This window comes from Sediminivirga luteola, assembly GCF_014639315.1.
Taxonomy (GTDB): Bacteria; Actinomycetota; Actinomycetes; order Actinomycetales; family Brevibacteriaceae; genus Sediminivirga; species Sediminivirga luteola.
The window spans coordinates 56,915-114,585 of the sequence record NZ_BMFY01000011.1 but is presented as its reverse complement, the minus strand read 5'-3'; the positions used below and the strand labels follow the sequence as shown (position 1 = coordinate 114,585).

Sequence of the window (57,671 nt, the reverse complement as noted above, 5' to 3'; positions counted from 1 at the left end):
CGCAGCCGTGGCACCGTCATCGTGGCCACCGCGCTGCTCACCGGCTCGGCAGTGGCCTTCGCCGGGAGCATCGGCTTCATCGGGCTGGTGGTCCCGCATATCGTGCGGCTGATCGTCGGTCCCGGGCACCGGGCCCTGCTGCCGGTCTCTGCCCTGGCCGGCGCGGTGCTGATCGTCGCGGCGGATTCGGCGGCCCGGACCCTGAACCCGCCCTCCGAGATCCCGATCGGGCTGTTCACCGCGGCGGTCGGGGCGCCGTTCTTCCTATACCTGATCGTCCGGGAGAAGAGGAGGGTGTGGTGAGGCCGGTGACCGTCCGGGCCGAGGCCGCCGAGTACCGCGTGGCCGGGCGCGCGCTGGTCCAGGATGTCTCCTTCGCGCTGGAACCGGGGACGCTGACTGCCCTGGTCGGCCCCAATGGCGCGGGGAAGTCCACCATGCTCGGGCTGCTGGCGGGGGACCTGGAGCCCAGCGGGGGCGGCGTGCTGATCGGTGACCGGCCGGCGGCCCAGTGGCCCGCCAAGCCGCTGGCGCGGCTGCGCGCCGTCATGCTGCAGCAGCACAGCGCGCACTTCGGCTTCTCCGTCCGGGAGACCGTCGCGATGGGCCGGCTGCCGCATGACGTTGACGAAGCCGCCGACGAGGAGATCGTCGAGGCTGCCCTGACCGCGGGTGAGCTGGGGAACCTGCGGGACCGGGACGTCACCACGCTCTCCGGCGGGGAGGCCGCGCGCGTGGCATTCGCCCGGACCGCGGTCCAGACCACCCCGGTGATCCTGCTGGACGAACCGACCGCCGCGCTGGACCTGCGGCACCAGGAACTGCTGCTGCGCACGGCGCAGGCTCGCCGGGACCTGGGCGCCACCGTCGTGGTGGTCCTGCACGATCTGAACCTGGCCGCGCGTTACGCCGACCGCGTGCTCATGTTCTCCAGCTCCAGGCTGGCGGCCGACGGCGCTCCGGCGGACGTGCTGACGGCCGATCGTATCCTTCAGGTCTACGGGCAGCAGGTCCACCTGCTACGGCATCCAGGATCGGGCGCGCCCCTCGTGGTGCCGGCCGACTGAGCCAGGCAGCCGGCAGCGCCGCCGGGCCCGGTGACCGCGTGGCGAGACGGTGGCTCAAGCGGTTGGCCTCCGCGTTGAGCGCACCCGTAAGATGTCAGGGTGAGCCTTTCGATCGATCCCGTCTTCCATAGCGCCGATGCCGCTTCGCCCCGTATCGAGGACCATCACGGCCTCGACCGCTGGCGCGAGCTCGCCCCGAAGCAGCAGCCGACGTATCTGGACGAGGCCGAGGTCGAGCGGGTGCGGTCGGAGCTCTCCAGCGTGCCTCCGCTGATCTTCGCCGGGGAAGCCGATCTGCTCAAGAAGCGCATCGCCGACGCCAGCCGCGGCGAGGCGTTCCTGCTGGCCGGGGGCGACTGCGCCGAGACCTTCGCCGACGCCACGGCGGACAAGATCCGCAACCGCGTCCGCACCGTGCTGCAGATGGCCGCGGTGCTGACCTACGGGGCGTCGATGCCGGTGGTGAAGATGGGCCGCATGGCCGGCCAGTTCGCCAAGCCGCGCTCCAGCGACGAGGAGACCCGTGACGGCGTGACCCTGCCGTCCTACCGCGGTGACATCGTCAACGAGCACGCCTTCACGCCCGAGGCGCGTGCCCACGACCCGCGGCGCCTGCTGCAGGCCTACCATGTCTCGTCGTCCACCCTGAACCTCATCCGTGCCTTCACGCAGGGCGGCTTCGCGGATCTGCGCCTGGTGCACGAGTGGAACCGCGGCTTCCTGGCGAACAACCCGAACTACCACCGGTACGAGCAGCTGGCCAAGGAGATCGACCGCGCGCTGAAGTTCATGGATGCCTGCGGCGTCGACTTCGAGGCGCTGCGCTCCGTGGAGTTCTTCGCCGCGCACGAGGCGCTGCTGCTGGAGTACGAGCGTGCGCTGACCCGCATCGACTCCCGTACCGGCAAGCCCTACGACGTTTCCGGCCACTACCTGTGGATCGGCGAGCGCACCCGCGACATCGACGGCGCGCACGTGGACTTCCTTTCCCGGGTGTCCAACCCCATCGGCATCAAGCTCGGCCCCAACGCGGATCCGGACACGGTGCTGCGGCTGGCGGAGAAGCTGGACCCGGAAGGGGAGCCGGGCCGGCTGTCCTTCATCACCCGCATGGGCGCCGGAGTCATCCGTGACCGCCTGCCCGAGCTGCTGCGCACGGTGGCACCCCAGCTGCCGCATGTGGCCTGGGTGTGCGATCCGATGCACGGCAACACCATCACCTCGGCGACGGGCTACAAGACCCGCCGGTTCGAGGACGTCATGGACGAAGTGACGGGCTTCTTCGAATCCCATCGCGAGGCCGGCACCGTCCCGGCCGGCTTGCATGTGGAGCTCACCGGTGACGATGTCACCGAGGTCCTCGGCGGCAGCAACGAGATCGACGAGGAAGGCCTGCGCCGCCGGTACCTCACCCTGGTCGATCCCCGGCTGAATCACGATCAGTCCCTGGAGATGGCTTTCCTGGTCGCCGAGCAGCTCTCCGCCGGCAGCTGAGCCGGGCGCCCGCGCCGGCCGCCCGGTGAGGGCCGGCGCGGCGTGGAAGCCTCTGGCTGGCCGCCGGACCGCGGGCTCGCACGTCACCGGTGCCGGGCGCGATGCCAGGGTGCGGCCGTGACGCCGCAGCACCGTCTACGGTGCGGTTCTGACACCAGGGGCTAGAGTGCTCTGGCGGGATGGAACCTGATGCGACGCACCGGCTCGGGAGCCGCGCTCAGGTGCACGGTCAAGCGCGCCGGTGGCACGTGGGCAATGACAGCGATGCCTGGTTCGCCTCTAGTCCTCGCCCTCGTCGTCTCCGCCGTCGTCCTCCGGCTGGGCCATCGGGCCCTTGGAGACCTTGAGCATGATCAGATCGCCCTCGTGCCGCTCGGCGCCTTCGCCGGGTGTCTGCGAGACCACGCGCCCGGCGGGCACGTCCTGGTCGAAGACATCCTCCCGGGCCACCAGGAAGCCCAGACGGCTCAGCTGGGAGGCCGCGGCCTCGTAGCTCAGGCCTCGGACATAGGGCACGGAGATGGGTTCCACACCCTGGGACACGACCACGTCCACCCCGGCGCCGGCACGCAGCTCGGTGCCCGGCTCCTCGCTCTGTCTGATGAGGACGTCCTGGGCGACGGAATCGCTGTACTCCTCGTTCACCTCGCCCAGGGACAGGCCGGCCTCCTCCAGGGCGGTGCGCGCCTCGTCCACGCTCATGCCGGTGACCTCCGGCACCTGGAACAGCTCCGGTCCGAGCGAGGTGATCAGCGTGACCGCGTCACCGCGGCGAAGTTCGGTGCCCCCTGCCGGGATGGTGTCCAGGACCAGGCCCTCGGGCACCTCATCGTGGTGCGCGGTGCTGGTGGAGACCTCGAAGCCCATGCTCTCCAGCTGCTCGGCGGCCGCGGCGCCTTCCGTTCCGGCCAGGTTGTCCGGGACGGTGCGCATGGCCAGCGGACCGGCGGCGAAAGCCCACACGGCGATGACGACCGCCACGACCAGGAGCGCGAGCACGCCCAGCCCGGCGGCGCGCCGGCCCTTCACAGATGCCAGCAGCCCGCCCGTCCGGCGGGGAGAGCCCTCGCTCTCGCTGCGTGCCGCGGGCGTCGCGGCGCCGGCACCTGCCTCAGCCTTCCCGGCGCCCGCCCGGGGTGAGTTCTTCCCGCCGGCGCCCTTCCCGGTTGCCGCAGGCGAGGTTCTCCCGCCGCCGGCGGCAGAGGCTTTCCCGGCAGCGCCGCCAGCGGAAGCCTTCGTTCTGGCCGCACCGGCAGCGGTGTCGTCCGTGTCCGCCGTGCGCGCCCGGTCGGCGTCCTCCGCCCGGCTCTCAGTTGTGTGTTCCTTCGCCGGGGGTGAGGCGTCACCGGTGTGCGTCCGGGGCTCTTCGCCGCCGGCGGGATCGGGGGTTTCGGCGGAGCCACGGGCGTCCGCGTCCGCCGGACCTGCCGGTCCTCCGGTCCGTCCGGCGCCGGTACGTTCTGCGTCAGCCGAGCCCGCGCCCGTCCCTGGGCCGCCGACATCGGCGGCCTCGTCCGCAGCACCGGTCGTCGCCGCCGTGCTCACCGCTGCAGCCGCAGCACCCGTCGCCGCGCTCGCCTGGCCGATCCGCGTGGTCGGAGCGTCGGCCGGGCGTTTCCGGCGCAGGAACCCACGGCGGCGCGGCGCAGACGGGGCTTCCTCAGCGCGCTCGCTCCCGGCGTGGGTGGCGGCTGCTGAGTCCCCGGGGGTTCCGGCCTCGCGGGCGGGCGCGTCGTGCTGCTCGCCGGCCGCGGCGGAGACGAACTCCTCCAGGTCCTCCGAGTGCACCGGACCGAGCCCTCGCAGATCGTCCCGGTCGAGCGGGCGCATATCGAGTTCGGCGTCGCTCAGCTCGGAACGGACCTGGTGGAGCCGCATCCGCAGCTCCTCCGCATCGGCCGGGCGGTCCTGACGCTTGCGCTGCGTAGCCCATACCACCAGCTCGTCCAGTCCGGCCGGCAGCTCGGGCAGCTCCTCCGAGGGCTTGGGCACGGAATCGTGCACATGCCGGTAGGCCACCTGGATGGGCATGTCGTCCGTATACGGCGGGTGCCCGGTGAGCATCTCGTAGAAGACGATGCCCACGGTGTACAGATCGGTCCGGGCGTCGGTCTCCGAGCGGGTCACCAGTTCCGGGGCCACATAGCCGACGGTGCCGATGAGCGTCTTCGTGGTGGTCGAGGAACTCACGGCCCTCGCCAGGCCGAAGTCCGCGAGTTTGATCTGGCCGTTGTCTCCCAGCAGGATGTTGTCCGGCTTCAGATCGCGGTGGATGATCCCGCTGCGGTGCACGGTCTGCAGCGCCGAGAGGATCGCGTCGATGATGATGATGGCCTCGCGCGGGGTCAGCCGGCCCTCACGCCGCAGCCGGTCCCGCAGCGTCTCCGAGCGCACGTACTCCATGACGAGGTAGACGGCGTCCTCGTCGCGGCCCTGATCGTGCACGGCCACCAGATTCGGGTGGGAGAGTTTCGCGGCATGCAGGGCCTCGCTGCGGAACCGCATCACGAAACCCTCATCAGAGGTCAGATGCGGGTGCATCACCTTGATGGCGACGCTGCGGTCCAGCCGCATGTCCACGCCGCGATACACCATCGCCATGCCGCCGCGGGCGATCTGCTCGATCACCAGGTAGCGGTCATCGAGCACATGCCCGATGAGCTGATCCTTCACGGCCGTCATGATCCGCCCCCGAAGCGCTGCTTGAGCGACTGGACGTTGTTCACGTACCGGCGGGTATCGCTGTAGAGGCCGTTCTGCCGTACCGAGGCCAGTCCCTGGTAATAGCCGCCGATGGCCTGCTTCTCCGAGTCCGCGCTGGCCAGGAGCTGCCGCAGGATCGCCACGCCGGCGGTGATGTTGTCCTGCGGGTCGAGCAGATCCAGCTGGCGGCCGACGAGCCCGGAGGCCCAGCGTCCGGAGCTCGGGATCACCTGCATGACCCCCACGGCGTTGGCGGGGGAGACGGCGGCCATGTTGAATCCCGATTCCTGCTGGGCCACGGCCATCGCCAGAGCCGGATCGATCCCCATGTCCTGAGCCGTCTGGCGGACCAGCTGCTTGGCCTGGTCGCGGCTGGGGAGATCCATCGAGAGCAGGATCTTCTTGTTCACCCGGGCGGCGTGGACCACCTCGTCCGGGTAGGTCCGGCCGGCGAACTCCTTCGGGATATAGGGCAGGTCCTCGTCGTCACTCGCCGCTTCCCGGTCGGAGGTGGCGCCGGTACCGGTGAGCTTGAGGATCTCGCCCTGCCGGATCACAGTGGAATCGCCCATCGCATTGGCCTTCTGCAGGGCCTCCACCGTCGTGTTGTACTTCAGTGCGATTCCCAGCAGCGTGTCACCGGGCTTCACCCGGTGCGTCGCCCCCTGCGCCGGTTCTCCAGCACCGCCTGCGGCGGCTTCGCTGCGTGGGATCGAAACGATCTGACCCGGTTGCAGCACGGCGTCTGCGGAGAGCTCGTTGAGTTCGAGCAGCTTGCGTACCGTGGTGCCGTGCTTCTTGGCGATGCTGAACAACGAGTCCCCGGACTTGACCTTGTAGGCCTCTCCGCCGGAGGCGGCGACGGTCTGCGTGCCAGGCTCAACGCCCCGCGTCCAGCCGCTCGCCTGCGGGGCGTGGGCGGAGTCGGCGGCCGGTTCGCCCGGATCCGTCTGGTGGACGTCGCCCACCTGCCCCCGGACGTCCGGGCCGTCCTGGTGACCCTGCGCGTGCGCGGGCGTCTGGCTGAGCAGGGCTGCGACCATGAGCGGTGCCGACGCCATCGCGGCCGCCGAACGGCCCGCCGGGCGCGGGCCCCGCGTGTCCTCGGGCTTGTCTTCGCTCATAGTCCTTATGCCGTCCTTTGCCGTCCCGAGTCGAGGAAGTTGTGTCTGTCGGGCACGACCAGACTATCCACGCGGGCCCCTGCAACCCCTGATTTGCGCCGGAGTGTCCCATCTGCCTCTCCCGGCATGGCGCATACCGCCTTCGGCGTCGAGCGCAGACCGGCGCGGACCCGATGCCCGGCGACGGGTGCGGACGGGAGCCGGTGCGCCGGGTGCGGGGGCCGCTATCCGTGGCGGGCGGTAGGCTTGATGACTGTGGAGAACACTGAACATCTTGGAAGCACCGACAACGCGGGGGGAGCGGCCTCGCAGGCCCGGGACGCCGCCCAGGCGGCGGGCCAGACCGGAAGCGGGATAGCGGGACTGCATGCCCTGGTCGGGGAGTGGCTGACTCTGCCGGATGCCGCCGAGCAGCTCGACGTGGGCATCTCGAAACTGCGCCGGCTGGTCGAGGAACGGCATCTCCTGGCACTGCGCGTCGGCGAGCCGCCGGTGCTGCGCACGCCGGCCGCGTTCATCAAGGACGGCTCGCTGATCTCCAGCCTGCGCGGCACCGTCATCGTGCTGCAGGACGCCGGCTACAGCGATGAGGAAGCCATCGAATGGCTCTTCACCCCGGACGAGAGCCTGCCGGGCCGTCCCATCGACCAGCTCCGGGAGGGCCGCAAGGCCGAGGTCCGTCGCCGGGCCCAGGCACTCGGTTTCTGAGCGAGCCCGCTGCAGGCTTCGCCTTGTTCGAGTGCAGGCGCTGCTTCTCCGGGTTCAGGCGCTGCGGTGCGCGATCGCCCCGGCGATGTCCAGCAGGGCGGTGACCGCATCCTCCGGCACGCCGAACCCGGTCAGATCCTGGGCCCGCTGCGTTGCTTGCCGGTAGCGCGCGGAGATCTCGTCTTCGGTCCGGGCAAGAGCCCCGGTCTGGCGCAGCACCTCGCGCAGCTGGTCCACCTCATCGTCGCGGAGGTCGGGGGCGCCGATGCGTGCCAGCGCCCGGGCGGCGTGTTCGGTCGCGGCATCCGTGACCGCGGCGAGCGCGTGGGCCAGCAGCACCGTGCGCTTGCCCTCGCGCAGATCGTCGCCGGCCGGCTTACCGGTGACGTCCGGATCCCCGAAGACCCCCAGGACGTCGTCGCGCAGCTGAAACGCCTGCCCCAAGGGCAGGCCGAACGCGGAGACCGCCGACAGGAGCGCCTCATCGGCGCCGCCGAGGGCTGCCCCCAGCAGCAGCGGCTGCTCCACCGAGTACTTCGCGGACTTGTAGGTCAGCACATCCCAGGCCTCGGCGCGCAGAGCGGCCGGATCGAGGCGGTCCCGCCGGGCCGCCTGGATCCTCATGTCCAGGTACTGGCCGGCCATCACCTCGGTGCGCATGGCGTTCCGCTGCCGCGCCACCGCCGGCGCATGGGTGCGGGGCAGGCCGGAACCGGAGAACAGCTCCTCGTGCCAGCCCAGGCACAGATCTCCGATGATGATGCCGGCCGCGCGGCCGAACTCGGCACCGTCGCCATCCAGTCCCTCCGCGGCGTGCCGCGCGGCGAAATCCGCGTGCACCGCCGGCAGGCCCCGCCGGGTGAGGGAATTGTCGATGATGTCGTCGTGGATCAGGGCAGCCGCCTGCAGCAGTTCCAGGGAGGCGGCGGCACGGGCAAGACCGTCCGCCTCCGTCGCCCCGGCACCCGGCAGCTCGCCGCCGGCGGCCCGGGCCAGCTCGTATCCCCACCAGCACAGCACCGCGCGGATGCGCTTGCCCCGCCGGAGCATCGGCGTCACGGCCTCCACCAGGACGCCGGTGCCGGAGCCGATGCCGGCCAGATCGTCCCGGCGCGCGGCGAGGAACTCCTCCAGGACTTCCGTCACGGCGCCCGCGATCAGTTCCCGGTCGCTGAGCGTGCCGGTCACTCCTGCTCGTCGCCTTCGGCGTCGGCGCCCTCGGCCTCGCCGCCGTTCTCACCGCCGGCGTCGTCGCCCTGCCCGTCCTCCTGTTCTTCGGCCCCGTCGCCCTCGTCCTCCGGGTTCACGTTGCCGGAGACGGTGAGGAGGCCGCCTTCGTCGGTCTCGGCGTAGGAGACGAACACCAGCTCGGTGCCCCCGCCGCGCTCGAAATCGATGATGTGGGTGCCGTCCTCCTCGTGCTCCTGCAGCACGCCGAAGCCGATCTCCTCCAGATGGGAGCGGTAGAAGTCCCACACCGCCTCGCGGTCGTCCTCCGTGGCGGCGCGGAGCATGAAGCTCAGCTGGTCGCCGGCCTCCTCGACCGAAGAGTACTGCACCTCGGAGCCGGGGTACTCCGGCGCGATGTGCTCGGGGAAGGCGGCCAGATCGTCCGGATCCTGCGTCGCCTCTGCCGTGGGCGGTGCCGTCCCCTCGGGTTCCTCCGTGCCCTCGGAGCCGCCGCCGGTGCAGCCGGAGAAGACCAGGGTGAGCGCGAGAGCGGCACCCGCCGCGGATGGCCATGCGGTGGTTCGGATCATGCTCCCCAGGGTACCGGGCTGCGGTGGCGTCCTGCATGTCCGTCATATCTGCCGTGCCTGCTGTCCGTGCGGCCTCCTATGCTTGGGAACGTGAGCAGGAAGCAGCTGGACCGGGCCAGCGGCGGATTCGGGGATCTGGGCGCCGACGATACGGGCTGCCATGTCATCCACGTGGACATGGACGCCTTCTTCGCCTCGGTGGAGCTGCTCACCCGTCCGGAACTGCGCGGGCGGCCTGTGATCGTCGGCGGCCGGGACAACCGCGGAGTGGTGGTCTCGGCGACCTACGAGGCGCGGGAATACGGCGTGCACGCGGCGATGCCGATGGCGCAGGCGGTCCGCCAGTGCCCGCACGCCGTCGTCATCCCACCCAGCCGGGGCGAGTACGGCCGCTATTCGGCGCAGGTGATGGAGGTCCTGGAATCGGTCACGGACCGGGTGGCCAAAGTCAGCATCGACGAGGCCTTCCTGGACGTCTCCGGCAGCCGCCTGCGGTTGGGCAGCCCGGCACGCATCGCCCGGCTGATCAAGGACGAGGTGCTGCGGCGGACCCGCCTGCACTGCTCCCTGGGCGTGGCCTCGAATATGCTCCTGGCCAAGCTGGCCTCCACCCACTCCAAACCCGACGGCCTGCTGGTGGTGCCCGCGGCCAAGGGCGCCGAGTTCGTCCAGCGGCTCCCGGTGCAGGCGCTTCCCGGGGTGGGGCCCAGCATGCAGGCGAGGCTGGCACGTTATGCCATCAGCACGGTGCGGGACCTGGCCGAGCTCGGACCCGAGCGGCTGCAGAGCATGTTCGGCAGCCACGGTCTCGCCCTCGCCGAGCAGGCGCACGGACGGGACGCCCGGCGCGTGCGGAACGAGCGCCCGGAGAAGTCGATCAGCGCCGAGCACACCTACTTCGACCCGCTCTACCGGGAACAGGACGTCTCGCGGGAACTGCTCCGCCTCAGCGACAAGGTCGCCTGGCGGTTGCGCCGGGCCGGCCTGGTCGCAGGCGGACTCGGACTCAAGCTGCGGCGGCCGGACTTCCGCACCCTCAGCCGCTCCGTCACCCTCACCGCTCCGACCGACATCGGGCAGGAGATCCACGCCGCGCTGCTCCCGGCCGCTGAGGCGCTCGGCTCGGCACCGGGAGTCCGGCTGCTGGGCGTACGCGCCGCCGGGCTGCTGGAAGCTGCCACCGCGGGCCGTCAGGCGGCTCTCGACGAACGGCCGCGTGCCCGCCGGGAGGCGGAGCAGGCACTGGACGCCGTGCGGGACCGCTTCGGAGAAGGGTCGATCAGCGCGGCGGCGCTGCTGGCGAAAGGAACCCAGGGGCGCCCGGAACCGCGCCCCGAAGAGCACTGAGAAGAGCACGGAAAAGGCCGTCGGGGAGAGCGCCGGAAAGGTCGCCGTGAGCATCCCCGAGAAGATCGCTGAATCCCGCCTGTGAACTGGGGGAGCGGTTTCCCTGGGACGGGGCTTGACGGCTATGATGGGAGTCCACCACTTTCGCGAAGGCGCGTAGCCCCAGCGCACGAGAGCCGAAGGAGACGCCATGCCACTCTCCGAGCACGAGCAGAAGCTCCTCGACGAGCTCGAAAAGCAACTGGCCAGCGAAGATCCCCGGTTTGCGAAGAACATCAACCCCGAACCCGTCGCCGGGCTCTCCGCCCGGCGCGTGGTGCTGGGAATACTGACGATGATCGCCGGCGCCGTCCTCGCCGTTCTCGCCATCTCCTTCGCCGCCAGCTCCGGCCCCCTCGCCATCGCGCTGGGCGTGGCCGGCTTCGGCGTCATGGTGGCCGGCGGCCTGCTGGCCTTCTCGCCGGGCAAGGGACGCTCCGGCGGCTCCGCCTCGCCGCTGGGCGGGTCCGGGCGCAGCACCTCGCCGGGAGGCGGTTCCGGTGGCGGTGCCAACGGGAAGAACTTCATGCAGAAGATGGAAGACCGCTGGGAGCGCCGCCGCAACGAAGGCGGCCGCTGATTCCCTGATCCCTCGCCGGCGGGCAGGCCGATCCCTCGCCGGGCGACTCGGCCGAGATGGCGTTCGACCGCGGCTATCGCCTGGTGTCCAGCTTCCGGCTGGTCTCTCACCCGGCGGCCAATCCCGTTTCCGCTCCTTCGCCGGTGGAGGCACGTCTCGGCATGGGACGGTGGACCCTTCGCGGGAAGGCTCGTTCCTTCGCGGGAGGGCGCCGTACGGACCTGACTGATGCAGCGCGATGATCATCCGCTCTGACGGCCACCGTGAACGTCAGGGGGCGAGCCGGACCGGGCGCGGCTGAGCCGGTCACGTTCCCCATCTCCGCCATGAGACGATGCTGCGAAAAGTGGTCCGCCAGCGGCACTGCCGGGGCTGCGGCAGTGGACACGGTGGCACGGGATCAGGACGCGCAGGGGCTTCAGCAACCGGCGGACTCCACTCACTCGAACGCCGCAGGCAAGTTCCGCGGCGTTTCCTTATGCCTGCGCCACCGCTGCGCACATCTCATGATCCAGCCGGCCCCGGACGGCCGCCTGCCGGGGGTTAAAGGCCAAAAAGTGTGTCTGGCTCACGCGTGTCGACCGGGCTCGGCCTCCCCATCCTTTCCGGCCGTCTTCCGGGCTGGACGCGGTGCCGGGTTGACTCGAACCGGCCCTGCCTGGCCGTCTGCCGCGGGCGGCGCAACATGCCGTGGCAGTACACCTAGCTACGGGCCCGGCGGGCTCGCCCTGCGCGCGCCGCGCCGTGGTGCTTCGTAGCGAAAGCGGCGTGGCCGCGTAGCGCGGACGGCGTGCCGCCGCCAGCCGGCGCCGCGGGCTGTTACCGGCGCCGCCAGAGGCTACGCGGCAGCAGCGCGGCCAGTACCCGTCGCACCGGACCGGACTCAGCGCGCAGCAGGCGGCGGACATCGCCGAGAGCGCGAACCAGCTCGCGGCGTTCCCCGGCGTCCACCGACGGCTGCGGGGACGCGGCGGACGCCGGGGATGCGTCGCGGCGCCCATGCCGGCGCGGTGCAGGTTCGTCCCCGGCCACCGCGCCGGCTTCCGACCCGGCTCCCACGAGCGCATAACGGCTGCGTTCGGCGGCGCCGGCCAGTACCGCGGCGGAGACGAAGCCCTCCGGGAGTGCCCGCTCTTGCCGTTCCTGGAGCAGTTCGCCCTTGCGCCGCAGGGTGTCCGCCGGATCGAGCGGCCTCCCGGCGTCCAGGGAGAGGTCCTCCACCTCCGACCACAGGCCGCGGGGATCGCCATCGGACAGGCGCCGGTTTCGCCGTGAACGACGCAGCCACCAGGGCAGTGCCGCCAGCAACAGCGCGAGCAGGCCGCCGCCGATGCCAAGGATCGCCCGCGGTGCCGCGGCCGGTTCCTGCGGGAGCGGGAAGGCGCCGGGGTCGTCGGCGGCGGGATCCTCCTCCGGCGCCTCGGTCTGCTCGTCTTCCGGTTCCGGCGCGGCCGTTTCCGGGGTCTCCTCCTCACCGGCGCCTTCTTCGGCCGGCTCCTCGGGCATCTCGGTGGGCAGCGACCACTCGGGCGCGTTGTTCACATCCGCCGGGCTCGGCTCGAACCGCACCCAGCCCACGCCCTCGAAGTACAGCTCCGGCCAGGCATGCGCGTTGTGCAGCGTCACCGCCCGCTGACCGTCACCGACATCGGAACCGGCGGTGAAGCCCACCGCGATCCGGCCGGGAATGCCCAGGTGCCTGGCCATCACGGTCATCGCGGAGGCGAACTGCACGCAGTAGCCCGTGCGCTGTTCCAGGAAGTCCGCAATGGCGTCGTTTGAGGCCTCGTCCGGGGCGTCCAGGGAGTAGGTGTATTCGCCTGAGCGGAAATGCGCCTGCAGGGCGACAGCACGGTCGTAGTCGGTGTCCGCCGCGGCCGTGACCTCCTCGGCGAGGTCCCCGACGGAGCCGGGCAGGTCGTCGGGCAGCGCGAGGTAGTCCGCCATCGCCGCGCGGTCCGGCGGCGGTGCCGTGCGCAGCTGCCCCGGCGTGGGCTCGACCTCCAGATACTCCAGCGTGTACTGCAGATCCGTGGTGCGCACGCCGTTTCCGACGATGCTGAAACTGCGCTCGTCGTAGATCCAGCGGCGGGAGAGCCCTTCGGCGCGGACCGGCGGATACGGCGCGGGCAGGTACTCCTGGTCCAGGCCGGTCACGGCGACCTGCAGCTCCTCCGTCATCCGGGGCGTGTCCGGGTCGAGGCCGGGTGGCTGGGGAAGGCCGTCCTCGGCGACCGCGAACGGGTCGAGCGGGAACGGCGAGGGCTGCCAGGTCTCCCCGTCGAACTCGGCCACGGCGGTCAGCCGCAACGGCTCGTTCGACTCGGAGGTCGTGGTGTACCGGAGCACCTCCTGGTCTTCGTCGCGGTCCAGATTGTCGCGCAGATTCAGGAAGGGGTTCACCACCGTCAGATCGCTGCGGCCCGAACCGATGTCCTGCCGGGTTTCCGCCGGCGGCAGCAGGAGCGGGGCCGCCAGCGACGCGGCCAGGCCGGCCGCCGCGGCGACCGCCACGGCCACGGGCAGCCCGCCCCGCAGCTGTTCCAGATGCGGCACGGCCAGCAGTACCAGATAGCTCAGGCCGATCAGCACGATGTGGTACCAGCGCAGTTCGTTCGGGGCCAGGAGCACCGGGATGAAGTAGATGACCAGCAGGAGCAGCCCGGCGGGCTTGGGCGCGTGCAGATCTGAGACGAGCCCGTCGATCAGCACCGCGACCAGTGCGAACAGCGCCATGATGAGCGCGGTCAGCCCCGACGTGGAGGCGGCCGGCGCCTGGGTGGCGTAGAGGTCGTCGATGCCGGAGTTCAGCGCGTCCAGGACGCCCGGGAACGATGCCGGTGTCGGCAGGACGCCGCCGATCGCCGTGGCAGGGGAGGCGAGGGCGGCTACGCCGAGCACGCCGGCGATCGTCTGGGCCACGACGGCCAGTCCCGTGCGGCGCAGCGCGGGCACGGCACGGAAGACGGCGCCGACCGCGAGCACGAGGAGCGCCGCGCCGAGCACGGGTGGCATCCAGCGCAGGTCGGCGAAGGCCGCCTGCAAGGCGAAGGCCGCCAGCACCAGGGAGACGGCGGTGGCGAGGGAACCGGCGAGGGGCCGCGGCGCGCTCATCCGGCCGCCTCGTGCTGCAGGCTGCGCCAGCGCGCCGGGAGCGTCATCGGCATCCGGAAGATGGCCCGGCGCAGCGAGTCGGCGGGCGTGGTGACCTCGTTGGCGGCCAGGACGACCGCCCGCACCCGGTGCCGGCGCGGGACGAGGTCCATCAGTGCCTGGTCCCGGGAGCCGCAGCAGACGACGAGTTGCGAGGGCCGGGGTTGTGAGGCCGGCCAGCGCGGCAGCGACTCGTCCTCCCGCCACTCCAGCTGGGCGGACAGGCGGCGCAGCCGGGACATGCTCTGCTGCCCGTGCAGGGTGACCGGCGCGGCGCGGGGGCGCAGCACGGTGACCTCGTAGCCTCGCCGCAGGAAGGCCGCCGCCGCGGAGGTCAGTCCCAGCGCCATCGTCTCGAACGCCTCCTCACCGTGATAGGCGGAGGCGCGCAGATCGGCCACCAGGACCGCCGAGAGCACATGCTCCTCGGATTCGTTGCGCACCATGAGCTCGCCCATCCGCGCGGTCGTGGTCCAGTGCACGAAGCGCAGATCGTCTCCGGGGACGTACTCCCGGGCGTGGAAGTCCCTCGTGGCGTTGCCCACCGAGAGCCGGCTGGATTCCTCCAGCGCATGGGACGACGATGTGTGGCCCGGCAGGTGCATGGGGGAGACGGCCGCTGAGACGGCGACTTCGGCCGTCTGCTCGGGCTGGCTGCGCCGCCGTGCCGCTCCGGTCTGCTCGAGGCGCCGCGTGATGCGGCACAGGGTGAAGGGGCCGAAGATCGTCAGGGTGCCCCCGCCGAGCTGGTACACGCCGCGCAGTTCAGGAGTCACCTGGTGGGAGATGCGCCGGCTGCGGCCCGGGGCGATGCGCGGCAGCCGGGTGCTCACATCGGCGCCGAAGGCTGGGGAGAGATCCAGCTGGAGCCGTTCGCCCTGGGTGGGCAGCAGATGCCGGTTGACGACGAGCAGCTCGACCTCCAGGGGGCGCCCGACCTCCGCGATGCGCTGCCCGCCCAGTTCGGGGGCGTGCACCCGGAAGGAGACCTGCAGCGCCCGCGCGCTCAGGCCTGCCAGGAGCAGGGAGAGCACCGGCAGGGCGGCGACGAGCGCCCCGACCGGCAGCAGCCCGGGCAGCGCGGCGAGGTACGCCGCGGCGATCAGCCCGCCGCCGGCGACCAGGAACGCCCAGCCGGAGAAGGTCAGCCGCATCAGGCGATCACCGGCACCGCCGCGAGGATACGCCGCAGCGCCTCCGCGGCGTGCTCCACGGTGCCCTCCTCACGCGGGATCAGCCGGTGAGCCAGGATGCTGACCGCCAGCTGCTGGACATCGTCCGGGCTGGCGTACTCGCGTCCGTCCAGCGCGGCGTTCGCCTTGGCCGCCCGCAGCAGGTGCAGGCTGGCGCGGGGAGAGGCGCCCAGGGAGAACTCGGCCGACTCGCGGGTGGCCTCGACCAGCCGCACGATGTAACCGCGCAGCTCAGGGCTGGCGTGCACGCGGCGCACCGTCTCGATGGCCGCGGCGATGTGCTCGGGCCCGCAGACCGGCTCCAGTTCGCTCAGGGGGTCGCGGGCGCCGTGGTGGTCGAGCATCTCGACCTCGGCCGACCGGGCGGGGTAGCCGAGGGACACCCGCGCCATGAAGCGGTCCCGCTGGGCTTCCGGGAGGGCGAAAGTGCCCTCCATGTCCACGGGGTTCTGCGTCGCCACGACCATGAACGGATGCGGCATGCGGTGCGTGGTGCCGTCGATGCTGATCTGGGCCTCGGCCATGCACTCCAGCATCGCCGACTGGGTCTTGGGCGAGGCCCGGTTGATCTCGTCACCGATCACCACGTTCGCGAAGACCGGGCCGGGGCGGAACTCGAAGTGCCGGGACTCCTGGTTGAAGAGGTTCACGCCGACGACATCGGCGGGCAGCAGATCCGGGGTGAACTGGATGCGCCGCACGCTCCCGCCCAGGACCCGGCCCAGCGCCTTGGCCAGCAGGGTCTTGCCGACCCCCGGCACGTCTTCGATCAGCAGGTGGCCCTGCGCCAGCAGGACGACCCAGGCGAGGCGGACAGCCTGGGGCTTGCCGTCGATCACGCGGTTCATGGCGCCGATGCCGGCCTGGGCCAGGGAGATCACATCGTGGGTGTGCATGCCCCCATTCTTCCCTGCCGCGGCGGGGGCGCTCCACTTGCCTCCCCGCACCCCACTTCGCTCCCCGTGCCCCACTTCCCTCCAATCCCTCCCAGCCAGGACCGTTTCAGCGCGGCGGGGAGGGCGGTGGAGGGGCGGAAACGGCCGCATCGACCACCGGAAATCCCGTGAATCCGGGGCGTAAGCCACCGGTGACACCGATGCCGCCGCACCGGGCGTGTCAAAAACCTCCACTTTGCACCACCGGTTTGATCTGCGAGTTTTCTCACTGGTGGGCTCACATGGAGCAAAACAGGACGCTTGGTGGGGGAAAGTGGAGTATGGTGGTGGCTGTCGGAGCCGCATGGTTTCGCGAGCGGGGGTGAGACACCGATGTTCTTGGGGACGCACTATCAGCGCCTCGACGACAAAGGCCGGCTCATCCTGCCCGCGAAATTCCGCGAAGAACTCAAGGACGGCCTAGTGCTGACCCGGGGGCAGGAGCACTGTCTCACCCTCTTCTCCCTCGGGGAGTTCGAAGCCGTCCACGAGGAGATGCGCAAGGCGCCGATGACGAAGAAAGAGGCACGCGACTACCTCCGCGTCTTCTTGTCCGGAGCCGCTTCGGAGACGCCGGACAAGCAAGGGCGGATCACCGTCCCGCAGATCCTGCGCCGCTATGCCGGGCTGGACCGTGACATCGCGGTCATCGGCATGGGGAACCGCGCGGAGATCTGGGACGCACCGACCTGGGAGAGGTACCTCTCCGAGACCGAAGGAGGCTTCGCCGAACGTGATGACGAAGTGATCCCGGGCATCCTCTGATCGCCCGAGATCCCCGGCCGCGCAGGTGGTTTTGGGACTCTTCCCCGGTTCCAAAGCCCAGTGGTCCTGACACACTTCCCCGGTGCCAGGGCCGCTGAAGCCCATGACGCGCTACCCGCGCGGCCGGGGTTCTGGGGCGATCAGCTCCGGGCCGGGACAGCGAGTCCGGCCCGGACGGCGGACTGAGCGGGTCCGGGCGGGATAGGCGGCCAGAACGCATGACCGCCGACGAGCAGCGAAGGTGAGGTGAGACACATGAGCGAGGACCGGGGCGGCAACGGCACGCATGGCGGGCACCGCCGGCACGGCACGCGTGACGAGCACGCCAGCGAGGCCGCCGGCAAGCATGTCCCCGTGCTGCTGGAGCGCTGCGTCTCCCTCCTGGGCGATGGCGTGGAGGCTGCGCGCCGGGCCGGCCGCACCCCCGTCGTCGTGGACGCGACGCTCGGCATGGGCGGGCACGCCGAGGCCGCCCTGGACCGCTACCCCGACATCCACCTGGTCGGCCTCGACCGGGACCGCGAGGCCCTCGCACTCGCCGGCGACCGGCTCGCCGGCCACACGGCGCGGATCGACCTGGTGCACGCCGTCTACGACGAGCTGCCCGAGGTGCTGGACGACCTCGGCCTCGGCCGCGCCGATGCGGAGCTCTTCGACCTGGGGGTCTCCTCGCTGCAGCTCGACGAACCGGAGCGGGGCTTCTCCTACGCCCGCGACACCGCGCTCGACATGCGCATGAACGGCGGCCAGGACGGCGACGGCCTCACCGCCGCCGAGGTGCTGAACACCTACAGCGAAGCCGAGCTGACTCGCATCCTGCGCGATTACGGCGAGGAGCGGCATGCGCGGCGGATCGCCGCCGTGATCGTGGCCGACCGGCGGGACCGCCCCTGGGAGACCTCCGGTCAGCTGGCTGGCATGCTCCAGCGCGTCCTGCCCGAGAGCAAGCACGGCGGGCATCCCGCCAAACGCACCTTCCAGGCGCTGCGCATCGAGGTCAACCGCGAGCTGGACGTCCTCGAGCGCGCGATCCCGGCCGGGCTCGGCGCCCTGACCCTCGGCGGCGTCCAGGTCGTGATGGCGTACCACTCGCTGGAGGACCGCATCGTCAAACGCGCCCACGCCCAGGGCACCCAGGTGCAGGCGCCCCCGGGACTGCCGGTCGTGCCAGAGCACATGCAGCCGTGGCTCGAACCGCTGCTGCCGGGAGCGGAGAAAGCCCCGGTGGAAGAGATCGAGCAGAACCCCCGGGCCGCCAGCGTGCGGCTGCGGGCAGTCCGTAAGACCAGGGAGAAGGAGGGACGCCGATGAGCGATCTGGCCAGGGTGCTCGCTCCCGCCCGCCGCCGGGCCGGTGGTGCCGCACCGGCGCCCGCCAGGCGCCGGCTCTCCCTGATCGAGCCGCTGCCCGCCCGCCGCCGGCTGCCCTTCGGCGCCGGCCTGGGCGGCCTGCTGCTGCTGGCGGTCGTCGGGCTCCTCATGCTGACGATCCATATCTCCGAGAAGAGCTTCGAGCTCCGGGCCCTGGAGCAGGAACTCGACGCGCTGAACGTCGAGCGCGCGTACCTGGAGGAAGATCTGGCTTACCGGTCGAGCCCGCAGAACGTCGCCAAGGCGGCGGAGGAGCTCGGCATGCAGGTGGACCAGAACCCGATCTACATCGACCTGGAGACCGGCCGGATGAGCGAGCCGGACCCGCAGAACACGGTTCCGGCCACCCCGGGCGAGCCCGTCCCGGGTCCGCGCGCGGACATTCGCGAGGACAAGCGGCCGGACCTGCGCACCTCGCAGCGTCAGGAGATCGTCGAGAGCCAGCCGGACCCGCTGCCGGACGACCCGCCGGGCGAGGAGATCGTGCCTCCGCAGCAGCGTGAGATCGACGCGCCCCAGCAGCGGGAGCCCCGAGAGGAGACCGGAGGCGGCGAGGGGGACGGCGGCACGCCATGACACCTTCGCGCCCGCGCGGCGGCACCGCCGGTACAGTCGGCACTGTGGCCCGCGCTCAGAAGGACCGTCGAACGCCGAACGGCGGGAACGCACGGCAGCCCCGGCCGGGAGCCTCCAGCACCCGGCGCCAGGGCACCCGGACGCAGAACACCGGCCGGACGGCGAACGTCTCCCGCGCCCAGAGCGCGGGGCAGGCACCCGGTTCCGCGCGACGCCGGGACGCCGGGACGGCGCGCGAACCCCGGAAGGCCGCGCCGAAACGCCGGTCGCCGGGGACGCGCCCGCCGCAGGAACCGCCCGCCCCGCCGCGCCGGTTCGCCCCGCGGGTGGGCGAGCCGCGCCGCCGCCTGTGGTGGATGGCGGCCGCCAGCATCGCCATCCTGGCTCTGCTGGTGGGACAGCTCGTCCGGATCCAGGGACTGGACACCATGGCCCTGGCCCAGCGTGCCCTCGAAGAGCGGCTGCGCACCGTGACCCTGCCGGCCGAGCGCGGCCGGATCCTGGCCGCCGACGGCACGGTGCTGGCTGAGTCGGTGGACCGCTACCGCATCGTCGCCGATCCGGTGAACGTGGCCGGATACCGGGACGAGGACGGGGAGATCACCGGCGCCCGGGGCGCAGCCGAGGCGCTGGCGCCCGTGCTGGAGACGACGCCGGAGACCCTGCTGCCGATGCTCGAGCGCGACGGCCGCTACTCCGTGCTGGCCCGGGGAGTCACCTCGCAGGTCTGGGACGCCGTGCGCGAACTCGGCGTGGTCGGCATCACCAGCGAGAAGTACCAGGTCCGCAGCTACCCGGCCGGAGCGGTCGCCGGCAATATGGTCGGCTACTACAACCAGGAGGGCACGCCGCTGGCCGGCCTGGAGATCGCCTACGACGAACTGCTCACCGGCACCGACGGCACCCAGCAGTACGAGCGGGCCCAGAACGGCCAGCTCATCCCGCTCGGCGACTCGAACACCCAGCCGCCCGTCGACGGAGCCTCCATCCAGACCACCATCGACCCGAACATCCAGCTCTACGCGCAGCAGCAGGCCGCCGCGACGGTACGGGAGCACCGGGCCGAATGGGCCACCGTGATCGTCAACGAGGTCAAGAGCGGCCGGATCCTGGCCGCCGCGGAGGCGCCCTACCTGGATCCGAACAACCCCGCCGCCAGCCCGGACGCCGATCTGTCCTCCCGCATCTTCGAGGCCAGCGTCGAGCCGGGCTCGACCGCCAAGATCGTCACCGCCGCCGCGCTCCTGGAAGAGGACCTGGTCACCCCGCTGACCGAGTACGATGTGGCCGACCGCTGGGAAGCCCCCAACGGCGAGCGGTTCCGCGACTCCAGCGACCACCCGGAAGAACGGCTGACCTTCGCCGGCATCATGATGGACTCCTCCAACACCGGCACCCTGCAGGCCGGCCAGCAGCTGACCACGCAGCAGCGCTACGACTACCTGCGCGCGTTCGGCTTCGGGCAGCCCTCCGGCATCGGCTTCCCCGGTGAGACCGCAGGCATCCTGCACACCCCCGAGGACTGGGACGGCCGCACCGCCTACGCCGTCATGTTCGGCCAGGGCATGACCGCGACCAGCCTGCAGAACGCCAACGCGATGACGACGCTGGTCGGCGACGGCGTGCACCGGGACCTGCGGCTGGTGGACAGCGAGGTCGCCCCCGACGGCACGACCACGTCGCTGCCGCGCGACGAGGGCACCCGGGTGGTCGGCCAGGACACCGTCGAGGAGATGCGCAAGATCCTCGAAGGCGTGGTGGAGGAGGGCACCGGTCGCAGCGCCAGGATCCCGGGCTACCGGGTCGGCGGCAAGACCGGCACCGCCCAGGCCCCATCCGAGACCGGGGGCTACGACGGCTACACCGCGACCTTCATCGGCGCCGCTCCCATCGACGACCCGGAGATCGTCGTCTCGGTGATCGTCCAGCGGCCGCAGAAGAACTTCTACGGCGGTCAGGCCGCCGCGCCGCTGTTCCAGCAGGTGATGGCCTACAGCCTGCGCAGCCTGGGCATCTCGCCCTCGGAGGGCGAACCGGACATCTACCCGCGTGAGGGCCGCAGCGCCAGCCAGGAGACCGACGCCGAGGAGCCCGGCGGCACCGGTACTGAGAACCAAGGCGGCGACGGCGCCGGCGCCGGCGACACCGAGGAGCCCGGGAACACCACATCGACCGACAGCACAGGGGGAGGCGGACAGTGAGGCCCACGCTCGAGGAGATCCGCGCGAACCTCGGCGGCACCGCCGCCGGGACGGGCGACTGGGACGCCCGGCCCGCCTCTGTAGCCCAGGACTCCAGGCTCGCCGGCGAGGGCAGTCTCTACGCGGCGCTGCCGGGCAGCCGGTTCCACGGCATCGACTTCCTGGAGCAGGTTCTCGGCTCTGGCGCTCTCGCCGTCCTGACCGACGCCGAGGGCCTGCGCCGCGCCGAGGAACGAGGACTGGCACGGGTGCCCGTCATCGTGGTGGACTCGCCGCGCGCCGTCGTCGGCGGCATCGCCCGGGACGTCTACGGCACCGATCCGGACCGGCCGCGCCTGGCCGGGATCACCGGGACCAATGGCAAGACCTCCACGGCGTACTTGCTGGACGGACTGCTGCGCGCCCTGGGGGAGACCACCGGGCTGATCGGCACCGTGGCCACCCGCATCGGCGACGAGGAGGCCGGCAGCGTCCGCACCACGCCCGAGGCCGCCGAACTCCACGCCCTGATGCGGCGGATGCGCGAGGCCGGCGTGACCTCCTGCAGCATGGAGGTCTCCTCCCACGCCCTGGCCCAGCACCGCGTCGACGGGCTGCGCTACCGGGCCGTGGCGTTCACCAACCTCAGCCAGGACCACCTGGACTTCCACCCGGACATGGAGGACTACTTCCAGGCCAAGGCGATGCTGTTCGCCCCGGAACGGGCGGACCGCGGGGTCGTGGTGATCGACGACGCCTGGGGGCAGCGGCTGGCACGCGAGGCCCGGATCCCCGTGGTGACCCTCAGCGCGGAGGCAGAGGCGCCGGACGCAGGCACCCGGGCCGACTACCGGGTCGAGGCCGATCCGGGCGACCCGCAGGGATTCACCCTGCACGGCGCCCAGGGCAGCTGGGCGGCGCGCTCGCCGCTGCCGGGGGCCTTCAACCTCGTCAACACCGCCACCGCCATGCTCCTGGCCCGGGACCTCGGTTTCGGCTGGGACCGGATCGTCGCGGCCGCCGCCCGGCTCGACGTGGTGGTGCCCGGCCGCATGGAGAAAGTCTGGGACCAGCCGCTGGCGCTGGTGGACTACTCCCATACGCCCGATGCGATCGGCAAGGCGCTCGGCTCGCTGGGCGAAGCCGGCCGGCCGCTCGTGATCGTCCTGGGCGCCGGCGGCGAACGGGACCCGGGCAAACGGCCCGGCATGGGCGAGGCCGCCACGCGCGGCGCGGATGTGGTGATCGTCACCGACGACAACCCTCGCTCGGAGGATCCCGCGGCCATCCGCGCCTCCGTCCTCGGCGGCGCCCGCGGCGTGCCCGAGGCCCAGCGACGGGCCCAGCGGATCGAGGAGATCGTCCCCCGTGAGGCCGCAATCGACGCGGCGCTGCAGGCCGCCGGGCGGCACGGCACCGTGCTCGTGGCCGGCAAGGGACATGAGCACGGCCAGGACCTCGGGGACCGCGTGGTGCCCTTCGACGACCGGACCGAGACCCGTCGTGCCGCGGCACGACGCTACCCGCCGAGACGGTAAAGTTCGGGGTTGTCATGAAGCACTTCTCAGCACGCGAGATCGCAGCCGCCGTCAACGGCGAGCTGATCGGCCTGGGCCCCGAGGGCCCCGAAACCCCCCTCACCGGCGGGGTCGTCACCGACTCCCGGGAGGTGACTCCCGGGGACATCTACGTCGCCCGGCGCGGCGAGCGATTCGACGGCATCACCTTCGCCGGCGCGGCCGTGGAGGCCGGCGCCGCCCTCGTCATCGCCGAACAGGTGCCCAGCCTGGAGGGCAGGCCCCTGCCGACCGTCCGGGTGGACGACGCCACCGTCGCCCTGGGCCAGCTGGCCCGCGCGAATGTGGAGGCGCTGCGCGCAGCCGGCGACGGCGCGCTCACCGTCATCGGCATCACCGGCTCCGCGGGCAAGACCACCGCCAAGGACCTCATCGCCGATCTGCTCTCCTCCCAGGGCGAGACCATCTGGCCGCCGAACTCCTACAACAACGAGGTCGGCGTGCCGCTGACCGCGCTGCGCGCCGGCGAGGACACCCGCTTCCTGGTGCTGGAGATGGGCGCCCGCAGCATCGGCAACCTCGCCTACCTCACCTCGCTCGTACGCCCCGACATCGGCGTGGAGCTGAACGTCGGCTCCGCCCACAGCGGCGCCTTCGGCTCCGTCGAGAACACCGCCCGGGCGAAGTCCGAGCTGGTCGAATCGCTCATCGCCGGCGGCACCGCCGTGCTCAACGCCGATGACCACCGCGTCGCCGCCATGCGGGACGCGCTGCAGCCCGGCGTGCGCGTCACCTGGTTCTCCACCCGCGGGACCCTGCCGCAGGCCGCGCGCGAGGGCGACGAGATCGTCACCGCCTCGGACGCCGTCTCCGATGCCAGCGGGCGCAGCGCCTTCACCCTGGAACTGCCCGGCGAGGAGCCCCAGCACGTCCGCCTGGCGCTGCTGGGCGAGCATCACGTGTACAACGCGCTCGCCGCCGCCTCGGCGGCACGTGCCTGCGGCGTGCCGGCCAAGACGATCGCCACCACCCTGGCGACGTCCGGCGCCGCCAGCCGCTGGCGGATGGAGCTGATCGACTCGCCCGAGGGCGTCACCGTCATCAACGACGCCTACAACGCCAATCCCGACTCGATGCGCTCGGCGCTCAAGACGCTCGCCGCGATGGGCCGGGGCGACGCGGAGAACCCGCCTCGCCGCACCTTCGCGGTGCTCGGCGAGATGCTCGATCTCGGCGAATCCTCCCGCCAGGCCCACGCCGACCTCGGCGAGCTCGTGGTCCGGCTCAACATCACCCGCACCATCGCCGTGGGGGAGGGCGCCAAGCCCATCTACACCGCCGCCAACCTCGAGGGATCCTGGGGTCACGAGGCCGCCTGGGTCGCGACGATCGCGGAGGCCCGCGATCTGCTCCAGGCCGAGCTCCAGCCCGGCGACCTCGTCCTGTTCAAGTCCTCCCATGACGCCGGGCTGCGCCTTCTCGGCGACGAGATCGCAGGAGTCACGACCGCGTCATGATCGCCATCCTCCTCGCCTGCTGCATCGCGCTGCTGCTCACCTTCGTGGGCACGCCGCAGTTCATCAAGGTCCTCGTCCGGCACGGCTACGGCCAGTTCATCCGAGACGACGGGCCCACCTCGCACGCCACCAAACGCGGCACACCCACCATGGGCGGCGTCGTCATCATCGCCGCCACCATCCTGGGCTACCTCGGCGCGCACCTGGCGACAGGCTCGGCGCCGACCGTCTCCGGCATGCTCGTGCTGTGGCTCGTCACGGGCCTGGGCCTGGTCGGCTTCCTGGACGACTTCATCAAGGTCAAGAAGCAGCGGTCCCTGGGCCTGCGCGCCTACCAGAAGATCATCGGCCAGGGCTTCGTCGGCATCACCTTCGCCATCGGCGCCCTGCAATTCCGCGACGAGGACGGGCTCACCCCCGCCTCCACCGCGATCTCCTTCGTCCGCGATCTGCCCCTGGACCTGGCCTTCGCCGGCGGCCTCGTCGGGCTCATCCTGTTCGTCGTCTGGGCCAACCTCATCATCACCGCAGCCTCCAACGCGGTGAACCTCACCGACGGCCTCGACGGCCTGGCGACCGGCGCCTCCGTGATGGTGCTCGGCGCCTATGTGCTCATCACCTCGTGGCAGCACACCCAGGGCTGCGATGTGCCCCGCGCGGTGGAGAGCGCCTGTTACATGGTCCGCGACCCGCGGGACCTGGCGATGGTCGCCGCTGCCATGGCCGGCGCGGCGTTCGGCTTCCTGTGGTGGAACACCTCCCCGGCGAAGATCTTCATGGGCGACACCGGTTCCCTGGCCTTCGGCGGCGCCGTCGCCGGCATCGCCATCCTCAGCCGCACCCAGCTGCTGCTGATCGTGCTGTGCGGGCTGTTCGTCATCATCACCCTGAGCGTGCTCATCCAGGTGGCCTCCTTCAAGACCACCGGCAAGCGCGTGTTCCGGATGGCGCCGCTGCAGCACCACTTCGAGCTCAAAGGCTGGGCCGAGGTGACCATCGTGGTCCGGTTCTGGATCATCGCCGGCCTGTTCGCGATCGCCGGCGCGGCCCTGTTCTACGGGGAGTGGGTGGCCCGGCTGTGAACCCCGCGAACCCCGCCGGCACCATCGCCGCCCAGAACGACGCCACCGCCCGGATCCAGGGGCCCAGCAGCTCCCTGGCCGGGCTGCGCGCCGTCGTGGCCGGCCTCGGCGTCTCGGGGTTCCCCTGCGCGGTCCACCTGGCCGAGCGCGGGGCGGAGGTGATCGTCGTCGACGCGGACGAGACCCGTGACCTCACCGATCGCATCTCCCTGCTCGAGGTCCTCGGGGCCCAGGTGCGCCGCGGACCGGACACCGTGCGCGCGCTGCCGGAGTTCGGCGACGCCGGCGCACCCGATCTGCTCATCGTCTCCCAGGGCTGGCGGCCGGACTCGCCGCTGGTGCAGGAAGCCTTCGCGCGGGGAATCCCGGTCTGGGGCGAGGTCGAACTGGCCTGGCACGTGCGCGGCGCCGATGCCGCCCCCTGGCTGGTGGTGACCGGCACCAACGGCAAGACCACGGTGACCGGGATGCTGGAGTCGATGGTGAGCGCCGCGGGCCTGCGCACGCGTGCCTGCGGCAACATCGGCGCCCCTCTGCTGGAAGCGGTGCTCGACGACAGCCTCGAGGTGCTGTGCATCGAGCTGGCCAGCTTCCAGCTGCACTGGCAGCGTTCCATGTCCGCGCACGCCGCCGTGTGCCTCAACCTCGACGACGACCACCTCGACTGGCACGGCGGCCGCGAGGGCTACGCCGAGGACAAGGCCCGCGCCTACGAGCACGTGCAGAACGCCTGCGTGTACAACCGTCACGACGAGGCCACGCTGCGCATGGTCGAGCAGGCCGATGTGATCGCCGGCGCCCGTGCCATCGGGTTCTCCACCGGCGCCCCCCGGGTCGGAGAGCTCGGCGTGATCGAGGACCTCCTGGTGGACCGTGCCTATCTGCCCAACCGCCACAAGGCCGCCGCCGAACTGGGCAGCCTGGCGGATGTGGCTCTGGCGGCCGGCATGCCCGGCCAGGCGCCGCCGCTGCACCAGATCGCCAACGCCCTGGCCGCCGCCGCCCTGGCCCGCAGCATCGGCGTCCCCGCCGGTGCGGTCCGCGACGGCCTGCGCGCCTACCGGCCCGGCGCCCACCGCCTGGAGACCGTGGCCGAGGCCGGCGGCGTCCGGTGGGTCGACGACTCCAAGGCCACCAATCCGCATGCCGCCGACGCCTCCCTGGGATCCTTCGACTCGATCGTCTGGATCGCCGGCGGGCTGGCCAAAGGCGCCCGGTACGCGGACCTGGTCCGCCGCCACGCGGACCGGATCAAGGCCGTGGTGCTGATCGGCGCCGATCCGGCGCCCCTGCGAGACGGCATCGCCGAGGCCGGCTTGGACGTTCCCGTGGCCAGGATCGAGCACGCCGCCGGTCCCGCCGTGATGGACGCCGCCGTGCAGCGCGCGGCAGAGCTCGCCGCGGCCGGGGACACCGTGCTGCTGGCCCCGGCGGCGGCCTCCATGGACCAGTTCCGCGACTACGCTCAGCGCGGGGACGAGTTCCACCGCGCCGTCCGCGCCCGCCAGCGCGGCGGTGAGGCGCACGAGCCGCACGGGGGCGGATGATGGCCTCGACGCGGGAGGATCTGGACCCCGGCGCCCTCACGGCGCCGGCGCGCGGACGGCTGCGGGAACTGCTCGACCAGCCCATCGCGACCTTCTGGATCCTGCTCGCCGCGACGGCCGCGCTCGTGGGCATCGGCCTGATGATGGTGCTCTCGGCGTCCTCCGTGTTCGACTTCACCCAGTCCGGATCCTCCTTCGGCACCGCGCGCGGGCAGCTGATCGCGCTGGCCGCCACCATCCCGCTGGCGGTCGTGGCGATGCTGCTGCCGCCCACCGGCTGGCGGCGGCTGGCGTACCTGGTGATGGTGGTGGCGCTCGGCTCGCAGTTCCTCCCGCTGGTGCCCGGCCTGGGTGTCTCAGCCGGCGGCAACTCCGGCTGGATCAGCCTGGGCTTCACGACGCTGCAGCCGGCCGAGTTCGCCAAATTCGGTCTCGCCCTGTGGCTCGGTTTCGTAGTCGGCCACCAGCGGCAGCGGCTGAGCACCTGGAAGGGCTTCCTCTTCCCGGTCGGCGGCTTCCTGCTGATGCTCGGCGTCATCATGGTCTCCAGCGAGGACCTGGGCACCGCGATGATCGTCGTGCTGCTGGGACTGGGCGCGTTCTTCGCCGCCGGGACGCCCCTGCGGATGCTCATCGGCCTGGTGAGCGTGCTCGCCGCCGGCGTGCTGTTCTTCGTGCTGACCAGTCCCAACCGGATGCACCGCATCCAGTCGCTCCTGGTCGGCGCCGACGACCCCGCCCACGACCCCATGGGCACGCACTGGCAGACCAACCACGGCCTGTTCGCCCTCGCCTCCGGCGGCTGGACGGGCAAGGGCCTGGGCGCCAGCCGCGAGAAGTGGGGCTGGCTGCCGGCGGCGCACAACGACTACATCTTCGCCATCATCGGCGAGGAACTCGGCTTCATCGGCACCCTCCTGGTGGTGCTGCTGTTCGCGCTGCTGGCCTACGGCATGTTCCGGCTGATCGCCCGCAGCCAGGACATGTTCATCAAGGTGACCACCGCGGCGGTGCTCACCTGGGTGGTGGGCCAGGCGGCGATCAACATCGGCGTGGTGGCGAACCTGCTGCCCGTCATCGGCGTGCCGCTGCCGCTGGTCTCCGCGGGCGGGTCCGCCATGATGTCTACATGCCTCGCGCTGGCGATGGTGATGTCCTTCGCCCTGCACGAGGCGGGCGGCCGTGCCGCCCTGACCGGTTATCTGTCCCGCGCGCGCGGAGCCGTCGACATCAGCGCGCGCCGAGCACGAAAGCGAGAGAGCACACCCTCATGAGCAGCATCGTCATCGCGGGCGGGGGCACCACCGGACACGTCTCGCCGATGCTGGCGCTGGGCCGCGCGCTCAGGCGCCGGCATCCGGACGTCCGGGTGCTCATGGTCGGCACCGCCGAGGGCCTGGAAGCACGCCTGGTGCCGGAGGCCGGTTTCGACTTCGCCACGATCGCCCGCGTCCCCATGCCGCGCAAGCCCTCCGGCGCGGCGCTGCGCTTCCCGGGGCGCTTCGCCGGCACCATCAGGGACATGCGCCGCCTGATCGCGCAGTCCGGCGCCGATGCGGTGGTCGGCGTCGGCGGCTACGTCTCCACCCCGGCCTATCTGGCGGCGCGTTCGATGCGGGTGCCGATCGTGGTGCACGAGGCGAACTTCCGCCCCGGGCTGGCCAATCGCGTCGGTGCCCTGCTGAGCGATCACGTCGCCTGCGCCTTCCCGGGCACTCCGCTGTCCGGGGCCCGGCCGATCGGCATGCCGATGCGCACCGAGATCTCCCAGCTCGACCGGGCCGCCGCCCGTCCGGAGGCCGCCGTCCGCCTGGGCCTGGACCCGGCGCTGCCCACCCTCGCCGTGACCGGCGGCTCGCTCGGCGCGGCCCGGCTCAATGCGGGTCTGGCCGCCGCCCGGGAGCAGATCGCCGCGGCCGGCGTCCAGGTCGTGCACCTGACCGGCGCCGGGAAGGACCAGCCCGTGCGCGAGGCGCTCGGTGACCTTCCCCGCTACCACGTCCTGGAGTACGCCAGCCGGATGGAGGACGTCTATGCCGTGGCGGACCTCATCATCGCCCGGGCCGGGGCGGGCACCGTCAGCGAGGTCACCGCGGTGGGCCTGCCCGCCGTCTACGTGCCGCTGCCGATCGGCAACGGCGAGCAGCGCCTGAACGCCCGGTCCGCGGTCGAGGCCGGTGCCGCCACGCTGGTGGACGACGCGGACTTCGACGGCCGCACGGTCGCGGAGCTGGTCCTGCCGCTGCTGCAGGACCCCCGGCGGCTGGCGGCCATGACCGCCGCCAGCGGCACCCTGCCGATGCGGGACGCCGACGAGCGGCTGGCCGACATGGTCGACGACGCCATCGAGCAGGGGAGACGGCCGGGTGGCCGCGATCGCACCAGGAAGGCGGAGTAAGTGAACGCGCAGGACGCCGGAGCCATCGTCTCGCCGGCCGAGCTCGGCCGGGTCCACTTCATCGGCATCGGCGGGGCCGGCATGTCCGGCATCGCCCGGATCATGCTCTCCAGGGGCATCGCCGTATCCGGTTCCGACGCGAAGGAGTCCGTCGCCGCGGACGTCCTGCGCGGCCTGGGCGCCCAGGTGAGCATCGGCCACGATCCCGCCCACCTGGGCGAGGCGGACACCGTCGTGGTGTCCTCGGCCATCCGCGAGGACAATCCCGAGCTGGCAGCGGCCCGGTCGCGGAACTTAAGGGTGATCCACCGCTCGGCCGCCCTGGCCTCGCTCATGCTGGGACGGCGCGCCATCGCGATCGCCGGCACGCACGGCAAGACCACCACCACCTCCATGACCACCGTGGCGCTGCAGCATTGCGGGATCGACCCCTCCTTCGCTATCGGCGGGGTGCTCTCGGCTTCCGGTGCCAACGCCCAGGACGGCACGGGGGACGTGTTCGTCGCCGAGGCGGACGAATCCGATGGCTCCTTCCTGCTGTACACGCCCACCGTCGGCGTCATCACCAATGTCGAAGCCGACCACCTGGATCACTACGGCAGCGCCGAGGCCGTCGTGCAGGCCTTCGACGCCTTCTGCCTCCGGGTGCGCGACACCACCGGCGGCACCGTCGTGGCCTGCGGCGACGACCCCGGTGCCCGGGATGTGGCCGAGCGGGCCCGGGCTGCGGGGGTCGAGGTCCTGCTCTACGGCACGGGCGAGTACTGCGATGTGCGCGTGGTCGACCTGGGGTCCTCCAGCACCGGCGCCACCTTCGGCCTGGTGGTCGGCGGACTGCGGATCGGCGAGGTCGAGCTGCAGCAGCCCGGGGCGCACAATGCGCTCAATGCCGCGGCGGCCTTCTCCGTGGGGCATCTGCTCGGCCTGCCGTCCGAGCGCGTGCTGGCCGGCCTGGCCCTGTTCGGCGGCACCCGGCGGCGCTTCGAGCTGCGCGGCGAGGCCCGCGGCGTCCGGGTCTACGACGATTACGCCCACCACCCCACTGAGGTCACCGCCGTGCTGAAGGCCGCCCGCGGGGTGCTGGCGCCCGGAGGGCGGGTCATCGCGGTGTTCCAGCCGCATCTGTACTCCCGCACCCTGGCCTTCACCGAGGAGTTCGCCCGGGCGCTCTCGCTGGCCGACCACGTGGTGGTGCTGGACATTTACGCCGCCCGGGAGGACCCGGTGCCCGGCGTGACCGGCGCCGTGATCGCCGACCGGGTGGACCTGCCGGAGGACCGGAGGCACTTCCAGCCGTCCTTCCTCGACGCCGCCGGGCAGGTGGCCGGCCTGGCGCAGCCCGGCGACGTCGTCCTGACCATCGGTGCCGGCGATGTCACCGTGCTGGGCCCGGAGGTCCTCAAAGCCCTCGGCTGAGCGGCCGGGAGGAGGTGCCGGGGCACCGGGACATAGCAGGACGTACCAGGACGACGGGAGCCAAGCAGACGTGGCCGAGCAGATCGGGCCGGGGGAGCCGGCCAACCTCACCGGGCGGATCCTGGAGCGCCGTCGCCGCCGATGGCGCCGGTGGCTGATCGCCGCCGGCGTCCTGGTGGTGCTGCTGGCGCTGGCCGCCGTCGCCTGGTTCTCGCCGCTGCTGCGCCTGGAGCAGGTCCGCGTCACCGGTGCCGGCCGCGCCGACGCCGGAGCAGTGGAGCAGTCCATCCTGGACGGGTACGCCGGGACGCCGCTGCCGCGCCTGCCGCTGGGCCGGATCGCCCAGGACGTCCTCGACTCCGAACCGGCCGTCGACCGTGCCGAGATCTCCTACGCCGGGCCCAGGGCGCTGCGCGTGACCCTCCGGGAGAAAGTCCCGGTGGCGCTGATCGAGTCCGGCGGCAGCGAATTCCTGGTCGACGCGCACGGCAGCTCCCTCGGCGAGCCCGGCGAGGAGGACCAGGACCTGCCGCGGATCGGCATCGCCTCCGGCAGCGGGGACGGCGAGGCGGTCGCGGCCGTGGTCCGCATCGTCGGCGCGCTGCCGCAGGAACTCCGGGAGCGGGTGACCGGCATCGCCGCCCCGGCGCCGGACCGGGTGGAGCTCACCCTGGACGACGGCACCGTGGTGCACTGGGGCGGCGCCGAGGACGGCGAGCTCAAGGCGGAGGTCACGCTGATGCTGCTGGAGCGCGAACCGGAGACGATCGATGTCAGCAGGCCCGGGACGCCCGTCACCACGGGTTGAGCAGCCGCTGCTCGGACACGCCGGGCGGGTTGTTGCGCCGGCCCGGACCCTGCAATAGCGTTTCAAGCACACTGCAATGCACTATCGGCCCAGGTCCCTCGAAGACCTGCCGGCCCCGATGCGTCGAAAGAGGAAACCGACTTGGCTGAATTCCCACAGTCCGGGGCTGATATCAAGGTCGCCGGCACCGGCGGCGGCGGCGTGAACGCCGTCCAGCGCATGATCGATGTCGGCCTGGGCGGCGTGGAGTTCATTGCGATCAACACCGACGCGCAGGCGCTCCTGATGTCCGATGCCCACATCAAGCTGGAGATCGGCAAGGAGACCACCCGGGGCCTGGGCGCCGGCGCCGATCCCGAGGTCGGCCGCAAAGCCGCGGAGGACCACGAGGACGAGCTGCGCGAGGTCCTCGCCGGCGCCGACATGGTCTTCGTCACCGCAGGCGAGGGCGGCGGCACCGGCACCGGCGCCGCGCCCGTCGTGGCCCGCGTGGCCCGCTCCCTCGGCGCGCTCACCATCGGCGTCGTGACCCGGCCCTTCACCTTCGAGGGACGCCGCCGCGCCGCCCAGGCCGAGGCCGGCATCGCGGCGCTGAAGGAAGAGGTCGATACCCTCATCGTCATCCCGAACGACCGGCTGCTGTCCATCTCGGACCGCAACGTCTCGGTGCTGGAGGCCTTCCAGTCCGCGGACGAGGTGCTGCGCTCGGGTGTGCAGGGCATCACCGATCTGATCTCCACCCCGGGCCTGATCAACCTCGACTTCGCCGATGTGAAGTCGGTCATGCAGGACGCCGGCACCGCCCTGATGGGGATCGGCGCCGCCCGCGGCGAGGACCGCGCCATGCAGGCGGCCGAGGCGGCCATCGCCTCCCCGCTGCTGGAGGCCAGCATCGACGGCGCCCACGGCGTGCTCATCTCGGTTCAGGGCGGCAGCGACCTGGGCCTGTTCGAGATCAACGAGGCCGCCCGCCTGGTGCAGGAGGCCTCGCACCCGGAGGCGAACATCATCTTCGGCGCCGTCATCGACGACGATCTGGGCGACGAGGTCCGGGTGACGGTCATCGCCGCCGGTTTCGACGCGGGCGAGCAGGAAGCCCACCAGGCGCAGCAGACGCTCCCGCAGAGCACCACGCAGGATCACAGCAGCGGCACCATCCCGGTGATCGCGCCGGTGCCGGCCTCCACCGAGGCGCCGGCCCCGGGCATCGACCCGCAGGCGCAGCCGGGCGCGGGGGAGACCGGCCGTGACGAGGACGTGCCGGAGTCGCTGCCGGAGGAGCGCAGCCGCCGGGATCTGCGGGATCTGGACATCCCGGACTTCCTGAAGTGACGACGTAACCCATGCTGCTCGACCGCTATGTGCTCGGTCCCGCCGGAGGGAACTCCGGCCGGGGCCGGGCACATATCGCTTTCACGGACCGCCACGGCGGTTACTCCGAAGATCCCTACGACTTCAACCTGGCCCGGCACGTGGGAGACCAGGAGACCGCGGTGGCGCAGAACCGCGCCCTGCTGGCTCAGGCGCTCGGCGCGACGCCGGAGTCGTTCGTCTTCCTCCGGCAGGTGCACGGCGCGCGGGTCGCACTCGCCGACGACGCGCTGCTGGCCTCTGACGAGCTCACCTCGTCCCTGCGCGAGGCCGATGCGGTGGTCGCCGCGCGCAGCGACGTCCGGCTGACGATCCTCACCGCCGACTGCGCGCCGGTCCTGCTGGCCGACCCGGCCGCCGGGGTGATCGGCGCCGCGCACGCCGGCCGCCCGGGGATGCTGGCGGGCGTGGTGCCGGCGACGGTGGCGGCGATGCGCGACCTGGGCGCCGAGCGGATCGAGGCGGTGATCGGCCCGACCGTCTGCCCGCGCTGCTACGAGGTGCCCGCTGCGATGCGGGAGGAGGCCGCCGGGATCGAGCCGGTCTGCGCATCCGTCACCTGGGAGGGGACCCCCGCCATCGACGTCGCCGGCGGCGTGGCCGAGCAGCTCACCCGCCACGGGGTCCCGCTGCGCTGGTCCCGGCACTGTACCGTGGAGGACGCCGCGCTGTTCTCCCACCGCCGGGAGGGCACGACCGGGCGCCAGGCCGCGGTGATCTGGCTGGAGCACTAGAACGGACGCCGGCCGCGGTAGGCGGGCGACACACCGGGCGCCTTGTCCGTCCGCGACCTGCCTCCTGCGATAGATTCGAGGCACAGGTTACGCAACTTCCCACCAGGAGCACTCATGGCAAGCTCGCTGCACAAGACGATGGTCTTCCTCGGCCTGTCCGACGATGATCGCGCCCAGCCCCAGGGCCGGGACTACGATCAGTACGACGAGGCGCCGGAGATGGACTACGAGGACGACTACGAGCAGTACGACGAGGCCGGCTCGGAGCAGCGCCCGGCCGAGGTCACCCCGCTGCGCAGCGCTCCGCTGCCGCCGCTCGACGAGGCGCCCGAGGGCGAGCTGCGCCGGATCGTGACGATCCACCCGACCAGCTACAACGACGCCAAGGCCATCGGCTCGGCCTTCCGCGACGGCATCCCGGTCATCATCAACCTCTCCGATATGGGCGACGCCGATGCCAAACGCCTGGTGGACTTCTCCGCCGGCCTGATCTACGGCCTGCGGGGCTCGATCGAACGGGTCACCGCCAAGGTGTTCCTGCTCACCCCGGAGTACATCGAGGTCGGAAGCTCCGATGCCGCCGAGCCCGACGCCCAGGCCAGTTTCTTCAATCAGAGCTGATCCGGCTAGACTTGACGCCGCACGGTCACCGTGCGTGCCGCCGTGAAGGCGGCGGTGTCGTGCCCCGCCCACCCGGGCCCACGCTGGAAAGGAACTGAATGGGTCTGCTGCTCCTGCTGGCAGTCGCGCTGCTCAACCTGTATTTCTACGTCCTGATCGCGCGAGTCATCATCGACCTGATCCAGATTCTCTCGCGGGATTGGCGGCCGACCGGCATCGTCCTGGTGATATGCGAGTTCGTGTTCACCGTCACCGATCCGCCGCTGCGCTTTCTGCGTCGTTTCATTCCGCCGCTGCGTCTGGGGCGAATCAGCCTGGACCTCGCGTTCATCGTGTTGATCCTCTTGATCAACATCGTCAGCACGGTATTGATCCAGGTGGCAGGGTCGATGGCGTAGTGGGACATTCGAGGCTGATTACGGTACTGTAACTTCAGTAACGTCATAGATATCAGAATCGTCATGCAAGTGTTCGTTCGTTCAACGAGGTGGCCTAATGGCGCTCACGCCTGAAGATGTAGTCAATAAGAGGTTCCAGCACGTCAAGTTCCGTGACGGCTACGACCAGGACGAGGTGGATGATTTCCTCGACGAGGTCGTCGTGGAGCTCCGCCGGCTGTACCAGGAGAACGACGAGCTGCGCCAGAAGCTCTCCGCCGCCGAGCAGAAGCTCGCGGACCTCGGGGAGAGCGGTGCCGCGCCGGCAGTTCAGAGCCCGGAGCCGCAGGAGGCTCCGGAGGTTGCTGCCCCGGCTGCTCCCGCCGATCCGGCGGCGACCGCCGCGTTCCCCGCCCCGTTCCCGCAGGAGGCCCCGGCCGCCGCGCCGGCACCCGCCGAGCCGGCCCCCGCGGTCAGCGAGCCCGTCGTCGCGCCGGCAGCGCCCTCGTCCCCGGCGACCCCGGGTGACGCCCACGGCCTCATCGAGCTGGCCCAGAAGCTGCATGACGAGCACGTGGCCCGCGGTGAGCAGCGTGCCCATGAACTCATCTCCGAGGCCGAGCAGCGCGCCAAGGAGATCGTCGGGGCCGCCGAGACCAAGCGCCGCGAGACCCTGGAGAGCCTGGAGACCGAGCAGGCGAAGCTGGAGTCCAGCATCGACACGCTGCGCAACTTCGAGCGCCAGTACCGCACGCGCCTGAAGTCCTACCTGACCGACCAGCTGCGGGACCTGGAGTCGTACGGCTCCCTCGTCCCGGAGACGCTGGACGGCCAGCAGAACAACTCCGGCATCTAAGCGAGCCCTACCAGCTCATACGCGGAAGCCGGTCGTACGCCCGAGGTGGCGTGCGGCCGGCTTCTGCGCTGTCCGGCGGGCAGCACGGCGCGCACACGGCGTGCGGCCTGCTCGGCGGATGCCGATCGCAGTAGACTGGACTACTGCCGAGCGCCCGCCGCATCTGAGAGCCGGATGCGGCCCCCGACCAGACAAGGACACACGTGCCCCCCACCCGCCCCGCCCGTTCGCGGCTCATCGCGGCCCTGACCGGCATCGTCCTGGGCACCGTCGTCCTGGACCAGGTGACCAAGGCCATTGCGGTACTCACCCTCGAGGGGCTGCCGCGGACAGGACCGGGACCGGCGGTGCCCGTGATCGGCGATCTCGCCGGGTTCACGTTCTACCGCAATCCGGGGGCGGCCTTCGGCATGGGCGCCGGCAGCACCTGGATCTTCTCGCTCTTCGCGCTGGTGGTCCTGGTGGTCGTCATCGTGCTGCTGCGCCGGCTGGCGCACGGCGGCTGGGCGCTCGGCCTAGGGCTGCTGCTGGGCGGGCTGCTGGGGAACCTGATCGACCGGCTCGTCCGGCCCCCGGGTTTCCTTCACGGCGCGGTGGTGGACTTCATCGATCTGCGCCTGTTCATCTGCAATGTCGCCGATATCGCGATCACCGGCGCGGCGATCACCATGATCTGGCTGAGCATCCGCGGGATCGGCATCGACGGCAGCCGCGAGGGGGAACGCCGTGAGCGTACCGCCGACGACGCCGGCGCGGGCCCGGCCGAGGGCACCGGCGCCGGTCCGGCGGCGAAGGAAGGAACGACGTAAAGCATGAGCCAGGAGAAGTCCATTCTCGTCCCGGACGGCCTGGAGGGAGAGCGCGTCGACGTGGCGCTGGCCCGGCTGCTGGGCCTGTCCCGGAACACCGCCGCGCAACTGGCCGCCGACGGCGACGTCCAGGTGGACGGCCGGGCGGTGTCCAAGTCCGAGCGCCTCGTGGCGGGCAGCCGCGTGGACGTCGTGCTCCCGGCGCCGCCGCAGCCGCTGTCCATCGTCGCCGAACCGGTCGAGGGCATGCGGATCGTGCACGACGACGAGTCGTTCGTAGTGGTGGACAAGCCCGTGGGCGTCGCCGCGCACGCCGCCGCCGGCTGGGACGGACCCACCGTGATCGGCGGCCTGGCCGCGGCCGGATACCGGATCGCCACCTCCGGAGCCGCTGAGCGGCAGGGGATCGTGCACCGGCTCGACGTGGGCACCTCCGGCCTGATGGCCGTCGCCAAGAGCGAGCACGCCTACTCGGTGCTCAAGCGCGCCTTCAAGCAGCGCACCGTGAAGAAGACCTATCATGCGCTCGTGCAGGGCCTGCCCGATCCGGTCGAGGGCACCATCGAGGCGCCCATCGGCCGCCATCCGCGGCACGACGGCCTCTACGCCGTGGTCACCGGCGGCAAGCACGCCGTGACCCACTACGAGGTGCTGGAGGCTCACCGCCGGGCCGCGCTGCTGAAAGTCGACCTGGAAACGGGACGCACCCACCAGATCCGGGTGCACTTCTCCGCGCTCAAGCACCCCTGCGTCGGCGATCTGAGCTACGGCGCGGACCCGACGCTGGCGCAGCGGCTCGCCCTGACTCGGCAGTGGCTGCACGCCATGAGCCTGGGATTCACCCACCCGGAAAGCGGTTCCTGGGTGGAGTTCCACTCGGAGTACCCGCCAGACCTCCAGCACGCCCTGGACGTCATCCGCGGCATGCCCTGAGGCGTGCCCGGGCAGCGGCCGTCCGGTAGCCGGACCGCCCGGCCGGCCCGGCGGTCCAGCGGACAGGACGTCACAGCTAAGCACAGGTAAGGAGTCAATCCGTGGCCACTCAGCAGGGCGATTTCGTCCACCTCCACGTGCACACCGAGTACTCCATGCTCGATGGCGCCGCTCGGCTCGACGATCTGTTCAAAGCCGCCTCCGAGATGGAGATGCCGGCGCTGGCCACCACCGATCACGGCTATCTCTTCGGCGCCTACGACTTCTGGCAGAAGGGACAGCAGTACGGGGTCAAGCCCATCATCGGCGTGGAGGCGTACGTCGCGCCGGGGATCTCCCGCACCGACCGCACCCGCGTGCGCTGGGGCGATCAGTCGCAGCGCTCCGATGATGTCTCCGGTGGTGGCGCCTACACCCATATGACGCTGCTGAGCTACAACAACACCGGGATGCGGAACCTGTTCCGGGCCTCCTCGGTCGCCGCGCTGGACACCGTCTACTCCAAATGGCCGAGGCTGGACCGCGAGCTGCTGGAGACCTACTCCGAGGGACTCATCGCCACCACCGGCTGTCCCTCAGGAGAGGTGCAGACCCGGCTGCGGCTGGGCCAGTACGAGGAGGCGCGTCAGGCCGCCGCGGACTACCGGGACATCTTCGGCCCGGAGAACTACTACCTCGAGCTGATGGACCACGGCCTTCAGATCGAGCGCCGGGTCACCAAGGACCTGCTGCAGCTCGGGGAGGACCTGAACCTGCCGCTGCTGGCCACGAACGACCTGCACTACACGCACGAGCACGATGCGAAGGCGCACGAGGCCCTGCTGGCGATCCAGTCCGGTTCCAAGCTGACCGAACCCACCTATGACCAGGGCGGCAGCCGCTTCGCCTTCTCCGGCAGCGGCTATTACCTGAAGGGCGCGGCGGAGATGCGGGACCTGTTCCGCGAGCTCCCGCAGGCCTGCGACAACACCCTCGCCCTGGCCGAGCGCTGCGAGGTCTCCTTCGACACGAGCGCCAACTACATGCCGAAGTTCCCCTGCCCGCCCGGGGAGAACGAGGAGTCCTGGCTGATCAAGGAAGTCGAGTCCGGGCTGCACTACCGCTACCCGGACGGCATCCCGGGCGATGTCCGCAAGCAGGTCGAGTACGAGCTCGACGTGATCATCTCGATGGGGTTCCCCGGCTACTTCCTGGTGGTGGCGGACTTCATCAACTGGTCCAAGGACAACGGCATCCGGGTGGGCCCGGGCCGTGGCTCGGGCGCCGGCTCGATGGTCGCCTACGCGCTGCGCATCACCGATCTGGATCCGCTCAAGCACGGCCTGATCTTCGAGCGGTTCCTCAACCCCGACCGCGTGTCCATGCCGGACTTCGACGTCGACTTCGATGATCGCCGGCGCGGTGAGGTGATCGACTACGTCACCGAGAAGTACGGCGACGAGCGGGTGGCGCAGATCGTCACCTTCGGCACCATCAAGACCAAGCAGGCGCTCAAGGACTCCGCGCGGGTGCTGGACAAGCCGTTCTCGATGGGCGAGCAGCTCACCAAGGCGCTGCCTCCGGCGGTGATGGCCAAGGACATCCCGCTGGCCGACATCGAGAACCCCGATGCGCCCCGCTACGGCGAGGCGGAGGAGTTCCGTCAGCTGCTGGCCACCGATCCGGAGGCGCGCCAGGTGATGGACACCGCCAAGGGCCTGGAGGGCCTGAAACGGCAGTGGGGCGTGCACGCGGCCGGCGTGATCATGTCGTCCGAGCCGATCATCGACGTCATCCCGATCATGCGCCGGCTCCAGGACGGCCAGGTGGTCACGCAGTTCGACTATCCCACGGCGGAGACGCTGGGCCTGATCAAGATGGACTTCCTGGGCCTGCGGAACCTGACGATCATCTCCGACGCGATCGCCAACATCAAGCTCAACCGGGACGAGGACGTCGACCTGGAGAACCTCCCGCTGGACGACAAGGCGGCCTACGAGCTGCTGGCCCGCGGTGACACCCTGGGCGTGTTCCAGCTCGACGGCGACGGCCTGCGGTCCCTGCTGCGGCTGATGAAGCCGGACAACTTCGAGGATATCTCCGCCGTCATCGCCCTGTACCGGCCCGGCCCGATGGGCGCGAACTCGCACACCAACTTCGCGATGCGCAAGAACGGGCAGCAGGAGATCACGCCCATCCACCCGGAGCTGGAGGAGCCGCTCAAGGACATCCTGGACACCACCTACGGCCTGATCATCTATCAGGAGCAGGTGATGTCGATCGCGCAGAAGGTGGCCGGGTACTCGCTCGGCCAGGCCGACATCCTGCGCCGGGCGATGGGCAAGAAGAAGAAAGCCGAACTGGACAAGCAGAAGGTCGGCTTCTTCGAGGGCATGGCCGCCAACGGCTACTCCGAGGCCGCGGCGCAGGCGCTGTGGGACATCCTGCTGCCCTTCTCCGACTATGCCTTCAACAAGGCGCACTCCGCCGCCTACGGCCTGGTCGCGTACTGGACGGCGTTCCTCAAGGCGCGCTATCCGGCCGAGTACATGGCGGCGCTGCTGACCTCGGTCGGCGACGACAAGGACAAGATGGCGGTGTACCTCAACGAGTGCCGCCGCATGCACATCACGGTGCTGCCGCCGGACGTGAACGAGTCCGCGCTGAACTTCACCCCGGTGGGCAGCGACATCCGCTTCGGCATGGGCGCCGTGCGCAACGTCGGCTACCAGGTGGTGGAGGGCATCCGCGAAGCACGTGAGGAGAAGGGCGCCTTCACCTCCTTCTCCGATTTCCTCGACAAGGTGCCCAGCCACGTCTGCAAGAAGCGCACCCTGGAGTCCCTCATCAAGGCCGGCGCCTTCGACAGCCTGGGACACACCCGCCGCTCGCTCGTGGAGATCCACGAGGAGGCGGTGGACCAGGTGGTCGACGTCAAGCGGCAGGAGGCCAACGGCCAGTTCGACCTGTTCGCCGGCATGGGGGAGGAAGCCGCCGCGACCTTCAGCGTCACCATCCCTGAGCGGCCGGAATGGGAGAAGAAGGAGAAACTCACTTTTGAACGCGAGATGCTCGGCCTGTACGTCTCGGATCATCCGCTCACCGGCCTGGAGGGCGTGCTGGAACGCGAGGCCGATGTGCCGATCGCCGCGCTGCTGCGGGACGAGCACCGTCCCGACGGCTCGGTCGTCACGGTCGCCGGGATGATCACGCAGGTGATCCGGAAGGTCTCCAAGAACAGCGGCCGCCCCTACGGCCTGGTCACCATCGAGGACCTGGACGCGAGCATCGAGGTGATGTTCTTCGGGCAGGTGTACGAGCCGGTGGCGACGTTGCTCGCCACCGATCTGGTGGTCTCCATCAAGGGCAAGCTGCGCCGCTCGGATGACCGGGCGCCCAGCCTCTCCGCGCTGGAGATGACCATCCCGGACGTGACCGCGCCCGAGGACCGGCCGCTGTCCATCCAGCTGCCCATGAACAAATGCACTCCGTCGGTGGTGGAACAGCTGGAGTCCGTGCTGCGGACGCATCCGGGCCCCACCGATGTGCACGTGCGCCTGACCCAGCCGGGCCGGCGCATCGTGATGCGCCTGGACAACCGGCTGCGCGTCACCCCCAGCAGTTCCCTGTACGGAGACCTGAAGGCCCTGCTGGGCCCCCATTGCATCAGCGCGTAGGAGAAGAGGACGCCATCATGACCGATCGGCTGATCGACCGGCTCGACTTCCGCGGGATCCCGCTGGACCGCAGGACCCTGGCAGCCCGGCTGCCGCGAGCGGCGCTGGGCGCGCAGGCCGCGGCCGATGCCGTGCTGCCCATCCTGGAGCAGGTGCGCGCCGGCGGGCGCGAGGCACTGCTGGACCTGACCGAGCGCTTCGACGGCGTGCGTCCCGGGCGGGTTTTCGCTCCGGCCGATGCGATCGAATCCGCGGTGCGGTCGCTCGACCCTGCCACCCGTGCCGCGCTGGAGGAGTCCATCGCCCGGCAGCGGAGGGTCAGCGCCGCCCAGCGGCCCGCCGACCGCACCACGGAGCTGGCCGCTGGTGCGCGGGTCACCGACCGCTGGCTTCCGGTGGAGCGGGTGGGCCTCTACGTTCCCGGCGGCCGCGCGGTGTACCCGTCGACGGTCGTCATGAATGTGGTTCCCGCCCAGGAGGCCGGTGTCGACGCCCTCATCATCGCCTCGCCGCCGGGCCCGGATGGACTGCCGCATCGCGACGTGCTGGCCGCGGCGGGACTGCTCGGGGTGGAGACGATCCTGATCGCCGGTGGCGCGCAGGCCGTCGGCGCCCTGGCCTACGGTTTCGACCCTCAGGACGGCGAGTCGCTGGAGCCGGTGGACCTCATCACGGGGCCGGGGAACGCGTTCGTCGCCGCGGCCAAGGCGCAGGTCCGCGGGATCGTCGGGATCGACGCCGTCGCCGGGCCGACCGAGATCATCGTGCTCGCCGATGACAGCGCGCATCCGGCGCTCGTCGCCGCGGATCTGATCAGCCAGGCCGAGCACGATCCGCAGGCGGCCGCGGTCCTGGTCAGCCCCAGCGAGGCGCTGCTGCAGGCGGTCGAGGCGGAACTGGCCCGGCAGGTGCCGCAGGCGGAGCACCACGACCGGATCGCCCAGGCCCTGGCGGGGGAGCAGTCCGCGCTGATCCTGGTGGACGACCTTGAGGCCGGCATCGCCGTGACGAACGCCTACGCCGGGGAACACGTGGAGGTCATGACCGGCGAGCCGGCGGCCGTGGCCACCCGGATCACCAAGGGCGGCGCCGTGTTCCTGGGCGACCACTCACCGGTCAGCCTGGGCGATTACTGCTCCGGCTCGAACCATGTGCTGCCGACCATGGGCACTGCGGCGTTCTCCTCGGGGCTGGGGGTGCCGGCGTTCATGCGCCGCAGCCAGGTGATCGACTACGACCGCGAAGCCCTGGCCGAGGTGGCCGGGCACGTCGAGACGCTCGCGCGCGTGGAGGGCCTGCCCGCGCACGGCGCCGCCGTGACCCGCCGGTTCGGGGGAGAGGCGTGAACTGCCCGTTCTGCCGCAGCCCGGACTCGCGGGTGGTGGACTCCCGCGCCGTGGACGAGGGCAACGCGATCCGCCGCCGCCGGCACTGCCAGTCCTGCAATCGCCGGTTCACCACGCTGGAGACCACCAGCCTCATGGTGGTCAAGCGCTCCGGGATCTCCGAGGAGTTCTCCCGCGGGAAGATCATCGGCGGGGTCCGCAAGGCGTGCCAGGGCCGGCCGGTGAGCGAGGACGATCTGGCGGTGCTGGCGCAGCGGGTGGAGGAGAAGATCCGCAGTCGCGGCATTCCCTCGATCCCCGCCGACGAGGTGGGCCTGGCGATCCTGGAGCCGTTGCGGGAACTGGACCAGGTGGCCTATCTGCGCTTCGCCAGCGTGTACCAGGGCTTCGACTCGCTCGCCGATTTCGAGGCCGCGATCGAGTCGCTGCGCAAGGATCCTCCCGGCCGCTGAGTGTTTGGGAAGCGGCCGGCGCTGGTGTACTATCGAAGCCAACGCACCGCTTCGGACCAGGAGAGAAAACCCTGCCAGGCGGGCCGCGTTCCACAGACCGCCGCCGGCGGCATCGGAGGGGAAGCCGATCGCCGCCGGCGGCTTCTTTTGCCCCCGCACGGAAACCCGGAGTGAATTGCCGGGTTGGCCTTTAACCCACAGGTTGCCCGTGAATTCACGATCAACCTGTCCGTTTCTGCCATTTACCGGCGACTGTTCCGAATTCGGGGTTACAGACCCAGGAGGCGTGCCCAGGACCAGGCCGGCAGCAGGGCGGATGCCGCGCCGATGAGCGCGAACAGCCCCAGCCACAGCGCTGCCGGCACGTGGGTCAGGCGGGCCAGCGCCGCGGCGTCCGAGCGTTCCGCCCGGCCCCGCGCATGGGACGACATCAGGCCGCCGATGGCGCGCAGGCCCCCGGCCAGCAGCAGGACGCCGATGCCGATCGCGACGGCCGTTGACACCAGCGGCTCGTCCAGCCACCAGACGAACCCCTGGAAGGCGATCACGGCCAGGAACGCCGCGGCGGTGAGCAGCGAGCGCACCATCACCAGAAGCAGGACCAGCAGCACGGCGCCGGCGAACAACGCGGCCTGCGCCCATCCGGCGGCCGCAGCCCACAGGAACACCGCGCCGATCACCGGCGGCACCGGGTACCCGGCCAGCGTGGTGAGGATCAGACCGATCCCGCGGGGCTTGCCCGTGGTGACGGTCTCGCCCGACATGTCCCAGGACACCCGGATGCCCAGCAGCCGGCGCCCGGCCAGGATCCCCGCGACGGCGTGGCCGAGCTCGTGCACGACCGTCACCCCAATGCGCAGCAGCAGCCACAGCCGAGGCACGGTCAGCGCCAGCAGGCCAAGGGCGAGCCCGCCGGCCAGCAGCAGGACCAGCCGCTCGGGCTCCAGCGCGTCCAGGCCGGCACGCTCGAACCTTTCTGGCAGGCCGAGCCGGCCCAGCCCGTCGAACCCGCTGAGCAGCGCGGGGAGCGCGTTCCCGGCCCCTGGCGCGGCGATCGCGGGGAGCAGCACGGATCAGCCGGTGAACTCGTCGATGGCGGAGCCGCCGGAGCCTAGGATCACCAGCCGCTGGGTGGGCCGGGTCAGGGCGACGTACAGATCCCCGATGCCGGTGGCCCCGGAAGGCCTCCCGCCATTCCCGCCGGCGGTGCCGGACGCGGCGGACGGCGCGATGCGGCGGGGCTCGACGACGATCACCGAGTCGAACTCCAGCCCCTTGGCTTCCACCGGCGTGAGCACGGCGATCTCCGCGTCGATGCTGCCGCGCACTCCGGCGGTCCGGCCGCCGGTCGCATCATCCGCGCGCAACCGCTGAAGCACCTCATCGGCGAGGGAGCCGTCGGCGATCACCGCCAGCCGCCCGCCGGGCAGCAGATCGAGTTCCGCCGCCGCGGCCGCCGGCACCTCGGACAGCGCCGCGGCGGTGTCCGGGACCCGCCGGAACTGTGGTGCCCAATCGCCCTCCCGGACGCCGCGGGGCACGGACAGCTCGGGGAAATGGGCGGTCAGCAGCCGGTTGGCCAGCTCCATGATCTGCGCGGGCGTGCGATAGGAGACGGTGAGCTCGTGCGCCTCGAACCGGTTGCCCAGGTGGGGGCGGAGGATGTCCGCCCAGTTGCGTGCCCCGTTCGCGCGGGAGGTCTGGGCGAGATCCCCGACCAGCGTGGCCGATTTGCTCGGCACCCGCCGGTACAGGGCGCGCAGCTGCATGGGGGAGAGGTCCTGCGCCTCGTCGACGATCATGTGCCCGTACGTCCACTCCCTGTCCTCCGCCGCGCGCTCGGCCAGGCTCGTCGACGGGCCCTCGGCCGCCCAGCGGGCGGCCAGCTGATCGGCATCGACGTACTCGCTCACGCCGGTCATCTCCGCCACGTGCGCGGCGTACTCGCGCTCCTCGCTGCTGACGGCGCTGCGGCCGCTCTGCTCCGGCCCCTCTCCGAGCAGCTCCGCGAGTTCGTCCAGCAAGGGCACGTCCTCGACCGTCCAGGCCGCGTCCTTGGGCCGTTCCAGGGGCGACAGATCCGCGTGCAGGATGCCCGCTGCGGCCTCGGCCAGGCGATGCGGCTTGGACCAGAGGTCGCGCAGCAGTCCCTGGGGGGTGAGCGGCATCCACGCCAGGTTCAGCGCGACCCGCGCATCGCGGGACCGGCGGACATCGTCGATCAGACCCGGCAGTTCGGCCGGATCGGTGGTGCCCAGACGTTCCGCCAGCTGCTGCCCGAGCTGTTTCAGCAGGGTCTTGACGAAGCCGACCCGGGCGGCGTTGTGGGGTTCGCCGCTGCGCCGGGCGCGTTCCCGGGCCTGCCGGACCATCCCGGGCGTGAGCGCGAGGTCCTGCTGATGCACGTGCAGGACCTGCGTCTCCTCCGGCACGCGCTGGCGCAGCTCCACTGCGCGCCGCAGCACCCGCACCATGGCCAGATCGCCCTTCAGCGCCGCCGCGGCGGGCTCGTCCCGGACGGTGGCGTCGATGCCAGGGTAGAGCTGGCCGGGCGTCATCGGCACCGCGCCGGTCTCGCCGAGTGAGGGCAGCACCTTCTCGATGTAGCGCAGGAACACCAGGGAGGGGCCGATCAGGAGCACGCCGGACTTGGCGATCTGCTCCCGGTGGCGAAACAGCAGGTACGCGGCGCGGTGCAGCGCCACGGCGGTCTTGCCGGTGCCCGGCCCGCCCTGGACGACGACGGTGCCCTCGCGCGGGAGCCTGATGATGCGGTCCTGCTCGGCCTGGATGGTGGCGACGATATCGCCCATCCGGCCGGTGCGGCGCTCTTGCAGAGCCGCCATCAGCGCACCCTCGCCGCTGAGGCGCGCGCGCTGTTCCTCGCTGAGGTTCTCCAGGTTGAGGACATCGTCTTCAAGAGCGGTGACGCGGCGCTGTCTCGTGGTCAGATGCCGGCGACGCACCACATTCCCCGGACTGGCCGGGGTGGCCTGATAGAACGGCTCGGAGGCGGGAGCACGCCAGTCCATCAGCAGCTGCTGCCGGTGTTCGTCGGAGAGGCCGATGCGCCCGATGTACACCGGCTCGGGGGAGTCGTCCAGGTCGAGACGGCCGAAGCACAGGTTCTCCTCGGCGCTTTCCAGCCGGGCCAGCTGGTCCTCGTAGAGCTGCGCGAACGCGTCGCGCTCGGAACGGTTCTGATGGTGGCCGCCCACCCGTGCCAGCCGCATCCGGGAGAGCTGGGCGCGGGCCTCGGCACGCAGGCCGTCCAGACGGCCGTACAGGCGATCGAGGGTGGCCTGCTCGCGGCCGATCTCGTCGAGTTGCTCGCTCACGTGGACCTTTCCTTGAGGGGGATCACCGACGGGGCCTTCAGGATGCAAGCCTCGTTTTACCGGCCTTCCATTATGCCCCCTCATGCGCATTCACTGCCTGGGTGCCTCCCGGCCTGCCCGCGAACGCAGGGGCGTAAGCCCTCTGGCTCACTCGGGCGGCCAGACCAGCGCCGGGTCGTCACAGGGTCACCAGCGGGCCACCGGCGAGCAGGACGGGGCGGGTGCCGGGCATGTCTCAGGAGACGAAACGGCGCAGGGAGTCGTCGTGTCCGGCCAACAGCCGTGCCTGCGCCGGGCCGCCGCGCAGCGCGCGGGCGACGGCGAACCAGTCGGGCCCGTCGCCAGATGCGCGGGAGGCGGCCAGGACGAGGTTGCCGCGCCTACGTCCGCGCAGCTGCCCGGGATCGGCCGCCAGACCGCAGTGCTCGAAGACGCCCGCGGCCAGGCGCAGCTCCTCCCGGCTGGCGTCATGCGGGGGAGCATCGCCGATATTGGCCAGCAGCAGCCCGCCGGGGGCCAGCACGCGCGCGGCCTGGGCGTAGAACGTCTCGCCGCGCAGCGGCTCCGGCGTGCGGTCGTGATAGAACACGTCCCGGATGATCAGATCGAAACGTCCCTCCGGGAACCCGGCCAGCTCCGCCGCGGCGTCACCGGCGCGGAGTCTCAGCAGCGGGGCCCGCGGCAGGTCGAAACGTTCGCGGACGAGCCGCAGCAGCGCCGCGTCGAGGTCCACCCCGATCTGGCGGGAGCCGGGCCGCACCGCTTCGAGATGACGGGGCATCGAGCAACCGCCGGCGCCCAGATGGAGCGCGCGCAGGGGGCCGGCGGGAAGCACGGCATCGATGATCCGTGCCATCCAGTCCATGTACTCGAACTCCAGCCGGGCGGGATCGCCGAGGGCCACCTGGGAGGACGGCACCCCGTTGACATACAGGGTGAGCAGGCCGGGTTCGGCCGGGTCCGCCTCGATGCGCGCGGTGCCGGTGTCGACGGGGATCTCCGCGGCGGGCTCCGCGCCGGGGCGGCGGCGTCCCATGGTCCTCCTTAAGGGGCTCAGACGTCGTGAGGATGCGAGGTCACAGGCGCCACGGCGGGCCGTGCGCCATCCACAGCCTACGCGGGCCGGTGGACCGGAATGACCGTCACGCGATCGGCTGGCGGCATGAGCGAGACGACAGAACCCCTGGTCCTCACCGGCGGACCGCTGGACATCATCGGCGCGGTGCCGCACCAGCTCGGCCTGCATCCGCGCGACTCCCTCGTGGTGGTCTGCCTTTCCCGGACCCCGCAGGGCCGCCACCGGCTCGGCCTGACCGTCCGCGCCGACTTCGGCACGGCCGCCGCCGGCAGGCTCACCGCTGAGGCGGCCCGCGCCCTGGTGCGGACCGTCGAGGCGGGCGGCTGGGGCGATGCGGCTGTGCTGTGCTTCTACGACGAGGCCTTCGATCAGGCGCTGACGGCCGCGGAGGGCCAGTCGCATCCGCTCCGGCGGCGCTACCGGCAGGCAGCGGCTCTGCTCCAGGCGGCCTTCCAGGCCGAGGACCGCGCCGTCCTGGCGGTGTTCGGGGTCGGTGCGCGGTATTGCGGCGCGCTCACCGGCCGGGCGGCGGGCGAGGTGCACCCGCTGGATCGCATCGAGTCCGGGCCGCTGGCCACTCGGCTGGTCTACGAGGGATCCGCCCCGGCCGCCGATCTGGCGCAGGCCTGTGCCCTGCCGGTCGTCGCGGTGGTAGACCGGGAGCGTTTCTCCGCCGCGAAGGAGGAATGGCGGGGCCTGCGCAGCGAGGACCGCGACCGGGCCCGCGCGGAGGCGATGCTGCTGTGGATGCCCGGCGCGCAGCGGCTCTTCGAGGCCGAGCGGCTGGACTCGCACGAGGCGCTGCTGCGCTCGGGGGCCGTGGACGTCGATGCCCTCGCCGCTGTCGCGGTGGAGTCCTGGCGGCCGAGCATGCGGGATCTGATCTGCGTCTGCCTGGCGTCGCGGCGCGACCTGCGCAGCTGGCATTCCACGCTGCGGACGATGCCACAGCCCAGGCTGGTGCCGCACCCCACCGGCCGGGCGGTCGCGGCGCAGCTGCCAGGGCTGGGACGCACGCGCCCCGTCGCGGAGGAGATCGGCAGGGGAGTGCGGTACCTGGCGTTCTGGGCCGCGCTGGAGGACTCACCCGACCGGGCGCGCCCGCTGGCCATGATGGCCTGGCTCAGCTGGGCGGCCATGCACAGCTCTAAGGCGGAGCATTACGCCCAGCGAGCCCTGGAGGATCAGCCGCGCCAGAAGCTCGGCGCGCTGATCCTGGATCTGGTGCGCGGCGGCGCGACGCCCAGATGGGTCGGCCTCCAGGCAACGGGCCGCGCGTGAACCCGGAGTCAACAGCGCTTTCGGGAAATTGGGGCCTGTTGGAATACTCGTGGCACAATGGAGCGTTGACCCGGTCGAGACCCCATGCTTCGAGTGCGCGAGGACTTGACATGGGTCTTAGTGATGTCGCCTGAGAATCGCTCGGGTCCCCCGCTGTCGAAAGGTTTGCTAGTGCCGACGTCCCAGAAGGATACCGCCGTGACTGAGACGAGCGCGGCCACTGCCCGCACGACCGCCACCAAGACCGCCGGCTCCGGCGAGAAGACCAGCAAGCGAGCCCCGGCGAAGAAGACGGAGGCGAAGACCGGCACGAAGACCGCTTCGGCCAAGAAGAGCCAGCCCGCCGAGGACACCGGGACCGCTGCGGCGCCGGCGAAGAAGACCACCCGGTCGGCCAAGACCGCCAAGAGTACGGCTAAGCCCGGCAAGCGGGCGGGAGCCAAGAAGACCAAGCAGGAGACCGACGTCGAAGAGCTCCTGGAGACCCCCGACGTCGTCGAGGACACCGCGGAGGAAGAGCTGGACGCGGCCGAGGAGTCCGATGAGGCGAAGGCCGAGGACAAGGAGATCGCTGCCGCGACCGGCGGTTTCGTCTACTCCGACGCCGATGAGGACGACGCGCCCGCCCAGCAGGTCGTGTCCGCCGGCGCCACGGCCGACCCGGTCAAGGACTACCTGAAGCAGATCGGCAAGGTGGCGCTGCTGAACGCCGCCGAGGAAGTCGAGCTGGCCAAGCGGATCGAAGCGGGCATGTACGCCGAGTACCTCCTCGCCCAGGGCGACCTCGACCCCAAGCTGGCGCGCGAGTACAAGTGGATCGTGCTGGACGGCCGCCGCGCCAAGAACCACTTGCTGGAGGCGAACCTACGGCTCGTGGTGTCCCTGGCCAAGCGCTACACCGGCCGCGGCATGCTCTTCCTGGATCTGATCCAGGAAGGGAACATGGGTCTCATCCGCGCCGTGGAGAAGTTCGACTACACCAAGGGCTTCAAGTTCTCCACCTACGCGACCTGGTGGATCCGCCAGGCGATCACGCGCGCCATGGCAGACCAGGCCAGGACCATCCGTATTCCGGTGCACATGGTCGAGGTCATCAACAAGCTGGCCCGCGTGCAGCGTCAGATGCTCCAGGACCTGGGCCGCGAGCCCACCCCGGAGGAACTGGCCAAGGAACTCGATATGACCCCCGAGAAGGTCATCGAGGTGCAGAAGTACGGCCGCGAGCCGATCTCTCTGCACACGCCGCTGGGTGAGGACGGCGACAGCGAATTCGGCGACCTCATCGAGGACTCCGAGGCGGTCGTCCCGGCTGATTCGGTGAGCTTCACGCTGCTGCAGGAGCAGCTGCACTCGGTGCTCGACACGCTTTCCGAGCGGGAGGCCGGTGTGGTCTCCATGCGGTTCGGCCTCAACGACGGCCAGCCCAAGACCCTCGACGAGATCGGCAAGGTCTACGGCGTGACGCGTGAGCGCATCCGGCAGATCGAGTCCAAGACGATGGCCAAGCTGCGGCACCCGAGCCGCTCGCAGGTGCTGCGCGACTACCTGGACTGACGATCTGCGGCCCCGGCCGCCCCGCCGCCCGTCGCCCCCGGGGCTGAACCGGCGCGTCAGGTGGCGGCGGGAGCCGGTTCTGCGGAAAGCTGTACATGTGACCGAAACCAAGAATTCACCCGCGCCCGTGCAGGTGAGCGGAGCCCAGGTGCCCGGACCCGCGGCAGAGACGCTGCGGCCGGCCCTCCAAGCCGCTCTCGCCGCCGTCAGCCGGGCGCGCTTCCCTTTGCGGGTCGACGGCGCCGAGGAGGCCCTCTCCGCGCGGGAGAGCCTCGGTGCGGTGCTGCGGGATTACGCGTTGCCGCGTGTCTCAGGGACCCCGCTGCCCCTGCTCGTCGTCATCGGCGGGTCCACCGGCGCAGGCAAGTCCACCCTGCTGAACTCGCTGCTCGGCGCTGAGATCTCCACCGCCGGGGTGCTGCGCCCGACCACGACCGTGCCGGTCGTGGTATGCCATCCGGACGAGGCGGAACTGTTCCGCTCCGGGCGTATCCTCGGCGGTTTCGCCCCCGAGGGCGATGAGTCCCGCGGCGCCGCGGCCGAGGCGCCCAAGCTGCGGGTCGTGCCGGATGAGGCGGTGCCGGCCGGACTAGCCATCGTCGACGCCCCTGATCTCGATTCCGCTTCTGAGGACAACCGCGCCGGCGCGCATGCGCTCCTGGCGGCGGCGGACTTCTGGCTGTTCGTCACCACCGCCAGCCGTTACGCCGACGCGGCGCCCTGGGAACTGCTGCGCCGTGCGGGTGAGCACGGTACCGCGGTCGCGCTCGTCCTGGACCGCGTGCCGCCGCAGGCGAACCGCGAAGTACGTTCCCATCTGGCCGGGCTGCTGGCCGATGCCGGCCACGGATCGGCGTCCCTGTTCACCATCCCGGAGGTCGAGCTCGAGGACGGCAGGCTCCCGGAGGGGCTGGCACAGCCGGTGCGGTCCTGGCTCTTCGGCCTCGGAGCCCGCCCGGACGCGCGCGAGCGCATCGCCGGGAAGACGTTGCAGTCCGTGCTGAGCGCGCTGCCGGCACGGCTGGAGGAACTCTCCGCGGCCGTCTCGGCGCAGGAGACCGCGCACCGGGACTTGAAGGACGCCGTGGACGCGAGCCGCGGCCGCGCGCAGCGTGACCTCGATCAGGCCCTCGTGGACGGGCGGGTGCTGCACGGTGAAGTGCTCGCCCGCTGGCAGGACTTCATCGGCTCGGGACAGTTCTTCCGCGGGATCTCCCCGAGCCTGGCCCGGACGAGGGGTCACTCCGATGCGGCCGAGCAGCTGCTCGGCGCCATCCGGCGGAACCTCGCCGTGCTGATCCAGGAGACCGTCTTGGAACTGCACGCCGAGGCCCTGGGCGCGCTGCAGCGCCGGGGTGCCGGCCTGGCGGCGCTCACCGAGCATCCGGGGGCCGCGAGGCTTCCCGAAAGCACCACCGAGGAGGCCGAAGCCGCGGCACGGCAGTGGTCGCTGGCAGCGGAGACCCTCGTCACGGAGGCGGAGCAGAGGGCCAAGACGCGGGTGATGAGCTTCGGCGTCAAAGGCGTGGCCGCGGTGCTGCAGCTGGCAGTCCTCAGCGGTACGGCTCGAGAGACCGCCGGCGGTGACGCCGCTCGCCCCGTCGCCGGTACCGCCGCGCTGACGGAGAGCCTCCTGGATTCGCTGTTCGGCGGACAGGTGCGTGCCGAGCTGGCCGGCGCGCTGCGGGACCGCCTGCGCAGTGTCGCGGGACAGGCGGTCAGGGCGAGCCTGACCCCGTTGCACGCGCTCTTGGAGGACATCGCCCCGAACGAGGGGGTCGCGCACGAGTTGCGGCGGAGCGCCACGCGAGTGAGGGAGACACTGTGAGCACTGCGGAGAGCAACCGCGAGACCGCCGCCGCCCAGCAGACGGGGGCCGGAGAGCTCGACCGGCTCATGGACGGCATCGGCGAAGCGCTCGGGCTCGGGGAGGACAAGCTCTCGGCACCGGTACGCGCCGAAGCAGAAGCCGTGCTCGCCAAGGCGTCCGCGCGCCGTCGCATCAGCGAGTCCCACACCGTCGTGGCCTTCGCCGGCTCGACCGGGTCCGGCAAGTCGTCCCTGTTCAACGCCGTGGCTGGACTGGAGATCGCGCGGGTCGGAGCCAAACGTCCCACCACATCCCTGCCGACCGCCTGCATCTGGGGTTCCGGCGGGGAGGAGATCCTCGACTGGCTTAAGGTGCCACAGCGGCACCGCACCTGGCGGGAGTCGGCGCTGGACGCCGACGACCAGCGGGCGCTGCACGGCCTGATCCTGCTCGATCTTCCCGATCACGACTCCACCGAGGTGGAGCACAAGATCGAGTCGGACCGGATGATCGAACTCGTCGACGTCCTCATCTGGGTCGTCGACCCGCAGAAGTACGCCGACCACGCCCTGCACGCGCGGTACCTGCGTCCGCTCGCCGGTCACGCCGAGGTCATGGTGGTGGTGCTCAACCAGATCGACACCCTGGACGAGACCGAGCGGGACGCATGCCTGGCTCATCTGCGCACGCTCCTGGACGAGGACGGCCTGGCCGCCTCCCAGCTGCGCAGTGCCTCCGCGATCACCCGGGAGGGCGTGGGTGAGCTGCGCGAACTGCTCGCTGCGACGCTGCAGACCCGTCAGGCCGCGCAGGAACGCCTGCTGGCCGATGCCCGCTCGGTGGCTGAGCGGATCCGGGACGAACTCGGCGCGCCTGTACCGTCCGGTGCGGCGGGCTCGCCCGCGGAGCGGGGACAGCTCGTGGAGGCCATGACCGAGGCGGCCGGAGTTCCCGCCATCGCCTCGACCGTGCACGCGGACTATCTGCGGCGCAGCCACCGGGCCACGGCCTACCCGCTGACAGCCTGGCGCAGCCGCAGCGGCCCGGATCCGCTGGGCAGCCGGCACGAGCAGTCGATGCGTGCCGAACTGCGCCGTGAGGCCCTTCCGTCCACCAATCGCAGCCATCGTGCGCGGGTGGGCGTCGCCGCCCAGAAGGTCGCCGCCGGGCTCGCCGAGGACCTGCCGCCGAGCTGGCAGACCGAGATCGCAGAAGCCGCGCGGACCAGTACGCGGCAGATCGGCGAGACCCTGGACGAGGCGCTGGGGCGGGTGGACATCACTCCGCGACGTCCGGCCTGGTGGGGTGCGGTGCGGGCACTTCAGCTGCTGTTCCTGGCGCTGACCGTGGCGGGCGCCCTGTGGCTGCTGGTGCAGATCGTGCTGGGATCGCTCGGGGTGCCGCCCTTCGCCGGTTCCGTCCTGTGGTGGGTGCTGCCGGGCGGCCTGCTGGTGGCAGGGGCCGCAGGATCGGCGATCACCTCGCTGCTGGCATCGGGGGCCCGCAGGCGCGGCGCCGACCGGGCCGCGGCGGAGGTGGACGAACGGCTGCGCGGCGTCATCGCGGAGGTGGCCGATCACGCGTACCTCTCACCGCTGACCTCCGTCGTGGAGAGGCACCGCCGGCTGGTGGAGCGGCTGCGTCCCGAGCCGGCCAGCCCGGCTGAGCAGCCGGCAGACGCGAGGTCACAGGTGGCAGCCGGACGCTGAAGCCTTCCACAAGCAGAGCCCGGCGCTCGATCTTCCGCGGGACTCCTGCTGAGCTGAATCCTGTGCGGCGCCCGCCGTGCGGTTCTCTCATCAGGAGGTCACCGGAATGAAGACCATCACCACACTCGTCGGCAGCGTCGGCGGAGATCCGGAACAGGGGACGCTTCCCGACGGCCGCGCCTTCGCCAATCTGAGGCTGGCGGTGAATCCCAGCTATTACGATCGCGCCCAGGACGCCTGGGTCGACGGGGACGCCAGCTGGTACGACGTCCGTGCCTACGGCACGCTCGCCACGCACCTGGGAACGAGCGTGAAGAAGGGCGATCCTCTCGTGGTGCACGGCGAGCTGATCGTGCGTCCGTGGGAGAACGGCACGCGCAGCGGCATCGCCGTCGAGGTGATCGCCCATGCGGCCGGACCCAATCTGCGCTTCGGCACCGTGAACTTCGCCCGTAGCGGGCAGTCAGGACGCTCCGCGTCGTCCGGAGCGTCCTCCGGTGGCTGGGACGGGCTCGGGAGCCCCAGGCCGGAGCCGGGCGCCGCCGGCGACGAGGGGGAGCCGGGCATGCCGGACGAGCAGGACGGATCCGGGACCGCCCTCGGACCGGGCGCCTCGCCCGAGGATGTCTCCGGGCGGCAGACGGCGGAGGCCGGCGCGGGCACGGCACCCTTCTAGGGTGGGCAGCCGCCGCGCGCCCTGGCGCTCACGGGCTGGCGCACGCCGCCTGCCTCATCAGACTTTGAGCAGGCCCTGCCGCCGGCCGCCGTTCCGGTGCGGAGGCGGTAAGCTTGGGCCTTGGATTCTCGGCCGTGAAGGAGCACATGTGAGACGTCTGCTGACCGTGGCGGCGATCCCGCTCTGCGCGATCGCACTGTCGTCCTGCGAGCTGCTGGGACTCGGCGGCGCGCGTGACGATATGCCGGCTCCCGCGGTCCCGGAGGAACAGCCTCCCGAGGTCGAGCAGGTCCGTGAGGCGGTTTCCTCATTGCTGGAGGGCGAATCCCACCCCTCCAGCGACGAGATCTTCTCCACCCTCGAAGAAGCCGGCTACGATCCGGACCAGCTTGAGGCGACCATCGACGCGTCCCCCCTGGAGAACGAAGTGCCCTCCAAGGTCTTCGCGGTGCGCACGGACCAGGGCTGCATCGTCGGGGAGATCCGTGCCGGCGATCTGACCCTGCTGATGCAGCGCTCGGTGGAGAGCGTCGAGGTGTGCCTGTTCGGGGACGTCGACCGTCCCGAGGGCGTGGAAGCGCCGGAGGGCGATCCGCGCACCGACGGCGAGGACGGCGGCGCCGGGCACCTGCCGGACGAGAGCATCGAGACCTCGGAGGAGCCCCCGCCCGGCGAGGACGGCGGCGGAGGCCTGGGCGGCAACTGATCCCGGCAGGAGGCGCCACCCCCGCGGCCCGTCCGACGCAGGGACGCTCCCGGCCCGTCCTCGCCCGCCTGCCGTGATTGTCCCTGTGGCAGCGGGAGGCAGTAGCCTTGAGGGCATGGCGGAGTTCATCTACACAATGCACAAGGCGCGCAAGGCGCACGGCGACAAGGTCATCCTCGACGACGTCTCCATGTCCTTCTACCCCGGCGCCAAGATCGGCATGGTCGGTCCCAACGGAGCCGGTAAGTCGACCATCCTGAAGATCATGGCCGGCCTCGAGCAGCCCTCCAACGGCGAGGCACGCCTGAGCCCCGGGTACACGGTGGGCATCCTGCTCCAGGAGCCGCCGCTGAACGAGGAGAAGACGGTCCTGGGCAATGTCGAGGAGGGCGTCGGCGAGATCAAGGCGAAGCTCGACCGGTACAACGAGATCTCCGAGCAGATGGCCGATCCGGACGCGGACTTCGACGCGCTGATGGAAGAGATGGGCAAACTGCAGGAGGCCATCGACGCCGCCGACGCCTGGGATCTGGACTCCCAGCTGGAACAGGCCATGGACGCGCTGCGCTGCCCGCCGCCCGACGCCGATGTCTCCGTGCTCTCCGGCGGTGAGCGCCGGCGCGTGGCGCTGTGCAAGCTGCTGCTGGAGAAGCCCGATCTGCTGCTGCTGGACGAGCCCACGAACCACCTGGACGCCGAGTCCGTGCTCTGGCTGGAGCAGTTCCTGCAGAGCTACGCCGGCGCCGTCATCGCCATCACGCACGACAGGTACTTCCTGGATCACGTCGCCGAATGGATCGCCGAGGTCGACCGCGGCCACCTCTACCCCTACGAGGGCAACTACTCGACCTACCTGCAGAAGAAGCAGGAACGTCTTCAGGTGCAGGGCAAGAAGGACGCGAAGCTGCAGAAGCGTCTCAAGGAGGAGCTGGAGTGGGTCCGCTCCAACGCCAAGGCACGGCAGACCAAGTCGAAGGCCCGTCTGGCCCGTTACGAGGAGATGGCCGCGGAAGCGGAGAAGACCAGGAAGCTGGACTTCGAGGAGATCCAGATCCCGCCGGGCCCGCGCCTGGGCGATATCGTCATCGAGGCCACGGATCTGAGGAAGGGCTTCGGGGATCGTGTCCTGATCGAGGACCTGAGCTTCTCACTGCCGCGTAACGGCATCGTCGGCGTGATCGGCCCGAACGGCGTCGGCAAGTCGACCCTGTTCAAGACCATCGTGGGCCTGGAGGATCTCGACGGCGGAGAGCTCAAGGTCGGCGAGACGGTCAAGATCTCCTATGTGGACCAGTCACGCGGCGGCATCGACCCGGAGAAGTCGCTGTGGGAGGTCGTCTCCGACGGGCTCGACTTCATCCAGGTCGGCAATGTCGAGATGCCCTCGCGGGCGTACGTGTCCGCCTTCGGGTTCAAAGGACCGGACCAGCAGAAGAAGGCCGGCGTCCTGTCCGGCGGTGAGCGCAACCGGCTGAACCTGGCGCTGACGCTCAAGCAGGGCGGCAACCTGCTGCTGCTCGACGAGCCGACCAACGACCTGGACGTGGAGACCCTCGGCAGCCTGGAGAACGCCCTGCTGGAGTTCCCCGGCTGCGCCGTGGTCGTCTCGCACGACCGGTGGTTCCTCGACCGCGTCGCCACGCACATCCTCGCCTGGGAGGGCACGGAGGAGAACCCGGCCAGCTGGTACTGGTTCGAGGGGAACTTCGAGGCCTACGAGGCGAACAAGGTCGAACGGCTCGGGCCCGATGCGGCGCGTCCGCACCGGGTCACGCACCGGCGCCTCACCCGCGACTGAGGCACGGAGGCGGCGCGCCGGCGCCGCCTCAGACCTCCGGGATCCGCACGACGCCCTGCTGGCCGACCGTGGCCAGCAGGGCGCCGTCGCGCTGGTAGATGCGCCCCAGTCCGAGGCCGCGGCCGTTCTCCGCTGAGGGCGACTCCTGCACGTACAGCATCCACTCGTCGGCGCGGACCGGCCGGTGGAACCACATGGCGTGGTCGATGCTGGCCATCCGCAAACCGGGTGTCAGCCAGGTCAGCCCGGCCTTGCGCAGGGTGGGCTCCAGCAGGCTGAAATCGCTCGCGTACGCCAGGATCGCCGCGTGCAGCCCGCGGTCGCCCGGCAGCTGTCCCTGGCCCCGGAACCAGATCCGCTGGAGCGAGCTGCGCTCCGGCGCCGGCCGGCCGTACAGCGGCGCCTCGACCGGGCGGTAGTCGAACGGCCGCTTAAGCACCCAGTCGGTCACATGCGGCAGGTTCACCCGGCCGAGCAGTTCGGCGATATCGGGAAGGTCCTCCGGATCCGGCACGTCATCCGGCATGGGGGCGGCGTGCTCGTATCCGGGCTGATCGAGCTGGAACGAGGCGATCATCGACATGATCGGCTTGCCCTTCTGGTAGGCCTGCACTCGCCGCGCCGAGAAGGAGCCGCCGTCGCGCAGCCGGTCCACGCCGAAATCGATCGACTCCGCCACGTCCCCGGCGCGCAGGAAGTAGCCGTGCATCGAGTGGATGAACCGGCCGGGGTCCACGGTGCGGGTGGCCGCGACGATGCACTGCGCCAGCACCTGGCCGCCGAAGACCCGGCCGTCGGGCTTGTACTGGCTGGGACCGGAGAAGCGCTCGGCCTCGGGTCCGGCGCTCTCGCTGACCGGGTGCAGATCCAGGGTCCGCAGCAGATCGCGGGTGTTCTCGTCGTTCACGTGGAGTCCTTCGCATCGAACAGGCGGGCCTCGCCAGCTTCCGCCGTGGCGCCCGGCGGACCGGCGGCACGGGTGAAGGTGGCAGAATCGAGCATATGACACCCGCCCCCTCGCCCTTCGACGCCGTGCTGCCCCCAGGCCCCCGCGCCCGCGTGCTGGTGGACCTGCGCTGGGGAGACCTGGACGCCTACGGGCACGTCAACAACGTGGCCGTCGCGCGGCTCCTGGAGGAGGCGCGGGTACGGATCCTGGGCTCGCCCACAGCCCATACCGATGCGGTGGACGCCAGCGGGCGACCGCCCGCCGACGGCTGGGACGAGCACGCAGACCCGGCGTGGCGGATCTTCTCCGCCCGGGCGCACGACACGCAGTACCTCGTG

General features: G+C 71.2%; 47 protein-coding genes (2 of these 47 running past the window's edge). 36 read left to right on the top strand and 11 right to left on the bottom strand.

The window, feature by feature from the left end; all coding sequences use genetic code 11:
- The 3 genes from IEW13_RS12590 to IEW13_RS12580 all read left to right on the top strand — a co-directional run.
- Positions 1-303 carry the 3' portion of a FecCD family ABC transporter permease gene (locus tag IEW13_RS12590; protein ID WP_229745140.1) on the top strand. It extends 792 nt beyond the left edge of the window, so only the last 303 of its 1,095 coding nucleotides appear in the window; its start codon lies beyond the left edge, outside the window; it ends in the stop codon at positions 301-303.
- Positions 300-1,067, top strand: a complete 768-nt coding sequence (locus tag IEW13_RS12585) for a heme ABC transporter ATP-binding protein (RefSeq protein WP_229745139.1) — start codon at positions 300-302, stop codon at positions 1,065-1,067. The genes IEW13_RS12590 and IEW13_RS12585 overlap by 4 nt, the downstream gene beginning before the upstream one ends.
- A gap of 111 nt (positions 1,068-1,178) precedes the next feature.
- A complete protein-coding gene (locus IEW13_RS12580; RefSeq protein WP_373283577.1) occupies positions 1,179-2,561 on the top strand; it encodes a class II 3-deoxy-7-phosphoheptulonate synthase in 1,383 nt (460 codons plus the stop codon).
- Between the two features lie 279 nt (positions 2,562-2,840).
- Here IEW13_RS12580 and IEW13_RS12575 read toward each other — a convergent pair whose 3' ends face one another.
- Complete coding sequence (locus IEW13_RS12575; protein ID WP_188551266.1) at positions 2,841-5,243, bottom strand: protein kinase domain-containing protein; 2,403 nt, start codon at positions 5,241-5,243, stop codon at positions 2,841-2,843.
- The gene (locus tag IEW13_RS12570; RefSeq protein WP_188551265.1) at positions 5,240-6,388 is read right to left on the bottom strand and encodes a LysM peptidoglycan-binding domain-containing protein; all 1,149 of its coding nucleotides are present in this window, start codon (positions 6,386-6,388) and stop codon (positions 5,240-5,242) included. The genes IEW13_RS12575 and IEW13_RS12570 overlap by 4 nt, the downstream gene beginning before the upstream one ends.
- A gap of 354 nt (positions 6,389-6,742) precedes the next feature.
- On the opposite strand from IEW13_RS12570, the gene IEW13_RS12565 reads away from it, so the two are divergent.
- Positions 6,743-7,096, top strand: coding sequence for an Rv2175c family DNA-binding protein (locus tag IEW13_RS12565; RefSeq protein WP_229745150.1), 354 nt, complete (start codon positions 6,743-6,745; stop codon positions 7,094-7,096).
- Between the two features lie 54 nt (positions 7,097-7,150).
- Here the strand turns inward: IEW13_RS12565 and IEW13_RS12560 are convergent, their stop codons facing one another.
- Positions 7,151-8,284, bottom strand: coding sequence for a polyprenyl synthetase family protein (locus tag IEW13_RS12560; RefSeq protein ID WP_229745138.1), 1,134 nt, complete (start codon positions 8,282-8,284; stop codon positions 7,151-7,153).
- Positions 8,281-8,856, bottom strand: a complete 576-nt coding sequence (locus IEW13_RS12555) for a hypothetical protein (RefSeq protein ID WP_188551263.1) — start codon at positions 8,854-8,856, stop codon at positions 8,281-8,283. The genes IEW13_RS12560 and IEW13_RS12555 overlap by 4 nt, the downstream gene beginning before the upstream one ends.
- Positions 8,857-8,946: 90 nt before the next feature.
- Here IEW13_RS12555 and dinB point away from each other — a divergent pair, with 90 nt between their 5' ends.
- Positions 8,947-10,203, top strand: a complete 1,257-nt coding sequence (gene dinB, locus IEW13_RS12550) for a DNA polymerase IV (protein ID WP_229745137.1) — start codon at positions 8,947-8,949, stop codon at positions 10,201-10,203.
- Positions 10,204-10,393: 190 nt separating this feature from the next.
- Positions 10,394-10,822, top strand: a complete 429-nt coding sequence (locus IEW13_RS12545; RefSeq protein ID WP_188551261.1) for an SCO2097 family morphological protein — start codon at positions 10,394-10,396, stop codon at positions 10,820-10,822.
- An 819-nt stretch (positions 10,823-11,641) separates the two neighbouring features.
- On the opposite strand, the gene IEW13_RS12540 is transcribed toward IEW13_RS12545, so the two are convergent.
- The 3 genes from IEW13_RS12540 to IEW13_RS12530 are packed head-to-tail and all read right to left on the bottom strand — an operon-like array spanning position 11,642 to position 16,064.
- Complete coding sequence (locus tag IEW13_RS12540) at positions 11,642-13,936, bottom strand: transglutaminase TgpA family protein (RefSeq protein WP_188551260.1); 2,295 nt, start codon at positions 13,934-13,936, stop codon at positions 11,642-11,644.
- On the bottom strand, positions 13,933-15,129 hold the full coding sequence (locus IEW13_RS12535) for a DUF58 domain-containing protein (RefSeq protein ID WP_188551259.1): 1,197 nt from the start codon (positions 15,127-15,129) through the stop codon (positions 13,933-13,935). The genes IEW13_RS12540 and IEW13_RS12535 overlap by 4 nt, the downstream gene beginning before the upstream one ends.
- Complete coding sequence (locus IEW13_RS12530) at positions 15,129-16,064, bottom strand: AAA family ATPase (protein WP_188551258.1); 936 nt, start codon at positions 16,062-16,064, stop codon at positions 15,129-15,131. The genes IEW13_RS12535 and IEW13_RS12530 overlap by 1 nt, the downstream gene beginning before the upstream one ends.
- Before the next feature lie 372 nt (positions 16,065-16,436).
- On the opposite strand from IEW13_RS12530, the gene mraZ reads away from it, so the two are divergent.
- From mraZ to nrdR, 22 genes are all read left to right on the top strand, one after another.
- Positions 16,437-16,868, top strand: a complete 432-nt coding sequence (gene mraZ / locus IEW13_RS12525) for a division/cell wall cluster transcriptional repressor MraZ (protein WP_188551257.1) — start codon at positions 16,437-16,439, stop codon at positions 16,866-16,868.
- A 255-nt stretch (positions 16,869-17,123) separates the two neighbouring features.
- Positions 17,124-18,179 (top strand): 16S rRNA (cytosine(1402)-N(4))-methyltransferase RsmH, encoded by a 1,056-nt coding sequence (rsmH, locus tag IEW13_RS12520; protein ID WP_188551256.1) that lies wholly within the window; start codon positions 17,124-17,126, stop codon positions 18,177-18,179.
- Positions 18,176-18,814: a cell division protein FtsL gene (ftsL, locus tag IEW13_RS12515; protein ID WP_188551255.1), complete on the top strand. Its 639-nt coding sequence runs from the start codon at positions 18,176-18,178 to the stop codon at positions 18,812-18,814. The genes rsmH and ftsL overlap by 4 nt, the downstream gene beginning before the upstream one ends.
- Positions 18,815-18,858: 44 nt before the next feature.
- Positions 18,859-21,015 carry a peptidoglycan D,D-transpeptidase FtsI family protein gene (locus tag IEW13_RS12510; protein ID WP_229745136.1) on the top strand — a complete coding sequence of 719 codons (2,157 nt, stop codon included), beginning with the start codon at positions 18,859-18,861 and terminating at the stop codon, positions 21,013-21,015.
- A complete protein-coding gene (locus tag IEW13_RS12505; protein WP_188551254.1) occupies positions 21,012-22,532 on the top strand; it encodes a UDP-N-acetylmuramoyl-L-alanyl-D-glutamate--2,6-diaminopimelate ligase in 1,521 nt (506 codons plus the stop codon). The genes IEW13_RS12510 and IEW13_RS12505 overlap by 4 nt, the downstream gene beginning before the upstream one ends.
- A gap of 14 nt (positions 22,533-22,546) precedes the next feature.
- Positions 22,547-24,028: a UDP-N-acetylmuramoyl-tripeptide--D-alanyl-D-alanine ligase gene (locus IEW13_RS12500; RefSeq protein WP_188551253.1), complete on the top strand. Its 1,482-nt coding sequence runs from the start codon at positions 22,547-22,549 to the stop codon at positions 24,026-24,028.
- Entirely contained in the window at positions 24,025-25,110 is a 1,086-nt protein-coding gene (mraY, locus tag IEW13_RS12495; protein WP_188551252.1) for a phospho-N-acetylmuramoyl-pentapeptide-transferase, read from the top strand. The genes IEW13_RS12500 and mraY overlap by 4 nt, the downstream gene beginning before the upstream one ends.
- Positions 25,107-26,657 carry a UDP-N-acetylmuramoyl-L-alanine--D-glutamate ligase gene (gene murD, locus IEW13_RS12490; protein WP_188551251.1) on the top strand — a complete coding sequence of 517 codons (1,551 nt, stop codon included), beginning with the start codon at positions 25,107-25,109 and terminating at the stop codon, positions 26,655-26,657. The genes mraY and murD overlap by 4 nt, the downstream gene beginning before the upstream one ends.
- Positions 26,654-27,931 carry an FtsW/RodA/SpoVE family cell cycle protein gene (locus tag IEW13_RS12485; protein ID WP_188551250.1) on the top strand — a complete coding sequence of 426 codons (1,278 nt, stop codon included), beginning with the start codon at positions 26,654-26,656 and terminating at the stop codon, positions 27,929-27,931. The genes murD and IEW13_RS12485 overlap by 4 nt, the downstream gene beginning before the upstream one ends.
- On the top strand, positions 27,928-29,055 hold the full coding sequence (gene murG / locus IEW13_RS12480) for an undecaprenyldiphospho-muramoylpentapeptide beta-N-acetylglucosaminyltransferase (protein WP_188551249.1): 1,128 nt from the start codon (positions 27,928-27,930) through the stop codon (positions 29,053-29,055). Before IEW13_RS12485 ends, murG begins: the two co-directional genes overlap by 4 nt.
- Complete coding sequence (murC, locus tag IEW13_RS12475; protein ID WP_188551248.1) at positions 29,056-30,471, top strand: UDP-N-acetylmuramate--L-alanine ligase; 1,416 nt, start codon at positions 29,056-29,058, stop codon at positions 30,469-30,471.
- A gap of 70 nt (positions 30,472-30,541) precedes the next feature.
- Positions 30,542-31,279 (top strand): cell division protein FtsQ/DivIB, encoded by a 738-nt coding sequence (locus IEW13_RS12470; protein WP_188551247.1) that lies wholly within the window; start codon positions 30,542-30,544, stop codon positions 31,277-31,279.
- Between the two features lie 141 nt (positions 31,280-31,420).
- Positions 31,421-32,611: a cell division protein FtsZ gene (ftsZ, locus tag IEW13_RS12465; RefSeq protein ID WP_188551246.1), complete on the top strand. Its 1,191-nt coding sequence runs from the start codon at positions 31,421-31,423 to the stop codon at positions 32,609-32,611.
- An 11-nt stretch (positions 32,612-32,622) separates the two neighbouring features.
- Positions 32,623-33,384: a peptidoglycan editing factor PgeF gene (pgeF, locus tag IEW13_RS12460; protein ID WP_188551245.1), complete on the top strand. Its 762-nt coding sequence runs from the start codon at positions 32,623-32,625 to the stop codon at positions 33,382-33,384.
- Positions 33,385-33,498: 114 nt separating this feature from the next.
- Entirely contained in the window at positions 33,499-34,005 is a 507-nt protein-coding gene (locus tag IEW13_RS12455) for a cell division protein SepF (protein ID WP_188551244.1), read from the top strand.
- Positions 34,006-34,103: 98 nt separating this feature from the next.
- On the top strand, positions 34,104-34,403 hold the full coding sequence (locus tag IEW13_RS12450) for a YggT family protein (RefSeq protein ID WP_188551243.1): 300 nt from the start codon (positions 34,104-34,106) through the stop codon (positions 34,401-34,403).
- Positions 34,404-34,500: 97 nt separating this feature from the next.
- Entirely contained in the window at positions 34,501-35,238 is a 738-nt protein-coding gene (locus tag IEW13_RS12445) for a DivIVA domain-containing protein (protein WP_188551242.1), read from the top strand.
- A 203-nt stretch (positions 35,239-35,441) separates the two neighbouring features.
- Positions 35,442-36,047: a signal peptidase II gene (locus IEW13_RS12440; RefSeq protein ID WP_188551241.1), complete on the top strand. Its 606-nt coding sequence runs from the start codon at positions 35,442-35,444 to the stop codon at positions 36,045-36,047.
- 3 nt (positions 36,048-36,050) lie between these two features.
- Positions 36,051-36,980, top strand: coding sequence for an RluA family pseudouridine synthase (locus tag IEW13_RS12435; RefSeq protein WP_188551240.1), 930 nt, complete (start codon positions 36,051-36,053; stop codon positions 36,978-36,980).
- 101 nt (positions 36,981-37,081) lie between these two features.
- On the top strand, positions 37,082-40,636 hold the full coding sequence (gene dnaE / locus IEW13_RS12430) for a DNA polymerase III subunit alpha (RefSeq protein ID WP_188551239.1): 3,555 nt from the start codon (positions 37,082-37,084) through the stop codon (positions 40,634-40,636).
- A 17-nt stretch (positions 40,637-40,653) separates the two neighbouring features.
- Complete coding sequence (hisD, locus tag IEW13_RS12425; protein ID WP_188551238.1) at positions 40,654-41,982, top strand: histidinol dehydrogenase; 1,329 nt, start codon at positions 40,654-40,656, stop codon at positions 41,980-41,982.
- On the top strand, positions 41,979-42,434 hold the full coding sequence (gene nrdR / locus IEW13_RS12420) for a transcriptional regulator NrdR (protein WP_188551237.1): 456 nt from the start codon (positions 41,979-41,981) through the stop codon (positions 42,432-42,434). The genes hisD and nrdR overlap by 4 nt, the downstream gene beginning before the upstream one ends.
- Positions 42,435-42,703: 269 nt before the next feature.
- On the opposite strand, the gene IEW13_RS12415 is transcribed toward nrdR, so the two are convergent.
- From IEW13_RS12415 to IEW13_RS12405, 3 genes are all read right to left on the bottom strand, one after another.
- Positions 42,704-43,504, bottom strand: a complete 801-nt coding sequence (locus IEW13_RS12415) for a M50 family metallopeptidase (RefSeq protein WP_188551236.1) — start codon at positions 43,502-43,504, stop codon at positions 42,704-42,706.
- Positions 43,505-43,507: 3 nt separating this feature from the next.
- Positions 43,508-45,772: a HelD family protein gene (locus tag IEW13_RS12410; protein WP_188551235.1), complete on the bottom strand. Its 2,265-nt coding sequence runs from the start codon at positions 45,770-45,772 to the stop codon at positions 43,508-43,510.
- Positions 45,773-46,007: 235 nt separating this feature from the next.
- A complete protein-coding gene (locus IEW13_RS12405) occupies positions 46,008-46,808 on the bottom strand; it encodes a spermidine synthase (RefSeq protein ID WP_188551234.1) in 801 nt (266 codons plus the stop codon).
- 126 nt (positions 46,809-46,934) lie between these two features.
- On the opposite strand from IEW13_RS12405, the gene IEW13_RS12400 reads away from it, so the two are divergent.
- From IEW13_RS12400 to ettA, 7 genes are all read left to right on the top strand, one after another.
- Positions 46,935-48,131 carry a DUF4192 family protein gene (locus IEW13_RS12400; RefSeq protein ID WP_188551233.1) on the top strand — a complete coding sequence of 399 codons (1,197 nt, stop codon included), beginning with the start codon at positions 46,935-46,937 and terminating at the stop codon, positions 48,129-48,131.
- Positions 48,132-48,254: 123 nt separating this feature from the next.
- A complete protein-coding gene (locus tag IEW13_RS12395) occupies positions 48,255-49,685 on the top strand; it encodes an RNA polymerase sigma factor (RefSeq protein WP_188551232.1) in 1,431 nt (476 codons plus the stop codon).
- 97 nt (positions 49,686-49,782) lie between these two features.
- Positions 49,783-51,513 (top strand): GTPase domain-containing protein, encoded by a 1,731-nt coding sequence (locus tag IEW13_RS12390; protein ID WP_188551231.1) that lies wholly within the window; start codon positions 49,783-49,785, stop codon positions 51,511-51,513.
- Positions 51,510-53,204, top strand: a complete 1,695-nt coding sequence (locus IEW13_RS12385) for a GTPase (protein WP_229745135.1) — start codon at positions 51,510-51,512, stop codon at positions 53,202-53,204. Before IEW13_RS12390 ends, IEW13_RS12385 begins: the two co-directional genes overlap by 4 nt.
- A gap of 106 nt (positions 53,205-53,310) precedes the next feature.
- On the top strand, positions 53,311-53,880 hold the full coding sequence (locus IEW13_RS12380; RefSeq protein WP_188551230.1) for a single-stranded DNA-binding protein: 570 nt from the start codon (positions 53,311-53,313) through the stop codon (positions 53,878-53,880).
- A gap of 148 nt (positions 53,881-54,028) precedes the next feature.
- Entirely contained in the window at positions 54,029-54,586 is a 558-nt protein-coding gene (locus tag IEW13_RS12375) for a DUF6993 domain-containing protein (protein WP_188551229.1), read from the top strand.
- Positions 54,587-54,701: 115 nt separating this feature from the next.
- The gene (ettA, locus tag IEW13_RS12370; protein WP_188551228.1) at positions 54,702-56,384 is read left to right on the top strand and encodes an energy-dependent translational throttle protein EttA; all 1,683 of its coding nucleotides are present in this window, start codon (positions 54,702-54,704) and stop codon (positions 56,382-56,384) included.
- Positions 56,385-56,412: 28 nt separating this feature from the next.
- On the opposite strand, the gene IEW13_RS12365 is transcribed toward ettA, so the two are convergent.
- Positions 56,413-57,291 (bottom strand): acyl-CoA thioesterase, encoded by an 879-nt coding sequence (locus IEW13_RS12365; RefSeq protein WP_188551227.1) that lies wholly within the window; start codon positions 57,289-57,291, stop codon positions 56,413-56,415.
- A 95-nt stretch (positions 57,292-57,386) separates the two neighbouring features.
- Between IEW13_RS12365 and IEW13_RS12360 the strand changes: the two genes are divergently transcribed.
- Positions 57,387-57,671, top strand: partial view of an acyl-CoA thioesterase gene (locus tag IEW13_RS12360; RefSeq protein ID WP_188551226.1) — the 5' portion only. 267 nt of this gene lie beyond the right edge of the window; the window shows 285 of its 552 coding nt (coding positions 1-285); the start codon lies at positions 57,387-57,389; its stop codon lies off the right edge, out of view.

Coding starts and splice junctions, on each gene's coding strand:
- IEW13_RS12540 (WP_188551260.1), bottom strand. CDS start 13,936: ATGAGCGCGCCGCGGCCCCTCGCCGGTTCCCTCGCCACCGCCGTCTCC.
- mraZ (WP_188551257.1), top strand. CDS start 16,437: ATGTTCTTGGGGACGCACTATCAGCGCCTCGACGACAAAGGCCGGCTC.
- IEW13_RS12445 (WP_188551242.1), top strand. CDS start 34,501: ATGGCGCTCACGCCTGAAGATGTAGTCAATAAGAGGTTCCAGCACGTC.
- mraY (WP_188551252.1), top strand. CDS start 24,025: ATGATCGCCATCCTCCTCGCCTGCTGCATCGCGCTGCTGCTCACCTTC.
- IEW13_RS12450 (WP_188551243.1), top strand. CDS start 34,104: ATGGGTCTGCTGCTCCTGCTGGCAGTCGCGCTGCTCAACCTGTATTTC.
- IEW13_RS12485 (WP_188551250.1), top strand. CDS start 26,654: ATGATGGCCTCGACGCGGGAGGATCTGGACCCCGGCGCCCTCACGGCG.
- hisD (WP_188551238.1), top strand. CDS start 40,654: ATGACCGATCGGCTGATCGACCGGCTCGACTTCCGCGGGATCCCGCTG.
- IEW13_RS12400 (WP_188551233.1), top strand. CDS start 46,935: ATGAGCGAGACGACAGAACCCCTGGTCCTCACCGGCGGACCGCTGGAC.
- ettA (WP_188551228.1), top strand. CDS start 54,702: ATGGCGGAGTTCATCTACACAATGCACAAGGCGCGCAAGGCGCACGGC.
- IEW13_RS12435 (WP_188551240.1), top strand. CDS start 36,051: ATGAGCCAGGAGAAGTCCATTCTCGTCCCGGACGGCCTGGAGGGAGAG.
- murG (WP_188551249.1), top strand. CDS start 27,928: ATGAGCAGCATCGTCATCGCGGGCGGGGGCACCACCGGACACGTCTCG.
- IEW13_RS12405 (WP_188551234.1), bottom strand. CDS start 46,808: ATGGGACGCCGCCGCCCCGGCGCGGAGCCCGCCGCGGAGATCCCCGTC.
- IEW13_RS12575 (WP_188551266.1), bottom strand. CDS start 5,243: ATGACGGCCGTGAAGGATCAGCTCATCGGGCATGTGCTCGATGACCGC.
- IEW13_RS12500 (WP_188551253.1), top strand. CDS start 22,547: ATGAAGCACTTCTCAGCACGCGAGATCGCAGCCGCCGTCAACGGCGAG.
- IEW13_RS12380 (WP_188551230.1), top strand. CDS start 53,311: ATGAAGACCATCACCACACTCGTCGGCAGCGTCGGCGGAGATCCGGAA.
- IEW13_RS12395 (WP_188551232.1), top strand. CDS start 48,255: ATGTCGCCTGAGAATCGCTCGGGTCCCCCGCTGTCGAAAGGTTTGCTA.
- IEW13_RS12545 (WP_188551261.1), top strand. CDS start 10,394: ATGCCACTCTCCGAGCACGAGCAGAAGCTCCTCGACGAGCTCGAAAAG.
- pgeF (WP_188551245.1), top strand. CDS start 32,623: ATGCTGCTCGACCGCTATGTGCTCGGTCCCGCCGGAGGGAACTCCGGC.
- IEW13_RS12570 (WP_188551265.1), bottom strand. CDS start 6,388: ATGAGCGAAGACAAGCCCGAGGACACGCGGGGCCCGCGCCCGGCGGGC.
- rsmH (WP_188551256.1), top strand. CDS start 17,124: ATGAGCGAGGACCGGGGCGGCAACGGCACGCATGGCGGGCACCGCCGG.
- IEW13_RS12555 (WP_188551263.1), bottom strand. CDS start 8,856: ATGATCCGAACCACCGCATGGCCATCCGCGGCGGGTGCCGCTCTCGCG.
- ftsL (WP_188551255.1), top strand. CDS start 18,176: ATGAGCGATCTGGCCAGGGTGCTCGCTCCCGCCCGCCGCCGGGCCGGT.
- IEW13_RS12455 (WP_188551244.1), top strand. CDS start 33,499: ATGGCAAGCTCGCTGCACAAGACGATGGTCTTCCTCGGCCTGTCCGAC.
- IEW13_RS12530 (WP_188551258.1), bottom strand. CDS start 16,064: ATGCACACCCACGATGTGATCTCCCTGGCCCAGGCCGGCATCGGCGCC.
- IEW13_RS12535 (WP_188551259.1), bottom strand. CDS start 15,129: ATGCGGCTGACCTTCTCCGGCTGGGCGTTCCTGGTCGCCGGCGGCGGG.